The sequence below is a fragment of the Labrenzia sp. PO1 genome (assembly GCF_012273635.1).
Classification (GTDB): Bacteria; Pseudomonadota; Alphaproteobacteria; order Rhizobiales; family Stappiaceae; genus Roseibium; species Roseibium algicola.
Genome location: NZ_JAAXCR010000006.1, coordinates 285,867 through 342,583, shown reverse-complemented (window position 1 = coordinate 342,583; position 56,717 = coordinate 285,867). Strand labels below are relative to the sequence as shown.

Sequence of the window (56,717 nt, the reverse complement as noted above, 5' to 3'; positions counted from 1 at the left end):
CGAGGAAAAGATGGTCCGCTTCCGCACGCTCGGCTGCTACCCGCTGACCGGCGCCATTGAATCGGATGCCGATACGCTGCCCGCCATTGTCCGCGAAATGCTGATTGCCCGTACATCCGAACGCCAGGGCCGCCTCATCGACAAGGATGAAAGCGCGTCGATGGAGAAGAAGAAGCGGGAAGGATATTTCTAAGATGACGATCGAGAACATACAGGAAGCTGCAGAGACAGCCGTCACCGAATATATCCTGGCACAGGAAAGCAAGGACCAGCTCCGCTTCCTGACCTGCGGTTCCGTTGACGATGGCAAGTCGACCCTGATCGGCCGCCTGCTTTACGACACCAAGCTGATCTTCGAAGACCAGTTGGCCGCGCTGGAACGCGATTCCAGAAAGCATGGCACCGTGGGAGAGGACATCGATCTGGCACTGCTGGTCGACGGTCTTGAGGCAGAGCGCGAGCAGGGCATCACCATCGACGTTGCCTACCGGTTCTTTGCGACCGAAAAGCGCAAGTTCATCGTTGCCGATACCCCGGGCCACGAACAATACACCCGCAACATGGCCACCGGCGCGTCCACCGCCGACCTTGCCGTGCTGCTGGTTGATGCCCGCAACGGCCTGATGGTCCAGACCCGTCGCCACGCCTTCATCGCGTCGCTGCTGGGTATCCGTCACGTCGTGCTGGCGATCAACAAGATCGACCTTGTCGGCTATTCCCAGGAACGATTTGAGGAAATTCGAAAGGAATTCGAGGTCTTTGCCAACGGCTTCGATTTCGAAACCCTGCAGGCAATTCCGATGTCGGCGCGCTATGGCGACAACGTCACCGGGCGCAGCGACAAGATGGACTGGTATTCCGGACCGACCCTGCTGGAGCACCTGGAGACGGTTCAGGTGGGCGAACATGTGCTGGAAGCCCCGTTCCGCTTCCCGGTGCAGTGGGTCAACCGGCCCAACCTCGATTTCCGCGGCTATTCCGGTACGGTCGCCAGCGGCCAGGTGTCGGTTGGCGACGAACTGGTGGTTGCCGGTCCGGCAAAGCAGTCCAGGGTGAAGTCGATCATCGGCACAAGCGGCGAAGTCAGCTCCGCCCGGGCCGGCGAGGCAGTCACCATTTCGCTGGAAGATGAAATCGACATCTCCCGCGGCGATCTTCTGACCTCGACCGCACATCGCCCGGATGTTGCCGACCAGTTTGCCGCCCATGTCATCTGGATGTCCGACGAGCCGCTGCTGCCGGGCAGGCCTTATCTCCTGAAGATCGGCACTCGCACCGTGACGGCGACGGTCTCCGAGATCAAGCACAAGATCAACGTCAACACGTTCGAGCATGTGGCCGGCAAGACGCTGGCGTTGAACGAAATCGCGTTCTGCAATTTCTCACTGTCCTCCGCGGTGCCTTTCGATCCCTATGAGGCCAACCACACGACCGGTTCCTTCATCCTCATCGACCGGATGAGCAACTCGACGGTTGGTGCGGGCATGGTCTGGTTCGCGCTGCGCCGGGCAAGCAACATTCACTGGCAGGCCCTCGACGTCGACAAGAACGCCCGGTCTGAAAAACTCGGTCAGAAGCCGGCAGTCCTTTGGTTCACCGGCCTCTCCGGGTCCGGCAAGTCGACCATCGCGTCGATCGTCGAAAAGAAACTGCATGTCGACGGGCGTCACACCTATACGCTCGACGGCGACAACGTCCGCCACGGCCTCAACAAGGACCTGGGCTTCACCGATGCCGACCGGGTGGAAAACATCCGCCGTGTCGGCGAGGTGGCCAAGCTCTTTGCGGATGCGGGCATGATCACGCTGGTATCCTTCATCTCGCCGTTCCGCTCGGAGCGTCAGATGGCGCGCGATCTCCTGGAAGACGGTGAGTTCATCGAGGTCTTTGTCGATACGCCCATCGAGGAATGCCGCAAACGCGACCCGAAGGGCCTTTATGCCAAGGCTGACCGGGGCGAGATCAAGAACTTCACCGGTATCGACAGCCCCTATGAAGCGCCGGAAAATCCGGAACTTCATATTCGCAACGTCGGCCGGGAACCGGAAGAAGTTGCCGAGGAGATCGTTGAATATCTGCGCAAGCGCGGGTTCCTGAACAGCTTCTCCGCCGACGGCGGCGGCATCTGACAAGAGGCCGAAAGTGACCTTGCCAGGCTGATGACCTGCCCTGGCATGCGAAAGACAGCCATCCGCGTTGCAAGGACGCGGATGGCTTTTTCGTTTGTGGGGCCGATGCGATATTCCGGCCAGACGAGCTGGAATTTCGTTTGGGAACCGGTCGTTTTTCAGAAGCTCTGTGGGCGTGTCACGCCGCGGTAATCCATTTTGTACTAGGTGTTGTGGCGTCTGTAAGTGTCGCGGTTCCAGGTGGCCAAGATGGTTCGGGCAGACTTCGCCATTGCCCGAACCTTCGAAGCCTTTTAATAACTTGGCTGACCTACTTACGCGTTTTGTAAAATGAATTTTTGATCGAAAGGCTTTGGGCAAATCATGAAAACCGTTCTGGTGACCGGCTCTGCGGGGTTTATCGGCTTTTACCTGTGTACCCGACTGCTGAAGGACGGCTTTCGGGTGATCGGCCTCGATGCCATGACGGATTACTATGATGTCCGCCTGAAGGAACGCCGGCAGCAGATGCTGATGCAGAACGAGCATTTCAAGCCGGTGAACGACCGCGTTGAGGCGCCGGACCTGCTGATGTCCCTGTTCCGTACCGAGCGGCCGGATTTTGTCATTCATCTGGCAGCGCAGGCCGGTGTCCGCTACTCCATCGAAGCGCCCCGCTCCTATCTGGAAAGCAATATCTGCGGAACGTTCGAGCTGCTCGAGGCAGCCAGGGCCTTCCCGCCGGAACACATGCTGCTGGCTTCCACGTCATCCGCCTATGGCGCCAACACCGAAATGCCCTATGCGGAGACCGACAAGGCCGACCACCAGATGTCGTTCTACGCGGCGACCAAGAAGGCAACAGAGTCGATGGCGCATTCCTATGCCCATCTCTACGACCTTCCGGTGACGATGTTCCGCTTCTTCACCGTCTACGGTCCCTGGGGACGGCCCGACATGGCTCTCTTCAAGTTCACCAAGGCGATCCTCGAAGGCAAGCCGATCGACGTCTATAACTACGGCGACATGAAACGGGACTTCACCTATGTGGAAGATCTCGTCGAAGGCATCCGGCTGCTGATGGACGCAGTGCCTGTTCGCCCGGCCGAGGGAGAAGGGGTGAAGGAAGGCGACAGCCTTTCGCCGGTTGCTCCCTGGCGAGTGGTCAACATCGGCAATTCGACCTGTGTTCAACTGACCGAGTTCATCGAAGCCATTGAGGCTGCTACGGGCCGGACCGCCGAACGCAATCTCATGCCGATCCAGGCCGGAGACGTTCCGGCGACATGGGCCAATGCGGATCTGCTGCAAAGCCTCACGGGGTACCGCCCGAAGACCACAGTGCAGGAAGGCGTTGCCAGGTTCGTCGAATGGTACCGGGACTATTACCGGGCGTAACGCCTGGCAGACACCGGGCGAATGTCTGGCTTCATGTGGCTCTTATGCCTGCTGCGACGCATCCTGCGGCGGCTGGCAGACATCCACCCATTCCGCACCGGTGATTTCCACCATGCGCTCCGGCGGTATCCTGACAGCGGCATTGGTCGCGCCGGCGGCGGGAATGACCACGTCATATTCCTTCAGCGAGACATCACAGTAGACAGGCAACGGCTGGGCCAGGCCGAAAGGGCATACGCCGCCGACGGGGTGTCCCGTCAGCGTTTCCACTTCATCAAGGCCCAGCATCTTCACCTTGCCACCAAAGGTTGCTTTCGCCTTCTTGTTGTCCATGCGGGCATCGCCGCGGGCAACCACCAGAAAGATCTTGTCCTTGAGCTGAAACGACAGCGTCTTGGCAATCTGACCGGGCTCGACCCCATGTGCCTTGGCGGCAAGGTCAACCGTGGCACTGCTGTCTTCCGTCACGATGACTTCAAGTTCGGGGGCGGCACTGGCAAGGTGGTTGCGAACGCTTTCAAGGCTCATGCTGCAGGGCTTCCTTCAGGTCGGATCAAACAAGACCGGCAGGGAGGGACGCGCAAGAGCTGCGCGGGCCGGGCCATAATTTGTGCATATCAACAATTTCATTGTGCTGTAAATTAAGAAAAGATTCATGTTAATCTTAAACGGGTTTTAACCATTTACGACGTAAACGGTACTGTGTGTGGCCGATGGAAATGGGTTCCAGATGGCCATTGGTTAAGTCGTTCAAGGATTGCCGAAATGGCGAGAGCAGCTACAGCCGGAACCGAAGTTGAATCCTCTGGGGTGGAGAGGAGGAAGCAGGCTGACTATGCAGCTCATCAGGGTGGGTCTATGAATTTGCCATTTTTGGTGGCGAAAAATCTCCTGTTCTGGGGGACGATTTCGCTCAGCCTTTACGGTCTTTACGCGGTGGTTGCTGCCATCTAGGCAGCAGGTGCGTAAACCGATTGTGATTGAACGAACCGCGTCAAGTTCGCGGTCCTGTCACATCATCTGCAATCGCATATACAACCCTTCATTGCATGCACGTCGTCGACCTTTGCCGTCGGCGATTGCGTGAACGTGAGCTCATTTAGCGATCTGCGTCCAGTCTGCCGCTGCCGAAGTGGTGCGCCGGGCGGAATGTCTCTGGCAGAGGAACAACAGGTTCTCTGCCGGTCATCTCCGCCACCAGGGCATCCGCTATCAGATGTGCAATGCCGAAGGATATCTTGAAGCCGCCTGTTGCCGCGAAGGCGGTGTCAAAGCCAGGCAGTCTTCCAGCCAGCGGGTCCCGCCTGTGATTGCGGGGCCGGATACCGGCCCAGTCGGAAAGAACCTCGCGGCCCTTCAATAGCGGACAAAAGGCGGTGGCGCGTTCCAGCAGTTCGGCTGAACGGACTGGAGAGGGGGCGGCGTCTTCAAAATCCCGGTCGGATGTGCTGCCAATGGCGACGGTACCGTCGTCATGCGGCACGACGTAAAGTCCGTCGCAATAGATCGCTGGCCTGTCTTCCAGTCCCTTGCCCTCCAGCACAAGGGCCTGGCCTTTCTCTCCACGCCCAATGCGTTCGCCGGTCAGCGTTTCGATCAGGTCGAAAGCCGCAAATCCACCCGAAACGACGAATTGCCGAGTCTGAATCGAGGTCTGCCCGTCGGCGAGCAGAACGGTTTGTGTTGCATCGTCATAACCGACCGCTTCAACGCCTTCCCGCAGGCTGTCGTTCTGGCGGACGAAGCTGGCAAGGCTTGCCAGATAAGCCCTCGGGGAGATCCGCGCGGCAAGGGTTTCATAGACGATGCCGAAGGGAGCGGCTTTCGCGTCCAGCCAGTCAGACCGGCTTCCGGCAGGTTCAACCACATAGGAAAAGCCGGTTTCCTGAGGTTGCCAGCGCAGCTTGCTTTCTTCCGCTCGCTCCAGATGGTGCTCCAGCTTGTCGGTTGTCGTCAGCGGCAGGATGCGTCCACAGCGGTGATAGCCGCAGGAAAGCCCTGTTTGGCTTTCCAGTTGGCGGATGCGGTCTTCGAGACACAGCAGGGCCTGGAACTGGAATTCCTTCTTGGGGTTCCAGCGTGCCGGCATGTGCGGCATCAACGCCCCCAGCACACCTCCACTGGACCCGGCGCCGACGTGGCTTTTCTCCAGAACTACCACCTTCAGCCCGGCCTCGATCGCTGCCCGGGCAACAGCGAGACCGAAAATACCGGCTCCGGCAATGGCAACATCGAAAGTTTCGGCGTCGGTTGCTGCCATGGGGCGGGGTCCTTTGAGATTGATTGATCCTGCCGGCTCTCTTATGAGAACGCGTTGCAAATGGCAAAGGCTGATGGGTGCGCCCCGAAGGAAACCTCAAGATCATGTCGATCAAGGCACCGGATCTGGAATGGCTGCAGGGCGATGTGCCCCGGGCTGAAGGCTTCAACGACACGTATTTTTCCAAGGCTGGGGGGCTTGCGGAAACGCGTCACGTGTTTCTGCAAGGAAATGGCTTGCCTGGCCGGTTCGATGGCTGCGAGCGTTTCACAATTGCAGAGTTCGGCTTCGGGACAGGCCTCAATTTCCTCACCACCCTTGCGGCATGGCAGGAAAGGACCAATCGGCCGGACCTGACGTTCGTGACCTTCGAACTGTTCCCGATGACGGGAGAGCAGCTGGCACGAGCCCTAGCGGCCTTTCCCGAACTGGCCCCGCTGGCAGAAGAGCTGCTGCAGGCCTGGTCGCCTGAGCCGGGTTGGAACAGCCTGAAAATTGCCGGAGCCAACCTCCAGATCGGCATTGGCGATGCGCGTGAGCTGATCGGTGAGCTGAACGCCGGAATGGCAGGTGAGGGCGAGGGAGGAGAACCGGCAATTGCCCCCATTGATGCCTGGTTTCTCGACGGTTTCAGTCCGGCTCGTAATCCGGAGCTCTGGGACGCGGACCTTCTGAAGGTGGCGGCTGACCTGACGGCCCATGGCGGAACACTGGCAACTTACACGGCTGCCGGCTGGGTTCGCCGCAATCTTCAGGCTGCCGGGTTCGAGATTGAAAAGGCTGAAGGCTTCGCCGGCAAACGCGAAATGGTGAAGGGTCGAAAACCTTGAGGTGGGCGATTGCCTCCATTTACTCCGTAACTGTCTCCAGCATCCACAAGCGGAACTTCTGCATGGCGCTGGTCTCCTCTCGCGACTTCAGCCAGGTCAGCCAGTAGCTTCCCGTCAGGACACTGGTCTGGAAAGGCTGCACGATCGCGCCGGACGCGAGGGGGCGGCTGAACATTGCTGTCGGCACCAGTGCGACGCCTGCGCCCTGCGTGACGGCTTCAACCATCGCAAGAGAACTGTCGAACATCCAGCCACGCGCCCGTGGTGGCGGCAGTTTCGCTGCCTGGAACCACATGGCCCATTCATCCAACCTGTAGGATCTCAGCAAGGGCTCGTGCACAAGGTCTGCCGGCTTGGATAGCCGGGCAGCGATTCCAGGTGAACAGATAGGCGATAGCGGGGCGTCCATCAGCTTGACCGCGTTGGTGGCATGCCAGGCCCCGTCGCCGAAGCGCAGGAAACAGTCGAGACCATCTGCCAGAATATCCGCGCGGTTGTTGTTGGTTTTCAGCCGGAGATCGATCTGCGGATGGGCCCTGGCAAAGCCGGAAAGGCGGGGCAACAGCCAGCCAGTCGCGAAAGTGGCGACGGCGCCGACCGTCAGCACCTCCCGGTAGTTGCCATCCTCGAACCGGCTGAGCGCATCGCTCATCCGCCGGAAGGCATCGCTCAGTACAGGTAGCAGCGCCAGTCCTTCGTCCGTCAGGGCAACGCCGCGCGGAAGGCGCTCGAACAGCGACACCTGCAACACGTCCTCCAGCGCCTTCACCTGGTGGCTGACGGCAGTCTGCGATACCCGCAGTTCCAGGCCGGCGCGTGTAAAGCTGCAGAGCCTTGCAGAGGCTTCAAAGGCTCTCAAGGCATTGAGCGGAAGTTTCGAGACGTCCATCCGGATCCAACTTAGGCCAAGTTTTACTCATGTCTAACCTCAGTATTCATCATTTGCGTTATATCTGAGGCAGCGGCACTGTCGCGGTGTCCCGAAGACGAATGGTGCGGGGGGCGACACACCACACCGGTTCGGGCTGTTTGTATTCATCATTGGAGTTGAAGATGAAACTCTGGACACGCCGTAGCGCGTTGACGCTTTCCCTTGCCCTTTTTGCCGGGTTTCCGGCGATTTCCGGATTGGCACACGCCGCCGGGTTCGATCCCGCACCACTTGAGAAAACCGTCACCGGTGCCGAGAGCCGACTGTCTGCCCGGATCGGGGTTGCGGTGCTGGATACGGAAACCGGCAAGACCTGGACCCACCGCGCCGACGAGCGTTTTCCGCTCAACAGCACGTTCAAGGCCTTTCTGTGTGCGGCCCTTCTGGAAAAGGGCGAGCAGGGTGAGGTTCAGCCGGAACGCCGCGTGAAGATCCGTTCGCAAGACCTCGTCTCCTATTCGCCGGTTACCGAAAAAAAGGTCGGCTCCGGAGGAATGACCTATCTGGAACTGTGTGAAGCGGCCGTTGCGATCAGCGACAATGCTGCCGCCAATCTCGTGCTGGAGGCTGTCGGTGGGCCGGAAGGACTGACGGATTACCTTCGGGGTATTGGCGACACCATCACCCGGCTGGACCGGACGGAGCCGGGTCTCAATGAAGGCCGGCCAGGCGATGCCCGTGACACCACCACCCCGGCAGCGGCAGTTGCCACGTTGCAGAAACTGGTTCTGGGCAATGCCCTGTCCTCCACCGCCAGAGCCCAGCTGACAGGCTGGCTGCTGGACAACAAGGTGGGCAACGCGACCCTGCGTGCCGGGCTGCCGGAAGAATGGCCGGTCGCCGACAAGACCGGGGCAGGGGCCAATGGCTCGCGCAACAATATCGGCGTGATCTGGCCAGACGACCGGGAGCCCGTCGTGATCGCGGTCTACATCACGCAGACCGACGCTTCCTTCGACGACCGCAACAAGGCGATTGCCGATATCGCAGCCGCACTTGCCGAAAGTCTCCACGACTGAGTTTTCTTGTCCGGGCGGATCCCTTCATTCGCCCGGGCGCCTCTGCCTCTGGAAATGTCCTGCCGCTTCCGACGGAGACAACCTTGTCCGTTCCAAGATCCTTGTTTGCCCTGCCGTTGGCGCTTGTCGCGGTATCAGCCATTTTCTCCCAGGCATCTGCCGAGGAAACACGCGAACAAAAGCGCGCCAGAAGATGCGCCTACTATCAGGAGATCGTCCGCGTGGCGTTCGAAAATGTCAGTCGTTCGCAAATGCGGCCCGGTTTCGTTGCCGAACATGATGCCTTTATCGAAGGGGGTTGTTTCGCGGCGGAAGCCGTTTGCCCGAAAACACCCGCCGAATTCGCCTTTGCCGACATTCTGACGATGATGACCGTCAGCGCAAACATGGGCAGCACCTTTACGCCGTTCAGGTGCCCGGCCGGTGGAGCGGAATGAGAAGGTTCGGCTTGAGGCCTTCCCCAAGCATGTGAGGTGTCGGTGCGGACCGGCCCGGAAAGGGCCGGCCCAGGGTGCTGGCGGAGGTTACGTCGCCAGCCACCTTCTGCGACCTGAGATGTCGTCTTCTGCCGTTGCGAGGCACCCCGAGCAAACGGGCCACTTCCGCAGGCAAACTGGACCCGCTGACGGATCCGGGCGAACAGCCGGTGTTGAGTAGGCTTCTGAACGCATTCGTCTTTTGGTTCACCAGCCGCCCCAGTCGGCATCCCGGCGTGGTTTATGTGGTCTGATGGATCCACGCCTATCGGGTAAGCGCATCACAAGCAGAAAGGATGCGCTTGATCCATAAACCTAAGGCACAAGCCGGGCGTGTCAAATACTGAGCCGGGAAAAGAATCGGGTCGGGCTGCCTAGCAGCCCTGGCATGCCCTCGATCTCAGCGCATTTCCGGCACTGGCGTTATGGCCTTGCCAGTTTCGAACCAGCTTTTCAGGTTGTCGACCACGAGCTGACCCATGGCATTGCGGGTCGCCTGCGAGGCGGAACCGACATGCGGCAGTACGGTGACCCTTGGCAGTTTCAAAAGGGCTTCGGGCACATGCGGCTCGTTCTCGAAGACGTCGAGACCGGCACCGTAGATCGTGCCGTTTTCAAGGGCCGCAATCAATGCGGCCTCGTCGATGACGGTGCCCCGGCCGATATTGATGACGATGCCATCCGGCCCCAGTGCTTCCAGCACCTCCGCATTGACCGCATGTTTCGTTTCCGCGCCACCAGGCGCCACCACTATCAGCGTGTCGCAAGCGGCAGCTAGCGCCTTCGGCGTCGCGTGATAGGGGTAGGAGACGTCGTCCTGTTTGCTGCGTCCATGGTAATGGATCTTCATGCCGAAGGCTTCGGCCCGCTTGGCAATCGCCTTGCCGATGCGCCCCAGACCAAAGATGCCGAGCGTGCGCCCCTGCATGGTCGCCCCGGTCAGCTTGTAGGGCCCTTTGCTTTCCCAATTGCCCTGGCGAAGCCACTGTTCGGCCTGGCCGAATTCGCGGATGGTCATGATCATCAGCCCGACCGCCGTATCGGCAACTTCTTCCGTCAACACGTCTGGCGTATGGGTCACCATCACCTTCGCCGCCAGGCAATCGTCCGTGTTGACGTGGTCATAGCCGACACCGAAACTGGAGACGATCTCCGCGTTCGGGACTTTGGCAAGCAACTCGGCGTTGACCGGCCCGAATGCCATCGCAACCCCGCGGATCCTGTCTCCAACATCCGCCAGCAGCGCTTCCGGATTATCGGCCTCATACAGCCGATGCACCGTAAAGGCGGCATCAAGCTGCTCCTGAACGATCGGCAGCATCGGGCGGGGCATCAGAATATCGATGGAGGTCATGGCAGGTCCGGTGGGGTGATGAAGAAAGGTGAGGTGACCTTAAGGTCTTCGGTTGGGGGAGAAAAGAGCCGAATGGGCAGAGTTGGTACGCAAATTTCGTCACCCTCGAAGCGCTTTCGGCTCACTTCATCAGTGAAACGGCGTATTCCGCCGTCATTCCGGACAAGTGAGACAGGTGTCGAGCGCCGATCCGGAATCCAGAGATATGTCGCGCCATGCGCGGCAAATTGAGTGTTCGCTTTGCTCACGCTGACACGCTGGGTTCCGGATCGGCGTGCAGCGTAGCTGCACTTGTCCGGAATGACAGGGTGGGCAGGTTCTTGGGCGTAATTGCAATTCCGAATATAGCGGTCGGCGTTTAACGCGAGTGGGGCGGCGTGCTTTCTGGAAACTTTGGTAATCGGAGTTGGTCTGTAAATCGCCAAATGAAAAGGAGACTTATCCCAAAGCGAAGGTGGCTGGAAGTTGGCCAAGGAAGAGGTCTAATTGCGATTGCACAGGTAATGCCTGATTGCGAGACGAACTCTCCAGGCGTTCTCAGGCAAATCCCCCCATTGCCCCCGGGCGCCATTTCCCCTAAAAGACGCCGCAGAATTCCTGAGAATCCCATCAGATTTTGAAAGCGGAGAAGCGGAGCCCCATGGCGCGCCAGTTCATCTATCACATGCATGGCCTGTCCAAGGCCTATAACGACAAGAAGGTTCTCGACAACATCCATCTCTCGTTCTACCCGGACGCCAAGATCGGTATCCTGGGCCCGAACGGTGCGGGTAAGTCGACCCTTCTGAAGATCATGGCCGGTATCGACAAGGAATATACCGGTGAGGCCTGGGCGGCCGAAGGGGCGAAGGTCGGCTACCTTCCGCAGGAACCGCAGCTCGACAACACAAAGACCGTGATGGAAAACGTCATGGAAGGTGTCGCCCACAAGCAGGCGAAAATCGACCGCTACAACGAGTTGATGATGGACTACTCGGACGAAACCGCCGAGGAAGCCGCACAGCTTCAGGACGAGATTGACGCCCAGGATCTGTGGAACCTGGAAAGCCAGGTGGAAATGGCGATGGAAGCCCTGCGCTGCCCGCCATCAGATGCAGCCGTCGACAATCTCTCCGGTGGTGAGCGCCGCCGCGTCGCGCTCTGCAAGCTGCTGCTGTCCGAGCCGGACCTGCTGCTGCTGGATGAGCCGACCAACCACCTGGACGCTGAAACCGTTCACTGGCTGGAGCGTCACCTGCGTGAGTTCAAGGGCTCCGTCCTGATCATCACCCACGACCGCTACTTCCTCGACAATGTCACGGGCTGGATTCTCGAGCTCGACCGCGGTCAGGGCATCCCTTACGAAGGCAACTACTCGGTCTATCTGGAAAAGAAGACCAAGCGCATGGAGCAGGAAGGCCGCGAGAACATGGCCCGCTCCAAGGCGATCGCCCGTGAGCGCGAGTGGATGGGCATGAGCCCGAAAGGCCGTCAGACCAAGTCGAAAGCCCGTATCCGGGCCTTTGAAGACCTCTTGACCGCCCAGGAAGAGCGTCAGCCGTCCATCGAACAGATCCTCATCCCGGTTGGCGAGCGTCTCGGCGCAAACGTCATCGAGGTCGATGGCGTTTCCAAGGGCTTTGAAGACCGTCTCCTGATCGACAACCTGTCGTTCAAGCTGCCGCGCGGTGGCATCGTCGGCGTGATCGGCCCGAACGGCGCCGGCAAGACGACCCTGTTCAAGATGCTCACCGGTCAGGAAACACCGGACAAGGGAAAGGTCGTCGTGGGCGACAGTGTGCACCTTGGCTACGTTGACCAGTCGCGCGATGCGCTCAACCCGAACAACACGGTCTGGGAAGAAATTTCCGGCGGCGCCGAGGTCATCTACCTCGACGACAAGGAAATCAACTCTCGCGCCTATTGCTCGTCCTTCAACTTCAAGGGTGCTGCCCAGCAGGCCAAGGTCGGCGACCTTTCCGGCGGTCAGCGCAACCGCGTGCATCTGGCCAAGGTCCTGAAGAAAGGCGCCAACGTTCTGCTGCTCGATGAGCCGACCAACGATCTCGACACCGAGACGCTGGCAGCTCTGGAAGACGCGCTGGAAAACTACGCCGGCTGCGCCGTTATCATCAGCCACGATCGTATGTTCCTCGACCGTCTGGCCACACACATGCTCGCCTTTGAAGGCGACAGCCATGTGGAATGGTTTGAAGGCAACTTCGAAGACTACGAAAAGGACAAGGTCCGCCGCCTTGGCGCACATGCCGCCGACCCGCGCCGGATCAAGTACAAGCCGCTTACGCGCTAAGTGAACGGCCTGGAAGCTGAAATGGGGGGCGTGCCCCCTGTTTCCCGAATGTGCCGGCCCCGGAAACGGGCCGGCATCTTTTTTGACCGGTGATGTAAACCGGCCACCGGCAATTTTTGTCCTTGCGAGCGGCACAAGGCATGTTCCACAGAACTCTCGTCTGTCTGTTTGCGGCCTTCGCCATCGCCGTTCTCGCCTCGTTTCTGGCGGCAGTCGGCTGGCCCGTCGATCTGCTGGCTCATTTTCAGACCCAATATGTTCTTGCCGGACTGCTGTTTGCTGCAGGGTTCGTCTTCTTCCGGAACTGGAACATGGCGGCACTGGCTATCTGCCTGTCGGTGGTCGCTCTCATGCGCATGGGCATCTTCGACAACGGACGCTTCGCCCCAACCGCCAATGCGGCAGAACCGGCGATCAGCGTCGTCACCGCAAATCTCTTCGGCAGCGCCGCAGCGCTCGGCAATCTGGTTGAGGAAAACAGCGCCCGCGGCTTCGATCTCATGATCCTCACGGAGCTGCCGGTACCTGCCGACCAAGGGCTGCTCGACCGGTTTGAAGGCATGCTGCATGTGGCCGGAACGCCCGATCAGGCGCTTGGTGGACGTCCCGCCGCAGTTATCCTCTCGCGCACTGCGCCGCACAGCGTTGAACTGATCCCTGTAGGCGGGAACCCATACGCGATTACAAAAGCGATTTACTGCGGTATGCAGGCGGAGCCCTGTGTGAGTGTCCTTGCAGTTCACACACTGCCGCCTTTCAGGCGTGACTTCTATCTGCACCAGGCGGACATCCTTCAGAAGCTTGCATCCGAAGTGTCGAGGACGCCGGGACCTGTTCTTGTTGCCGGCGACATGAACGCCGCCTCCTGGGCGCCGCTGCTGAAACGGTTTCAGGAAACGGCAGGGGTGCGCAAGGCAGTCTGCGGCAGCCGTTGGACCCCGACTTGGCTTGCCCCTGTTCCGGGCATCGGTCTCGAACTCGACCATTTTTTCGTCAGGAGCGGGCTTGCGGTCAAAAACTGCGAACTCGGACACTTCAACGGTTCCGATCACTGGCCGGTCTTTGCCGAATTTACTGTTGTCGACGGCAAGTCGTCCGACTGATCTTCGGCGGCAAGCCTGCGTCCACCCGGTCAAAGCGCCATGGACACGAGACAATGCAGTCCGCATAAAAGATTTCCATTCAGAACGTCGGGGATTTTGCCCTGAAGAGCCGGGTTCAAGTCAGACAGATGCTGCAAGCCGCTTCGGACATAAAGACAAGTCTCCTGCGCACGGACCCCGGCGGCCTGCGGCTGATGCGCGGCGTTCATCTGATGCTGACCGTGCTCGGAGCGGTCTTCCTGGCAAATGTCGTGGCAAGCTTCGTGCCCGGTCAGTCGGCCTTCAAACTGGCCGTTCTGGCAGCCGCTAGTGGCGGGCACTGCCTGATGTTCACGCCGGTCTCCACCAGAAAGGCCGAGGTCCTCGGTATCCTGAAGCTTGGCGTTCTGCTGACGACCCTGTTTGCTCTCGGGGCTGTTGTCGCCGAGTTGTCGGGGAAAAGCGCCTCAACCGTTCTGCAAGGGCTCTGGATCGCCGCGATCATGCTCGGCTTTGCCATGCAGGGGCTTGGTCCCTTCTGGCAACGCGCTGGGCGCAGCATGGCGATTTGCTGGCTTTTCGTGGTCCTCGGCAACGTCGGAGGATCGCCCGGCCTCTGGCTTCCGGTCATGGCAGTGCTTGGAATGGTGACAGCGCTCGTGGTTCGCACAGGGCCCTGGCGGCCTTCAACATACCGAACCTACCTGCGGGTCGAAGCTGCAAATCGTCAGGCGATGGCAACCTATCTGAGGCAGCTGTCAGGCCGGGCGACCGGTTCGTCCGGCGATGCGGCAGTTCGGATCAGGGATCTGGCGAAGCTGCGCATGGAACTTCAGGTCTGTGCCGATCTGCTCAGACCGGAAGGTGAGTTGCAGGGCATGTCGCCGGAAGCGGCTATCATGGTGGAACTTGCCCTGGAAGTGGTGGGCGATGCGCGCGACCAGCTGTCCCGGGACGCACGCACCCGACTGGCGCAAGATGACGGCTTTCGCCGTGCGGTCGACCGGCTTGTCCATCGCCTTGAAACCGGTGAGGGCGTTCCGGAAGAGAGCGATGTCGGGGAAGGCAAAACCGGCGCAAGCGCACCTGCCGCGAGCTGGCTGCAGGCCGATGCGGCAGTAACGGCACATGACCGGTTTCAGGAATTGCGCATTGCCCAGGCTTTCAAGCGTCTGTGGCTGCTGGCGGCAAAAGACCAGCCGGTTCGCCTGAGCCTCGGTACGGATGACGACAGCCGCGAGGGCGGCTGGTTGCGGAAGCTTTCCTGGCGCCTGTCACTTCAGGCAGGTGTCGCAGCCGGGATCGGCTTTTCCCTGGGGCTCGCGTTCGATCTCAATCACGCCTATTGGGTCACGCTCACCATCATCATCGTGCTGTCGAACAGCCTCGGGGCGACACTGCTCCGAACCGCACAGCGGATCGGCGGGACGGCGGGCGGCGTTGTTCTGGCCATGCTGGTCGACCCGGCCCTGGCGGAGTTTCCGTCCGTCAGGCTGGTACTGGTTGTCATTGCCATACCCGGGGTCATCGTTTTCCTCGACCGCAATTACGCCATCGCCTCCGGTATCATCAGTTTCCTGGTGGTCATGGGGCTTCAGACGCTTGAAGGTCTGCCCATCGATGAACTCTGGTCGCGTCTCTACGACACGATGATTGGCGCAGGCGTGGGGCTTGCCGCGGCATGGCTGCTGTTTCCCAACCGCACCGGCGCAAGCTTCAAGGGGCTGGCGTCCGATTACCTCAACGCCTGCCGAAATTGCCTGCGGGCGGAAGGCGGCAAGGCGGATACGGACCTTCAGGATCTCGCCCGGCTTCGAACGGCAGCGAGCACGCTGATCGCCACCGCCAGGTCCTATCGGATCGAGCAAGCGCCCTGGTCGTCGTTCACACGCTCCGCCAGTGACCTCAACGTGCTGGTGATCGTGCTGGCCCAATACGTGGTGCTTTACCGCGAAGCCCGTTCCGACGTCACGCGGGAAACGGTGGAAGCTCAGGCCAGGTCGGGGATAGAGGCGCTTGTCGCTCGCATGGACAAGCGTCTGGAAGATGAGTTCTCGGCTGTCCTGGATGGACGCCCGCGGCAGACCGTCCCGGGCCTGGAGGATGACTGGATGACAGCCATGCCCGAGGGCGCAACAGGCAATCTTGCGCTGGAAACCGGTTGGGTCGCGATGCTCTACCACGCGCGGAAAATCGTCCGATGCCTGGACGGCTTGCGCAAGGAGAAATTCCTCTCCGAGCCAACCTGAAAAGAGCCGAATCCGGTTCAAATCTCGAGCGCAGCGGATCGATCTTTCACGCTTATGAAATCATCAATGAGTTTTGTTGGTCAGGAAGGCGCCAGCGCCCTAGCATCGCCTCTCGACAGTGACAGGAAACCCCGCATGACAGACCAGCTTCAGCTTCTTGCCAATGACTTTCGGATTACGCCTGCATTCAGGACAAGCGGCAAGGTGGAGGGCGTTTTCAGGACAGTCTCTGCGGAAGACTTCAGGACCACTGCAACGGATGCTTTGGAGATGACGTTCGAAGGCATTCCGGGAGACCGGCATGGCGGATACACCCGGAGGTCCGGTGGCCGCGAACCCTGGTATCCGCGTGGCACGGAAATGTGCAATGAGCGCCAGATATCCATCCTGTCCGCCGAGGAACTATCGTTGATTGCCACTCGCATGGAGATTGCCGAACTGAAAGCCGAATGGATCGGCGGCAACATTACCTTGTCCGGCATTCCCAACCTTTCGATGGTGCCACCGCGCACCCGGCTGGTGTTTGAGGGTGGTGTGGTTATTCGTGTGGACGGTGACAACAAACCCTGCCGTTTCGCGGGCGAGGCGATCGCCGAAGCCAATCCCGGCCGGGAAGGACTGGACCTGTTGTTCCCGCAAAAGGCAAAGCGCCTGCGAGGCCTTGTTGGCTATGTCGAAATCCCGGGGAAGGTTGCGGCGGGCGAGGCGGTCACCGCTCATGTTCCCGAACAGTGGATCTACGAGCGCATCTGATTTTAAGGCTCGCAGCGATGGAAACCTGTTTCCCGAGGTGCCCGATATTCTCTAGTCTGGATGCTCTGTCATAACCTTCCAACAGGAGCCTCCATGCTGCCGATCCACCACATGATCGACCAGGCGCCACAGCCGGTCGCGCCATTCTCCCATGCCGTCGAAATTGACGGGTGGGTGTTTGTAACCGGCCAGATGCCGACACTGCCGGACGATCCGGACGCCCCGCTGCCGGAGGGCATAGAGGCGCAGACTGTGCGGGTGATGGAAAACCTGAAGCTCGTTCTGGCCGGCCTCGAGCTCAGCCTTGAAAACACGACTTTCATTCGTGTTTATCTGACTGAATTCAAGCGCGATTATCAGGCGATGAACGACACCTACCGGTCATTTTTCGAACCCGGTAAATTGCCGGGTCGTACCTGTATTGGCGTGTCAGGCCTTGCCGTCGATGCGCTGGTCGAGATCGATCTGATTGCCCGGCGGTCGTAACGGCCGGCCGCCCGCAAATCACATCCCGGGTTGTGTGTGACGGGCAGGGATCCGCTTTAAGCACCGATGTCAGTCCTCGGTTGGGGAGGTATCGTCAGCTTCCAGGCGTTTCGCACATCCCCAGGAGCTCAAAACGTCATTCATTTCGTCCAGTACGAAGAACCGGGCAGCGTCACGGTCATAACCTTCGTCCAGCAACGTATCGTAGTCGGTCAGGGCGTGCCGGACATGACTGGTGGTGGCCTGCCAGAGGGCAATGCCGGGCGGCAGATGGCGCAGGTGTCCGGCGAGGGCAACTTCGAGAATGGCTTCAGCATCTGAAAAGGGAACGCGCGGCAGCAGGACGCGCAAGGCCTTGCGCATGTCTTTTTGCCGCTTGGTGCCGCCGGTCATGAACAGGTCCCGGTTTTTGGAGGTTGAGACCGGAGAGGTAAACAAATCCCGGACGGATTAAAAGAGGTCTGGTGGAATTGGTCCGGATCGCCGGTCAGGCGCGAAAGAACTGAAAGCTGCTGGCCCCGGCAGTGCCGGACAGGGGGAGCCCTGCAACCCTTCCGTTTTCCCTGGCATCGGCAAGAAGGTCCTCGAAAGGCAGGGGAGCGCTGAAATGGTATCCCTGGACCAAACGGCAGTGCATCGCTTCCAGAAGTTCCAACTGGTTGCTTTCTTCAACGCCTTCCACCACGCACTGCATCTTCATGGACCGGCACAGGTTGACGATGGAGGTCACGACGCCGCTCGCGATCGGGTCCTTGATACCGGCAACGAAACTGCGGTCGATCTTGACGCAGTCGATAGGCAGTCGGTGCAGGTAGCCAAGGCTGGAATAACCGGTGCCGAAGTCATCCAGCGCGAGTTTTACACCGGCATTTCGAAGAACCTGCAGACAGGTTTCAGCCGCTTCATAACTGCCGATCACGGAAGTCTCGGTAATTTCGAAGGTGATCCGCCGCGGGTCTATCGCCGCGCGGCGGATGATCTCGAGCAGCGCAGCCACTGTCTCGGCGGAGGTGACGTCATGTGCGGACAGATTGAAGGATAGCGAGAGCGTCCCGGGCAGGGCCTTGATCTGCTCGACCGCCTTTTCGAACAGCGACAAGGTCAGCCTGTGGATCAGGCCGGCGCGCTCGGCAATGGGAATGAACTTGTCGGGGGCAATCCTGCCAAGCTGCGGGTTGTCCCACCGCGCCAACGCCTCGAAGCCGACAACGAACCGTTCCGGCAACTGGACGACAGGCTGGAAATAGACCTGGAATTCGCTGGCAAGATCTGCGCTTTGAAGCGCGGCCTCGATGGCCCGTTCCGAGCGGATGCGGGCTTCATGTTCAGCCGAATAGACCGTCGTGCGGCCGCGCAGGCTGGTCTTGGAATTGTAAAGGGCGTAGTCGGACCGGTCGAACAGAACATGGGCAGAAGTGCCGGCGTCAGGATAGAACGCAATGCCGCAGGACGCGCCAACGGAAACCTGCAGTTCACCGATCCGATAGGGGCGGCTGATCAGTTCGCAAATAGACTGCCCCGTCGAGGCTGCCTCGTAGATGTCTCCGAGATAAAGGAAACCGAACTCGTCGCCGCCGAGACGGCAGATCTCGACATTCGGCAGTCCAAGGCTTTTCAGGCGCGAGCCGACTTCCATCAGCAATTGGTCGCCCAACTGGTGGCCATAGGTGTCGTTGATGGGCTTGAACCGGTCCAGGTCGACGACGCCGACCGCAAACTGCCGGTCCGTGCCTTCCACTTCGCTGATCAGGGCTTCAAGCCGATTGAAGAAATAGCGTCGGTTCGGCAGGTCAGTAAGCGCGTCGGTTTGGGCAAGTTTGGAGTTTTCTGCGTTGAGACGCTCCGTTTCTTTCTGTTTAGCGGCCAGGTCCGATTGCGATTCAATCAGTTTGCAGAACCCTCGATAGCCGTTCAGAAGAACCTGCAGGACGACCAGGCACACCAGGAAGATATTGAGCCCTATGGCAATGTAGACGTCCTGGTTCTGGCCGAGATAGTGCACCAGATAGGGGATCGTCACGATCACCATGACCATCAGGGCAGCCTGCGGCAGATGCATCAGACAGAAGATGCAGCCGATGACGGTGATGGCGATGAAAAGCGCCACATGACCGCGCTCCGCAGGTCCGCCATAGCCGTCCAGACTCAGCGACCAGGCAATGTAGATGACGGACACCAGACTGCCGAGAATGACGGTCTGCCGCATCTTGCTGATCGCTTCTTGCGGTGTCGGGTCAACTTTGCGGGCGCGTATCCAGGCCACCATGCGAAAGGTCGTGATCAACAGGATCGGCGCAAGAATTCCGACGGTCAGATAAGTCGGCGCGATATCGAAATGGGTATAGGCAACGGCAACCGCATTGACCATGAGGAGAGCGTAGAGCGACGGAATCTGGGTCTTGAGCTCATTGTACTGAGCTTGTGCAATTTCCGGATGGCGAGGATCGATCATCATCCATCTCAGGAAAGCCCTGATTTTTTCCATCATTTTCTCCATTGATATTTCTTCTAATCAAAATGAGATAAAGAATTGTTATGAAGGCGACTTTCCTGACTTTGCGTCGCATTGGGGTTCTTGAAGAGTTAAAGCGCCTATAGGAAATGCTGACGCGGCGGTTACGAAATATTTCAAGGCGAAAACCGTGTGATCGAGCGATCAGGCACTAAGTTGGGCCGGCGCCGGACAACGGTTCATCGCAGGATATTATAGTGACATTTCTTGCATGCTCCCGCCACGCTTGGCAAATAAACGTGGCTGCCAAGGCAGGCTTGTTGGCGAGAAATGCTCTGGTCGCTTCACAATAAGATAAGCAGACTATTTTTTTATCTTTGAAATACGCTATATAGACGGCTATGGCAGATCGTACTCGAACCCGGCTTTTGAACGCGCTGAAATCCTCCGGCCCACAGACTGCGGCAGATCTTGCCAGCGGGTTGAAGGTGACGTCAGTGGCTGTTCGCCAGCATCTGGACGGCCTGTTGCAGGATGGGCTGGTGGACTTCGATGATCAGAAAGGTTCGGTCGGCCGGCCCAAGCGGGTCTGGGACCTGACACCGGACGGGCACAAGCAGTTTCCCGACAATCATTCCAACCTGGTGCTCGGGTTGATTTCCGGCCTGAACGATATTTTCGGCGAAGAAGGTGTCGACAAGCTGATTGCCCACCGTGAAGCGCAAAGCCGGAAATCCTATACCGAAGCGGTTGGCAAGGCGCCGGATCTGCGCGGCAAGCTGGAAGTGCTTGCCGATTTGCGCAACCGGGAAGGCTATATGGCCGATCTTGTTCCGGAAGGGGCTGGCTACCTGCTGATCGAAAATCACTGTTCGATCTGTGCCGCGGCAACGGCCTGTCAGGGGTTCTGCCGGTCGGAACTCAATCTTTTCAAGGATGTACTTGGGCCAGGTGTCTCGGTCGAACGTACCGAACATCAGCTCTCGGGCGGTCGTCGCTGTGTTTACAGGATTGAGCCAGCGGCCTGATCAGGCGCTGGTCTCAGTCGAGGAGTGTTTTGCGTGTCAATCGCCAGGCCGCTGCTTGCGCGGCTCATCGACCGGTATTTCCATCCGTTCGAAACCCACATCAAACCGCTGGAACTGCCTGTCACGCCTCTTCCGGATGAAGGGCCGCTGAAGCTGGTCTGGCATTTCGCGATGATGTTCCGCTGGCAACTGGTAATCGTTTCCTGCCTGGCGATGATCTCCTCCGGGCTGGGTCTTGCGGGTATCTGGGCAATAGCTTTCGTGGTCGACGGTGTGACCGAGGCAGGGGCGCAGGCGTTTCTGAAAGACAACCTCACCATCCTGGCCGGTTTCTTCCTCCTCTTCGTGATTATTGATCCGCTCGCCTTTCTCCTGCGCCAGACCTTTGCCTTCCAGACCGTGCGCATTCTTCTGCCGGCGGCAATGCGCTGGCAGGCGCACAAGGCCGTGGAAGCACAGGACCTGGCTTTCTTCGAGGACACTTTCGCCGGTCAGGTTGCCTCCCGCATTGCCCAGGTCACCATGTCAGTCCACCGTCAGATGATGCTGTCCATCGAGACGGTTCCGTTCCTGGTCATTCAGTTTGGCGGATCGTTCCTGCTGCTTCTGGCCATGGCCTGGCCGCTGGCCATTCCGGTATTGTTCTGGATCTGCGCGAATATCCTCGTCGCCTGGTTGGCGATCCCGGCCTATCTGCAGCGTTCTGCCAAGGTGGCAGCGGCAAATTCCAAGGCCACCGGCGCGATGACAGACGTCTATTCCAACATCGCGATGGTCAAACTGTTTGCGGCGGAAGATTCAGAAGCCGGTGCCATTCGCAAGGTCATCGGCGAAACAATCGACACCAGGCACAGTGAGAACCGGTCCTATATCCTGACCGACAGCGGCGTCTATTTTCTGAACGTGCTGTTGATCCTGGCTGTGGTGGTCATTGGCTTCTGGGGCATGATGAAGGGGTGGGTCTCAATCGGCGACTTTGTCGCCGGGCTGACCGTCACACGCTCGCTGTCCCACGCGTCGTCCAGCTTCATAGGGATCGGACAGTCGATCACCAGCACGCTCGGTACGATCCGCGATGCCATGCCGATCATGACGAGCCGGCCGGCAATCATCGACCAGCCGGATGCCGGCGAGCTGAATGTCAGCGCCGGGGAAATCCGCTTCGACAACGTGTCCTTTGCCTATCAGAGCGACCGCAAGCCGGTCCTGGACAAGTTCGATTTGATCATCAAGCCGGGTGAGCGGGTCGGTCTGGTTGGCCTGTCCGGTGCCGGCAAATCGACCGCTGTGTCTTTGCTGATGCGCTTGCGGGACGTGACCGAAGGCCGGATTTCGATCGACGGCCAGGACGTGCGCGATGTCACCCAGGCATCTCTGCGCAGTCGGATCGGCGTTGTCACCCAGGACATCTCCCTTTTGAACCGGTCGATCCGCGACAACATTCGCTATGGCAGGCCGGAAGCCACCGACGACGAAATCCGTGCGGTTGCCCGTGCTGCCGAAGCGCTCGATTTCATTGAGGAGCAGAAGGACAGCAAGGGCCGGACGGGGCTGGATGCCCATGTGGGCGATCGCGGTGTCAAACTCTCCGGCGGTCAGCGCCAACGCATCACGATCGCCAGGGTGCTTTTGAAAGATGCGCCGATCCTAATCCTCGACGAGGCAACCTCTGCCCTCGATAGTGAAGCCGAGCTTGCCATTCAGCAGAACCTCACCCGCATGATGGAAGGGCGCACCACGCTGGCCGTTGCCCACCGTCTGTCGACCATTGCCGCAATGGACCGGCTCGTGGTGATGGATCAGGGCCGGATTGCGGAAGAAGGTACACACCGCGAGCTGCTTGTCTCCGGTGGTCTTTACGCTGCGCTCTGGGAACGTCAATCAGGTGGTTTCCTGGCGCTCAGCGCTGCTGAATAGGGTCTGGTGAAAAGCTCCCTGCTTGCGTGAGCTCCCCACAGGCCGGTACTTCGGGAAAATGTCAGCTTGTGTTGATTTTCCGAAATCCGGCTGACAATACTCCTCTCATGGACAAGAGAGACCGCGCCGTACTTTTTCGCGAACGCCTGTCGGATGCCTTGCGCAGCCGGGATATGAACCGATCGGATCTGGCACGCGGTGCCGGGCTCGACCGGTCTACTGTTTCCCAGCTGTTGTCGGAAGATGCACCCCGCCTGCCAAATGGGCAGGCATTGGCTGCCATTGCGACCGCGCTCAGCGTTTCTTCCGACTGGTTGCTTGGTCTTTCCACCCACCGCGGGGCCGCGGCCGAGATCCTGGATCAGGCAGTTCAGGTGGCCGAGACCGAGCGGCACCCGGTCGATGAACATCTGCTCGCCTGGTACCGCGATGCGGTCGGGGCGAAAATCCGGCATGTGCCTGCCAACCTGCCGGATGTCCTCAAGACCGAAGCTGTTCTGGCTTTCGAATACTCCGGCGAAACGTTGCGCACCGCCGACCAGGCCATAACCGGCACAAGGGATCAGAGGGCACTCCTCAGCCGGGCGGAATCCGACATGGAAATCGCCCTGTCGAAAGAGGCGCTTGAAGGCTTTGCGCGCGGGGAGGGGCTATGGCAGGGGCTTCCGGTTGACCTGCGTCGCGAACAGCTGGAGGTCATGGGGCTTACCTTGAGCGAGCTTTACCCCTCGCTACGTCTGCACCTCTTCGGCGCGACCGACCGGTTCTCCGCACCTTTCACGGTCTTCGGGCAGAAATGGGCGGCACTCTACCTCGGGCAGCGCTACCTGGCGTTTTCCAACACGCGCCACGTCCAGCTCTTCTCCAGCCACTTTGACGACCTCGTTCGCCACGCGGTCATCCGCTCGCATGAGGCAGGTGATTTTGCCGTTCAACTGGCGCGCCAACTCGACTGACGTCTGTTCGTTTTTAGCTGCAAGAAATGGTCACCTTGCAGCCATGGATATCATGTGAGCCGCAGGCGTGGCCCGGTTGGGAGGATCGGCAGCAGGTGGGCGTCTCGAGAAAGCCTGCGTCCTGAAAACCTTCACCTTGAAGGACGACGCAAGGCTCCCGCTGGCGCTTTGATCCTAGGCGTGCGCGGACTTTGCGGCTTCTACCGACTTGGCCGGGTGAAAGCTTTCTGCTTCCGCCATTTCCCAATAGGTCGAGTAGCCCGGAATGTTGTGCGACTTTTCCAGGAGGGCCCCCTTCTTCAACCAGGACAGCGCGACGCTGGCCGGCATGATTTCACGAAGACCTTCGTGCAGATAGAAATGTTCCGGCTTGAACTCGCGCGGATGGCTGAGCCCGGCAGCAGCCGAAAAATCCCGAAGGGACTTAAGCGTGTTGCGATGAAAATTCGCGACGCGCTGCGCCTTGTCGGGAACAACCAGGGCCTGCTGGCGCTTGGGATCCTGCGTGGCGACGCCGGTGGGGCAACGATTGGTGTGGCAGCTCTGGGACTGGATGCAGCCGACTGCGAACATGAAGCCGCGCGCAGAATTGACCCAGTCGGCGCCCAGAGCCAGCGCCCCGGCAATGTCGAATGCGCTGATCAGCTTGCCGGCGGCACCGATCCGGATATCTTCGCGAAGACCCGTGCCAACCAGGCAGTTGTGTACGAAGGTCAGACCCTGGCGCAGGGGGGTTCCCAGCCTGTTGGCAAATTCCACCGGTGCGGCGCCTGTCCCGCCTTCGGCGCCGTCGACCACGATGAAATCCGGCTTGATGCCGGTTTTCAGCATGGCCTTGACGATGGCCATGAATTCCCAGCGATGACCGATGCACAGTTTGAAGCCGACCGGCTTGCCACCTGAGAGCTCCCGCAACTGAACGATGAAATGCAGCAGTTCAACCGGGGTGGAGAAAGCGGAATGAGAGGCAGGTGATATGCAGTCGGTGCCAATCGGAACGCCGCGAGCTTCGGCGATTTCTTCCGTCACTTTCGGTCCGGGCAGCACACCGCCATGACCAGGCTTGGCCCCCTGGCTCATCTTGATTTCGATCATCTTGATCTGCGGTTCGACAGCCTGCTTGGCGAACTTTTCGGCATCGAAAGTGCCATCGTCCGCGCGGCAGCCGAAATAGCCGCTGCCAAGTTCCCAGACCAGATCGCCACCACCTTGCCGGTGATAGCGCGAAACGCTGCCTTCCCCGGTGTCGTGATAGAAACCGCCTGCCTTGGCGCCCTTGTTCAAAGCCAGAATGGCATTGCCGGAGAGTGAGCCGAAGCTCATGGCCGAAATGTTGTAGAGGGAAGCCGAATAAGGCTGTTTGCAGTCCGGTCCGCCAATCGTCACGCGCATGTCTTCATGGTTGTGCGGTTTGGGACAGATCGAATGGTTCACCCAGCCATAGGAAGTGTCGTAGACGTCAAGTTCTGTACCGAACGGCAGAACATCCTCGATATCCTTCGCCCGGTCATAAACCATGGAGCGCCGCTCCCGCGAAAACGGTCTGCCGTCCTGGTTGCTTTCAAAGAAATACTGGCGCAGTTCCGGCCGGATCGCTTCGAACAGGAAACGGAAATGACCGGAAACAGGATAGTTGCGCAGAATCGCATGTCGGGTCTGGCGGATATCGAGATAACCGATCGCCGAGAGCACTGCAAAAACCAGAAATGGCCAGACGAAGTAGCCGCTGAGGGCAAACGTCAGGACAAGTGCAACCAGGGCAAGTACGATACAAAGAATGAAAACGGTATAGCGGGCGGGAAACACTGACGGGTGACTCCTATTCGGCGGGCTGTCTAGTTGTGTCAGGCTGCGGCCAAAAAGGAAAGAGCGATCAACACTGTTGATCGCTCTTGCATGGAACCGATTTGAGCTCAGACCATGTGGTGCACGTTCAGCTTGTTGCCGTCCAGGTCCCGAAAATAGGCGGCATAAAAGCCGTTGTCGGCGCGCTGGCCGGGCTTGCCTTCGTCCGCCGCGCCAAGCTCTATGGCTTTGCGGTAGACCGCGTCGACCTGTGCCCGGTTCTGGGCGGACAAGGCGACCATGACGCCATTGCCGACGGTCGCCTGTTTGCCGTCATAAGGAATATGCACGGAAAAGGCTGACGTGGTCGGCGGGTTCGCCCAGACGATGAAGTCATCGAACTCCATCAGCCGCTGTGCGCCGAGTTCAGCCAGCAATGCGTCGTAAAACGCTGCTGACCGCTTCAGGTCGTTGGTTCCCAAAGACGTATATCCGATCATGAGTTTCTCCTGAAAATTGGTGTGTGCGGTGCCGGCGTGATGGATTTAGGTGTTTGCAAAAATGTTTGGAATAGGCAGATTTAAGGTGGAAGTTTTCAAATTTGAAAGAGTGTGATGGATTGGAACTACCTTCGAACGTTTCACGCGGTCGCCGAGACCAGCAGTCTCGGCAAGGCTGCTGAAAAGCTCGCAATCAGCCATGCCACGGCGTTCAGGCACATCCGTTCTCTGGAAGAGCAGCTTGGCTCCAGATTGTTCGAAAAGGTGAAGGGCCGTTACAGGCCGACCGAGGCTGGTGCCGAAATTCTGGACCTGGCGCAGTCTGTTGTCGTTGCCATGGAGGACATCGATCGGCGAATATCCGGGGCGGATCTGGCTTTGAAGGGGCGAATTCGATTGACAGCCCCCGCGAGTTTCGCAGCCCATTTCCTTCCCGGTTATCTGCGCGACTTCAGTGCCCGGTTTCCCGACATCACCGTTGAGCTGTTGACTTCCAACGAGGAGATCAACATGTCCAGCAGGGCTGCGGAGATTGCCCTGCGGGTCACGTCATCTCCGCCCGAACACCTGATCGGACGCAAGGTCGCAGATATTCCCTGGGCCTATTTCGCAAGCCAGACCTATCTGGAGCGCAAGGGCGCGCCGTCGAATTCGGCCGATCTCACAACACATGACCTGATTGGCGCAAGCGGACTGCTATCCCAGCGGCCTGGCTTCCAACAGATGGACAGGACGCATCGCGACAGGATCGCGGTCCGAAGCGATGATCTGATGACCATGGCTGCATTGGCGCGCAAGGGGTTGGGGATATGTCTCGTTCCGGTGGATGTCGCACAAGGCGGCTTGCAGAAACTGGCCCTCACTAATGACATACCAGTAAATGAGCTCTGGGTGCTGACCCATCCCGACCTTCGCTCTGTCGAACGGGTCGCCTGCATGACGCGGTTTCTGGCAACAGCCTTCGGGGCCGAAGCCGCGTTTTCAGATACGTAGCTTGGTTTTAGACGACATAGTATAATCAGATCTTGTCAGCGCCGATCATCGACAGGAGCCGCTCTGCCGTACCTCGCGCACCCGGTTCGCTTGCCATGATGTCTGCCACCCGTTTGGCACCGACACGATACACAGGGTCTTCGAGCTGCATCAGCGCCCGGGCGAGTTTCGAAGGAGTGAGCGACTTTTGCCGGATCGGTGCAGGCCCGGCTCCGATCTTGTGAACCTGGGCGCCCCAGAAAGGCTGATCGCCAAAGACGGGACAGACCAGCGAAGGTTTGCCCCAGCGCAGGGCTTCGTGGGTGGTGCCGGCACCACCGTGGTGGACGATTGCCGCGCAACGCGGGAAAAGCCAGCTGTGAGGTGCTTTATCCAGCAGGAAGACGCGGCCTGAAAGTGTCCGCGGCAGGCTTTGCCCGGACAATCCTCCCCAGCCCGTCGCCAGGATCGCACGTTGGCCGGTTTGTTCCAGGGCTGCAAGCACGGTTTCTGTCAGCTTTGCCGGGTTCCTGCTCGGCATGGAGCCAAAGCCCAGATAGATTGGCTCCGGGCCGTTTTCCAGAAACGAAGTCAGGTCTTCCGGCGGAACGTAGTTCGGATCAGGTTCGGTCAGCCAATAGCCGCAGGCCCAGTTGTTCTCCGGCCAGTCTGGTGGTGTTGGCACGAGACCGCGGGAAAAAGCCTGAAGGGACAGCGGCGATCTTCCGCCGGGCATATGGCCGTCCATCAGATCGCCCGAATGGGCAGGCGTATCCTTCGTCCCCGCTTCCGCGCGGACGGCCCTCGCGAGCGGCGCGATACCCAGCCGCATCAGGGAGCGACCGATGGCAAAACTTTGCCGATTCAGGAAGGGGCCGAGGTCGGGTAATCCGAAAAGCGGTAGCGGAAAGGAGCCCGTTGCCGCGCTTACCGGCTGAAGCGCTGTCGGCAGGGCGGCTACGTCGAGATGACGCGCCACAAGTGTCAAGACAGTTGCCTTGAGATTGAACAGGATAAGGTCCGGTTTTTCCTGCATGCCGATCTGCCAGAGGCGCCGGGCGGCTTCCTTCTGCAGATCGATATTCTTGCGGGCTGCACGGATTTTGCCCTTCAACGTGAACAGCGCAGCCTGAATGTCCTCATTTTGCAGAAGGGCTTGATAATCGAGTGGAACCGGCCGTGACCGGGCACCGGCGGCGGTGATCATGTCATCGAAACCTTCTCCCGTCGTCACCACGACGTCGGCTCCCATCTTTGCCAGGTCGTGTGCCAAGGCAACATAGGGCTGAACGTCTCCGCGCGTGCCCAGAGAGGCAATGAGGATCTTCTTTCGGGGAGTTGGCATCAGGGCCTCGGTTCGGAAAACTGGCGGGGCTTCGGTAGGCTTCCCTCAGATGGCGGCCCGCAGCTGCAATTGCAACCGTAGCGTGGATCGCCTAAGCCAGTGCGAAGCGGCAAATGGTCCTCGGAGGAAACGATGCAAACCAGATTCGCAATTGGCACCCGCGGGCAGGGCCTTTACGAATTCACCTCGTCGGTGGCTGAATGGCTTGCAGAAACGGGTGCGGAAGACGGCTTGCTCACACTGTTCGTTCGCCACACATCCTGTTCGCTGCTGATCCAGGAGAATGCGGATCCGGATGTGCAGCGCGACCTGAAAGCGTTTTTCGAACGCCTGGTTCCGCCCGCAGATCATCCTTCCATGAATTATCTGGTGCATACCCTGGAGGGACCGGACGATATGCCTGCCCACATCAAGGCGGCGATGATGCCGGTTTCGCTTTCCATTCCCGTCTCGGCAGGGCGCATGGCGCTTGGAACCTGGCAGGGAATTTATCTGTTCGAACATCGGACCCGAGCCCATCAGCGTCAGATCGCCGCTCATTTTCTGCCTGACAGCTAATCGGATGTTTTGTGTGCGCGTTCGATGACCGTGATTGAGAAAAAAGGCGCTTTCGGAAAATTTGTGACGACTATCACATCCTGAAAAATTGAAGCCGGTAGAGTTTTTGCATGATCCGGAAATCCGTCTCCGAAAACCGGAAGTCGGTTGCGTTTCAGGGAGATAGTCAGATGCGCACCACCCTTTTCCTTGCCGCACTGTTCCTGGCTGGTCCCGCCATTGCCGATAACGACCCGAACCGCCCGACCGACAGGATCGCGGCAGACCTCGGTATAGAGGAGGCGGTCTTCATCGAGTGTTTCAAACCCGTCAATCCGGAGCCGGGCAAATATCCCAGCGGTGCCCAGCAACGGGCGAACAAGGCGCTGCTGCTGCCGTGCCTGCAAAAGGCCAACTCTGCCATCACCAATGATCGCCTGGACGCGGTCATGGACAAATACCGGCCTGAGGGCGCTTTCCGGAAAGAAGATTGTTCCCGCAAGTCCGCAAACCGGCCCGTTATGCAGCGTTGTGTCTTCCTGAAAGTCGAGTAACGGTCACTTACTTGCGAAGTGCCGGAAGACCAACCCCGGTGCTTTCAAAACCACCATCGGAAGCAATCACCTGCCCGGTGACGTAACTCGCCTGCTCGGAGCATAGAAAGGCGATTACTTCGCCAATTTCCGTTTCCGAGCCATAGCGGTTGAGCGGGATCGCGTCGTGATAGGCATCGATGATGTCCTGGCTGTGCACCGCCATCGCCAGCTTGGTGCGCACGGGGCCCGGGCAGACACAGTTGGCGCGAATGCCGTATTCGCCGAGTTCAGCTGCCTGTTGCTTGGTGAGCTGGATGACGGCGGCCTTGGAGGTTCCATAGGCAACCCGCAACGTTGACGCGCGCAGGCCGGAAATGGAGGCGATGTTGACGATGGCGCCACGGGTTTTCTTCAAGGCGGGAACGACAGCTTGAGAAACCAGAAACACGCCGTCGAGATTGGTCTCCATGACCCGCCGCCACATGGCAAAATCCGTCTCCTCGATCGGGCCGAATTCGGCAACGCCGGCATTGTTCACGACGGCATCCAGCTGGCCGAATTTCTGCAAGATGGCAGGGATGGTTGCCTCGACCTGCTCTGCGATGGAAACGTCACAGATAAACGGAACGGCACCTGCCAGACCTTCGGACGCAATCGCGAGTTCGTCGACATCCCGGTCAAGCATGGCAACTTGCCAGCCGCGGCTCAGCATGAGCTTTGCCGTCGCAAGGCCGATGCCCCGGGCAGCACCGGTGATGAGGATGGTTTTCTGGGTCATGGGTGGGAGATCCGTTCAGGGCAGGGGAAGGGGAGGCGGGTCTGTTGAGAAGGTCAGCGCATTGAAATACAGACGCGAATGGAACCGGCATTGTCCGGCAGCGCGATATCCTTGTCGTTGATGCGGAAGGCATAGACACCGGCCGGATCGCGCGAGTTGACGGCGAGCGCGGCAAACTCCGCGAACGGAACAATGCGGCCCGCCTGATCTCGCACAAGCATCTCGCCGAAAGCGTAGGATTGGTCGAACTTGTAGCCGTAGAGCGGGCCTAGCCGGCGGGCGTCTTCGCCCGTATAGCCACGCGGCCCGACGGCCTTGTACATGCCGGCAATCACGCTCCAGCCGCCGGAATACTGCACGCCGGTGATCTTGCCGCCGGGCAGGGACAGTTTCTGCCAGCCGCGTTTCGCCTGAACGTCTATGCAATGATCGGCGGCAAATGCTGTGGACGAGAACAAGAGGGGCAGAAGCAGGCAGAGGCGAACAAGGGTCATGGTCTGATCCGAAATGAACTCGCCCCAGAAGATAACAGCCCCGCGTGCGGGTCAAGCTGTGTCGGGGAGCGCTGGTTCCGGATCACGCAAGCCTCACACAGGCTTGCCTTGCAACTATTTGCGGGAAGACCCACATCGTAGGGTGAACGATGAGGGTCGTTCCTCCCCAGACTGGCGCCGGGCTTTTACGAAAAGCTGCGGCGCCTTCTTTTTTCAACTCTTTGTCGGTATGCTGACCGTGTGGGCGACAAGGTCGCCAAAACCGGAAATGTGCTCCACTGCGCTCCTGGCGGGCCAGGACCTTTTCCTGGAGAGCTGCAAGTGGTGGCCCGCGCCGTCGGACGGGGACGGCGCGGGCTTTAACACCGGCCTGAAAAGGAGGGGCTCAGGACACGGTGTTAGCCGTTGCCGCCAGGATGGCAGCAATCTGGTCTTTCAGATTTAGTCTCTTCTTTTTCAGGTCTTCCAGGACATCGTCGGATGCCGGCTCCACATCTGTCTCGATGCGGTGCACTTCGCGATTGACGGTGTGATATTCATCCGCCAGCCGTGCGAAATGGGCATCACTTGTTTTCAACGCATGCAAAGTGTCTGCGGCTTCCGGAAATTCTTCATGTAACTCGTGTGGCACGTGGCTCATTCTTGCCTCCTTGTAAGAACCACAAGGTGCCGCCAACCTGTTCAATTCACCTTGAGACAGATCAATCGTGCTCGAAATTGCATCGGAGTTTTTGTGGTTGTGCCGTTTTGCTCGAACGCGCGAGGCTGGAAGCCTGGAAAAGCAGGCGATCGGTGCTGGAACGGGTGTCAGCCGCTGACAGGCTTGAGCTTTGCCAAGCGTCCGCTCGTCGGCATCTTTTCTTTCAAGGTCTGTTCCAGAAGGTAGAGGGAGAAGTCCCGGATGGGCATCGGTTTGGCAAAGAAATAGCCCTGGGCGTAGTCCACATCTCGGTTCCTGAGGGACGCGAGCTGGTCCATCGTCTCGACACCCTCCGCACAGACTTTCATTCCATGTGCCGAAGCAATACCGAGGATCGCCTGAACAAAGGCGCCGCGGGCCGTATCGGTGGTGCTACCGAGATCATCGACGAACATCTTGTCGATCTTCACCAGATCGGGCTTGAGCGCCTTGATCTGGGCAAGGTTGGAATAGCCGGTGCCGAAGTCGTCAATTGCGATCAGGCAGCCGATGCTGCGCAGGTATTCCAGCGATTTTGCGATGCTGGTACCGGACCGGATCCCGGTTTCCAGGATCTCGCAGCACAGGGAAAGACCGGCTTCCGTCGCCATTGCAAAAACCGGCGACTGAATAACGGACTGGATCTGTTCGTCTTCCAGGTCCGCCTGGAAGAAATTGACGGACACCTTGAAACCCGGCCGTCCCGCAAGCAGCGGTTTCAGGTCGCGCAGTGCCTTGGCGATGATGATCTCGGTAAACTCCCAGGTCAGGTTCTCCTGCTGGATTATGTTCACGAATTCATCCGGGAAAAGCTTGCCCTGGGCATCTTCGAACCGGGCCAGAACCTCACAGCCTTCGCATTTCATCGTGTCGAGCGACAAGATGGGCTGGTAGTGCGGCTCGAAACCTTTGCCGCCGTTGGCGATCGCGTGACGGATCCGCCCGGCGGGACTGTGGCGGTCACGCACGATCCGTTTGACCCTCAGGAAAACGAGCGCGCCGGTGACGATGCCGAAGACTGCAAAAATTGTGAGCAGGCCGATATTTTGCTGAACGATCCGGCTGGCAGGGATCATGGTCAGGTAACACAGCCTGACATCGCCTTCGCCGCAGGCCTGTGCGTAGACGTTGCCGAACATCGGACCGTAGTTGTCGCGGTATTGCTTCAGAAGGCCCGCGTTTCCATTGGCGTGGAACAGAACCGTGTAAGGGTCTTCAACACTCGACACATAGAACATGTCGTCGGCGGCCGTTGCCAGGTTGCCGGTCTGGTAGAATGAAACGCCGTAGCGGCCCTTCTTGATCACTGTAACGCTGTCGACACCCTCGGCCTTGTCGAAGGGCACCCTGTACCAGGTCTCTCTGCCATCGCGGAACAGTTGCGCCTTTTCAGGCGGGCCGAAATCGTGGGCAGGTTCGAAACGTCCGAAGCTCGAAGAGCAGGCGGCGTTCGTGTCGCCGTTCGGAAAAAACCAGATATTGGTAATGTGATTGTCGTTGTAGACGAGCGTGTTCAGCGTTTTCAGGTGCGCGTCGCTGCAATCGTCTTCGGGAAGTCTTTCCAGGGCTCCGTAGAGCTTGTTTCCACGGTCTATGTTGGACTGCCAGATGCCAAGAAGGTCTGCCGTCTGTTTCTGCAGTTCGCTCTGCCCGTCATAGGCGACACCGGCCCAGGCTATAAGCAACATGACGGCAACCGTCGCGAGGCCTGCAAGAGAGCCTTTTAATAGTGGGCGGGTATTGGGCGAGGTACCGTGACGAGCCATTTCATTGCCAATTATTATTCCGCCCAAGTTGCACGGTCGGGATTAAGAACAAGTCAATTGTTAGAATTAACGGCGCTTAACCCGGCAGATTAATCGGCTTTTTATGGCCTTTTAGGGTGTTTTTTGCCTGAAATGGCCATGAGGCGTCCTCAAGTCAGGCCGAAGTCAGCAATCCGGGCAGGCGCTCGATGACCCACCAGGCCGACAGGATCGCAATCCCCGACAGAGCGCCGAACCTCAAGGGTTGCAGGGCGGGTTCGGCTGTCTTTCGCAGAAGCAGGACGATGGAGAGCGTCACGACGAGAATGATCAGCTGGCCAATTTCGATGCCGATGTTGAATGCCAGTAGCGCGGGTATGAGATCCGGTGCGCCCCGGCCGAGAATGTCCGCAAGAACGAAGGAAAAGCCGAGGCCGTGCAACAGGCCGATCGCGGCGAAGACGATCACCGAGCCCGACTTCCGGACCATTGCCGCAATGGCCGCATAAAGAACGGAAGCGGCAATGGCCGTCTCCACCAGCGGGATGAACCATGGCCAGGAAGGTGTTGCCCCGAGGAAGGTGGCAATCAGCGTGACTGAGTGCCCGATCGTGAAGGCGGTGACGAGGTAAATCAGTCTCCGCGTTGCCCCGACGCCCAGAGCCAGCGCAATCACCAGAAAGACGTGATCAAGGCCTTCCAGAATATGCAGTGTGCCCTGGTGGATGAAATGCAGAAACGTGCTGAGCCGGGATCCGTCGAACCGCGCAGGTTCTTCCAGTTGCCCGGGAGCCGTGGTCGAAACCGGAGGGGTGATGCGGGCATCGACCAGATGATTGTCGATGGCTATGCCGGGCCCCGGTATCAGGGGAGCGTACCCGGACTGCACCTGAAGGACACCGGTCGGATCGCTGCTTTCCAGCCTGAGCGCGTAGTCGATGACTGCCGTACCAAAGAGCGGGTCTTCATTCGGGAAAGCTTCGCTCAACGCGGATTGGGCGGCAACAGCTGTGTCGATGTCCTGATCAGGTCGACTGGTGTGAACCGCAAACTCGATGATCTCCACCGGCAGGGTAAGGCCCGCCTGCGAAAAGACGAGGGCGTTGCGCAACCGGTCTTCAAAGGCAGATCGATTGCTGTCGATCGCGCCGAGATCAACTCGGTAGCGCTCACTGTCCGGGGTTTGCTCCAGGCGAAGAAACGGCGAGACCAGTGGTACCTGTTCGACCTGCGAGCGACCGACGAGATCCGAGAAGACAAGTGGAGCGGGCACCCGCACATAAACAGTCAGCGTGTCACCTTCACGGGAGACCAGAAGCGTGCGCACCTTGGTACCTTCCGAAAAATGCGCGAAGGCAGGCGAGAAGTTTGTCAGCAGAAGCAAGAGGCTGAAAAGGATCATCTGCCAGCGTTTCATGATCTCTCCTTCCGGTTGTCGCACCGCCTTGGTCTGCGTCCCGGCCCATGCAGTTTAGCTGTGACGACGCGGTACCGGCAAATTGTCATCAGCCTCTTTTCCGAATTCATCTGTGAGACGAAATTTGCAGGTGTTTACTTGCCCTTGCGTCATATATGTTTGTCACTCTCTCCTGACAGAATGCTGTCAGGAGAGGTTTGATAAGGTGATCCTCATCACAGCGCCTGAGGAGACTTTCCATGACTTTTGCACCCGATCACTTCAACGTCTGGATGGAGATTCCCGTCTCCGATCTGGACAAGGCGGTCAGCTTTTATAACGACGTTTTCAAAACGGAGCTTAGACGTGTCATCGACATGGGACCAAATGAGATCGCAATCTTTCCGACCAAGGAGCAGGGTGGGATTGCAGGTCACCTTTACCCGGGAAAACCCGCACAGAACGGAACCGGACCAACCATTCATCTCGCCTGCCCGGACACCCTGGAAGAAACGATGGAACGGTTCGCTGCCAAGGGGGGAGAGATCATTTCCGATCCGGCTGCCATTCCGGCGGGGCGCTTTGCCTATGGCATCGACCCGGACGGAAATTCCATCGGCATGTTCGCACGCTGATTTGAGACTGACAGGATGTCGGCTTCGCAAGGAGCCGGCATCATGAGACGCGCCGACCGCCTTTTCCAGATCGTGCAATATCTGCGCGGCGGCCGGCTCGTGCGCGCACGTCAGCTGTCCGAATGGCTGGAAGTATCCGAACGCACCATCTATCGCGATGTTGCCGACTTGCAGGCTTCCGGCGTGCCGATCGAAGGTGCGGCTGGTGTCGGCTACATCATGCGCGATGGCTATGAACTGCCACCACTCATGTTTACCCGGGACGAAATTGTCGCTCTACTCGCCGGTGCGCGTCTGATCCGTGCCTGGGGCGGGGCCGCCATGGCCCGGGCCGCCGAAGAGGCGATGATCAAGATCGACGCTGTCCTGCCGGAAAAGATGCGGGTGCGTCAGAACGAAGTCGAGATCCACGCGTTCGCGCCAGAGATGACACCGCAAATCCGGGCTCATATCGATTTTCTGGAGGCGGCTGCCGATGGCCGCAAGCGCTTGTTCGTGGCGTATTGCGACAGCAAGGGAGAGCCGACCGATCGTACGATCCGCCCTCTCGGTCTGTGGTTCTGGGGCAAGGTCTGGACACTGGTTGCCTGGTGCGAATTACGCCAGGACTTCCGTATGTTCCGTCTGGACCGGATTTCCGAGATGCGAGAGACGGGAGACCGGTTCGATCCGGAACCCGGCAAGACGCTGAAGGATTTCTACCGGGGCATGGAGGCGGAAAACTACGGCGACACCGGGGGGTGACGGCCTGGCCGCAGGAGCAGGGTACCGTTCCCGCGTTTTTATGGCACCTGCACGATCATATCGAGCCATGTCGCAATCGCCTGCAATGCGGTTGGATCGATGGTCGTTGCTATCCGGATATACTCGTTGATACGTCCGGTTCGCGTTGGTTGGAACAGGTGATTGAGGCCAGGCAGCGTTCTGACATCCGAGAGCGGGTGCGTGAGGGCCCCTCGCATGACAGGTGAATTCTCACTGGCGGAGACCTGCAAGTCGTGCTCACCGAAAAGTGCCAGCACCGGAATGGTCAGGCCTGCCAGCTGTTCAACCGGATCGTGCCGCGCGTAGGCGGAGGCCCAGGGCGTCGCCCAGACAGCCAGGTTTTGCCTGATCTGGGAACCGCTCGCCCCCGAGTTCTTCAAGGCCTTTGTGATGTCCTCGCGTAATTCTGCCGGTGTTCCGGATTTCAAAAGAGCGGAGCTGATCTCATTCACCGCGCGGCTCTGTCCGGCAATGACTTCATCGGACAGGCCTTCCGCACGCCCGATATCCTGAACCTGAGTGCGCATGACATCGGGAACAAGCGGCAGGGCAGGGCCCGCAAGATAAACATGAAAGGCGGCCGGTTCGATCTGCTGCGCGATCGGCGCGAGATAGCCGCCTTCCGAGTGGCCGATGTATCCGGTTTTTTCGGAAAGAACACGCGGATGAGACTTCACATAGGCAAGCGCGGCGGCTGCGTCGCTCGCGAGATCCTGCGGGGTTGCTGTCGCAAAGTCTCCCGTGCTACGGCCCACGCCGCGGTCGTCGTAACGCAGCACGGCATAGCCGGATTTCGTCAGGTAATCCGAAAGCACGAGAAAAGGTTTGTGGCCCGCAATTTCTTCGTTCTTGTCCTGTGGACCGGAACCGGTGATGAGTACCACCGCAGGGACGCGCCCCCTCCCTTTTGGCAAGGTCAGCTCGGCATCCAGTACGGTGGTGCCGGACGCATTTCTGATCTGGACGGTTTCAATGGTGTAGTCGCGGACCTTCGGGTCCTGTGGCCGGTCGCTCAGTCCGAAGACCGCCAGATAGCCGGCAAACGTCGCCAGAAGCAGATCAATGTTCATCGTGGTGTTCCCCTTGGCTGGAACCTGCAGGCGACTGCAGTTGAGTGTCGGACTGGTCCGCAGGACGAGCCGTATCGCGCGTCGGTGTCCAGCCGGGAGGTTTCATGAGCACCTTCAGAGCCAGGGCGAGGGAAGGGGCATTGAGCGCATCTGTGCCAAGACGAATGAAGTCTCGAAAGTTGATGGTGATCGGATTGGATGTGTTGAGCGGATCGGTGATCCCGTAGACAACCTTGGCACGCTCGGGTGTGTAGGTTCCAAAGAGCCGGTCCCAGACGATCAGGATGCCGCCATAGTTCTTGTCGAGATACTCCGGATTGCTGCCGTGGTGCACGCGATGATGCGACGGTGTGTTCAGAATGCTTTCAAGCCACCCGAGCCGTCTGACCTTTTCGGTATGGATCCACGATTGATAGGCCACCACAACGGCAAGGCCTGCGATCACCTGCACAGGGTCGAAGCCGACAATCACCATGGGAATGAAAAACATCCATTCGAACAGCGCTTCGGTCCAGGCCAGACGCAGAGCCGTCGTGAAGTTGAACTCAGGCGAAGAATGATGAACGCTGTGATAGGTCCAGAATAGCCGTACCCGGTGCTCGCAGCGATGCATCCAATAGTACGTCAGATCAGCTCCCACGATCGCAAGTACCCACGTCAAGCCGTTCATGGGCAGGTCCCAAAGCGCGAACGGTTCTGCAAGGAAAACGGCAATCACGACGATCAGCCCGTATGCGGTCCGTTCCAACAGACCGTAGACAAGACCGATAATCAGATTTGCGCCGGTTTCCGATAGCGATTGACGGTAGCCGGCAAACCGGTCCCACACGGTTTCAGAAGCCAAAACAAGAAGAAAGACCAGCGCCAGGATTTCAATACCGTTGAAGACACCAGCCGCCTCCTGAAGGCGAAGTTCTAGATCAGAATACATGACACCTCACAAAAAACGAACGTTCGTTCTCTAATTGGGTGCGCGGCCCAGGATTGCAAGACGGCAACGAACCTGAAATGAACAGAGCAGAAGAAGAAGTCGGACTACGGTCTTTCTTCGTAGTGTCGCACAGGAGATTCCCGATGGCCGAAACCAGGCCGCAATCCACCAGCCGTCTGGAAAAATCCGCCAAGCGTCGGCAGATGATCGTCGAAACGGCTGCGGGTCTTTTCATCGAAAAGGGGTTTCACCAGACCGGCATGCGCGACATCGCGGGCAAGGCGGGGATCAGCCTCAGCAATCTCTATAATCACTTCAAGGGCAAGAACGAGATCATCGCAGCCATCTCGGAACTGGAAACTGTCGAACTTGATCCCTTGCTGAGGCGGCTTGAAGACACGTCACGAAATCGGATGGAAAGACTGCTGAAATTTGGGGCGGAGTATTTCGATCTCTGTTCGTCGCCGGCACATGCCGCGTTAAGCGCTGAAATCGTTGCCGAGGCCTTCAGAAATCCCGAGATCGGCGGCCTTTTCGAACAAACCCGGGCCCGGCTCGTCCAAGCGGTTGCCAACTGCCTGCCAACGTTTGAAGAAAACCCTGCCACGTCGGCCGAACTGGTTCTTGGTTTGATCGAACGCAGTGGCCAGAATGCCGTTTCCAAAGATGTTTCGACCAGAAAACAGCACAGGCTATCCATGTTGGCTTTTGTCGAACGCGCAGTTGGCACAGAGCTGAAACACGGTTGATCAACTGCTGGCAATGTGCTGTTGGCGCGTTTTCTGCTGAACGGCAGGCTTCGGCTGTGGAGATCGGTGCTGCCAGCTCAGGCTGGTTCATTGAACCTGGAAGGAATGTTCAAGGGGGTGACAACCTGAACATCGCTCGTTTCGCCGGAGGGAGACGTGCCGATGCCGTGGTATGCCAGGAGATGACGAAACGCCGTGTTCATGTCTGACTGCAGGTCGTGATGAAGCACCAGCGTCAGCTGCTCCTGCCGGAGAAGCTCGAGATTGTCCTTGTCCAGATCGTGCGCGACATAGACCCCTGGCATCTGGCCCACCTCGGACAAGGCCTGCAAAATAGCCCTGTTGCCGCCTCCCATGGAATAGACGCCGGAAATCGGTGGAGAGGAGCCCAGCTTCTCGGCAACCTCCCGCCGTGTTTCGGGATTGAGGCCGCCGCCGCCGCTGGCATCCACCAATCTGCATTCCGGGCGCAGACGATCCAGTTCCTGCCTGAACCCCTCGTAGCGCTCCTCCTCGCCCTGAAAGGTGTGCTGGCTGAGCGTCGTCAGAACCGTTCCGTTCGCCGGCAGGAGCTTGTGCATGAGATAGGCTGCGGTTTTGCCGGCGCTGCGATTATCCAGGCCAACATAGGCAAGCCGCCGGGATGCGGGAAGGTCGGTAAAGACGGTGACGACAGGGATTCTGCGGTCTGCCAGTCCTGCGATCATATGCCGGACTTCCTCTGTATCGCGCACCTTGAGGCAGATGCCCTGGCTGCCTCGCTTTGCAATCCGCTGCAGAATCGCGCTGCATTCGGCTGCCGACATGGTTTCGGTGAAAGTGAACCTGGGGCGGATCGCGATCGGATGCAGATCTGTCAGCACGCTTTCACAGGCAAGACGCACTTCTCTGCTGAACCTGTTCGGCGCTTCCATAACCACATCGAAGAAGAGCCGCCGCCCCCTGGCAGCCAGCTGACCTTCCTGTTGTTCCAGTTCTGCAATCGCATCCTCAACCCTGCGACGGGTTTGCGGGCTGACATGTGCTCGCCCGTTCATCACGCGGTCAACCGTGGCAGTGCTGAGGCCTGCCTGAAGGGCGATTTCCTTGATCGGGAAGCGATGGGTCATTTGATGGATTCTTGATGGAAAATGCCGATCCGATCAAGACCGATCCTGATAGCATTGCAGCCAACAAAACCTGGGAGGGGATCATGGACAAACGGGTCGATCATCTGGCGTATTTCAACGCCACCAGTTGCGATGTCGAGGACTTCAGGCAACTTGTGTCGCAAAAACTGGACGACGGCATCGTGCCGCACGCCTACAAGGTGGTTGCCGGTATTCCCGTCTACCGGGTTGCCGATCTGGAGACCGTACTCGCAGGTAGCGAAAGCCGTAGCCGGTTGATGGCAGAATGGGCGCAGGTTATGCGGCTGCACTCGGGTGTGCTGGTGCTGGAGGAGGCATATAAGGATGTCACTCCGATAGACCGGGCAACGCAGGTCTACAACCGGATCATCGCCGAGGAGAAAGCTGCTTCAGGCGGCGGTGCGGATCATTTTGCAGCTGCCGGCGCAAACGACCGGATCTGGAACTCACTGCAGAAACTCTGCCTGGAAGCCCCCGATGTCTTCGCGGATTATTTTGCCAATCCTGCCATCGATGCCGTTTGTGAAGCCTGGCTCGGGCCGAACTACCAGATGACGGCCCAGGTCAATCTTGTACGTCCGGGCGGCAAGGCGCAGCAGGCACATCGGGATTACCACCTTGGTTTCCAGTCAGCAGAAGACTGCGCACGTTATCCGGCCCATGTGCACGACCTGTCACAGGTCATGACCCTGCAAGGGGCGGTCGCGCATACAGACATGCCGATTGAAAGCGGTCCCACGAAGCTCTTGCCGTTTTCACAGCTTTATCGTCCGGGCTACGCTGCCTACCGGCTGGAGGCATTCAAGGAGTTTTTTGAACAGAATTACGTGCAGATGCCATTGCGCAAGGGCGATGCGGTGTTCTTCAACCCGGCACTGTTCCACGCCGCCGGTGACAACTCCAGTGTCGATATCCAGCGCATGGCAAACCTGCTTCAGGTGTCCTCGGCCTTCGGACGCGCCATGGAAAGTGTGGACAGGGATGCCATGTGCCGGGCGCTCTATCCCGTGCTCCTGGCGCAAACCGGACAGGAAACAATGTCAGGTACCAGACTGGAGGCGGCTGTTTCCGCGTGTGCGGAAGGATATTCCTTCCCGACCAATCTGGACCGGGATCCGCCTGTAGGCGGGCTGGCGCCCGAGACACAGAAGCAGCTTTTCCTAAGGGCCCTGCAGGACAGAATGCCGGCAGCGGATTTCGAAGCAGCTCTTTTGGCCCGGGCGGAGCGCCGGCAAGCCTGAAGCTGATTTCAGCGCAGGGAAGCGTAGCCGCTGCCGAAGATTTCCCGCAGCAGTTTGCGCTTCATTGCCTCGGCGTAGTCGTCATAGCTGGCTGCAACCTCGACAAAGGCACCCGGACCCCTGATCACATGGGTCCGGTAGTAGCGCACCGGCGCTTCATCGGCTCCTGAAATCACCAGACCGTTGACCGTAACGTCCTGGAAATCGAAGGCCCTGTAGGCGCTTTCCGGGCCGAAACCGTCGTTGTTGATGCCATCACCGGCAACATCTATGACCTTACGAACACAAGGTGCAGGTGCCTTGCGCATCAGGGTTGCCGCATGGCCGAGTGCATAACCGAGGGCGGTTGGAAATTCGGTGTAGCCTCGTGGTGAGCGTCGCAGGGTTTCGGCCGCATTCGCAGCGCTTTGCGCATCGGAAAGATGGCTCCACCCAAGCTGGAGCAATTGCTGGTACCGGCCGCTCCACTCGAAACTGGTGACCCAGATCCCGCCAACGGCCTCGATGGCCTGAACGACATCCGGGTCTTTCAAGGCATCTGCCAGTCCGTTGAGCTGCAAGGTGTGTTCGCGCGCATCGACGCTGGCCGAACCGTCCATCGCCAGAACCAGCGACAGGGAACACGCGGCTGCAGGACCTGGCAGGAGCAGCAAGGAAAGAAAAGAGAAGAGACCAATGACCTGACGAAAAGTCTTGCGCGCCGCGCTTTGTCCGCGGTGGCAGTCGGTATGTGAGATCCAACAGCAGTCCGTCATGAACCCATTCTAGAGGATAGGGGCGACAAGGGAATGCTTTTACGACGCGCTTTTGGCTCAGAAACGATCATATTCTAGGCATAGAGCCGAGCGCAGCGGGCCAGCTGAAAGGGCGGGATCCAGCTGTTTCTGTTCCATACCGCAAATCGTTCCGGAAATGCCGCCAGTCATCAGGCAGGATGCGCAAAGGGGTGATATTGTTCGTCCGAGCCATGTTGCACTGCAAATTTTTTGGCTTAGGCTCTTGATCCTGCTGAAACATCTGGGCAGGGTTAGGGCATGTATGCATCCCATGGATTTCTGCGGTCGGACATTGGCGACGTCGATGTCGTTTATCACGACGGCATCTATCATCTGTTCCATCTGGTGCTGCCCAATCACGATTTCATCGCGCACGCCGTCAGCACGGACGGCATGACATGGCGCCGGGTCAAGAATGCACTTTTCGTCGGTGAACCGGGCGAATGGGATGATGACATGCTCTGGACGATGCATGTGACGCCCGATCCGGACCGGCAGGGCGAGTGGCGCATGTTCTACACCGGCCTTGCGCGGGCGGAATATGGCAGGGTGCAGCGGGTCGGGCTGGCACGGTCCAAGGATCTCTACACCTGGGAACGCTGCAATCACGGCAATTATCCCCTGCAGGTGCCGGGCCCGCTTTACGAGAGCACTGTAGACGAAGGCCGGAAGTGGGTCAGTTTCCGCGATCCGTTCTTCTATGTCGACGAAGACACAGGCGAACGCCTGCTGCTGGCCTCTGCCCGTGTCAAGGAAGGGCCGGTCATACGGCGCGGCTGCGTCGGGCTCGCCCGCGAGACCAAACCGGACAAATTCACGTTCGAGCCACCTCTTTATCGGCCCGGTCTTTATGACGACGTCGAGGTGCCGAACCTGTTTCGTCTCGACGGCCGCTATTACCTGATGGGATCGATCCGCGAAGACACCAAGATCCACTACTGGTACGCGGAGACGATTGAGGGCCCATACCAGAACTTCTTCGACAATGTGATCCTGCCGACGGGCAATTATGCAGGCCGTATTTGCCGGACCAGCGACCGTTTGCTTCTGTTCAATTTCTTTTCCAAGACGGAATACGTCTACGGGCGCGAGGTCGTGAAGAAGCTGTTGCCGCCGCCGAAGGAACTGGTGACGGACAGTGCCGGCAGGCTCAAGCTGAAATCGAATTCGGACTTCAACGATCTGGTGACGCATCGCCAGGTCGTGACTGCGTCCTACCAGTGCAAGGCACTGTATTCCAACACACACGCGTCGGCGATCGATCGGCCGGACGGGCTGCATCTGAGCTGCAAGAGCGGGTACGAAGCTTTCATGCTGCCGGGCAAGCATGAGGATTTCCGCCTCAAGGCACAGCTGATGCTGGAGGGACTGGGCAAAACCGGTCTTGTGCTGCGGATGAACGACGAGGGTGACGGTTATTACCTGTCTCTGGATCTCGTCAACGGCATTGCCCAGATGCGGGCTTGGGGGGCAAACCCGACACCTGAATTCGAACATGCCTTCCGCTACGAGCCGCTTCAGGAAGCGCATTTCAGGGGCAGCGATCATGGCCCCTGGCAGATCGAGGTTGTGGCGCACGGCCTTTACTTCGAGTTTTCCATCGACGGCTATGTGGTGCTGTCGCTGGTTGACGACAGTTTCATCGAAGGCGGTATCGGCTTCTACACGGAAAGCGCGGCCGTCTGCCTGAAGGACCTTGTTGTCGAAACACTGAGCCGTCCGGTAACGGAGCACACGGTCGAACCGGCATATTCCGTCACGCACAGGGCGCCCGATCAGGAAGGGGAGGGCCGGTGACCGGCGAGACGGGCAAGAGTGATACCTGGCTTCTGGTCAGCGACATCGATGACACCCTGACCGGTAACCGGACCGATCTGGAGCGACTTTGGCATCAGTTGAAGAACGCCAAGTCGCACCTGAAACTGGCTCTAAACTCCAGCCGACCGGCCGCCAGTGTCGACCAGACCCTTGCCGACTACTTCCCCGAAGGCTTCGAACCGGACGCGATTATCACCGGTTTGGGAACCGAAATCCGTCTGGACCGTTTCTTTCTGGAAAGCTGGCAAAGCCGGTTTATCGACTGGCCTGACGAGGAAGTTCGCAAAATCGTCCGGAAACTGGGGTATGATGCGCACGACGACAAGTTCCAGACGGACGGAAAGGCGAGCTTCGCCGTTCCGGGTAAAGACGGCGTGGACGCGATTCTTGCCGCACTCCGGGACGAGGGCATCCCGTTCAGGCACATCTATTCAGGGACCAGTGATCTGGACATTCTCGCCCCCGGCGCAGGCAAGGACGCTGCCATGCGCCATCTGGCAAGCCATCTTGGCATTCCGATGGAGCGAACGATCGCTGCCGGTGATTCCGGTAACGACCTTGCGCTGTTCGAAGCAGCGGGCAAGGCAATCGCGGTCGGCAATGCCCGCCAGGAACTTCTATCAACCCTGCCGCGGCACAAGACCTATCTGGCATCCGCCCACCATGCGGCCGGCGTGCTGGAAGGGCTGACGGTAATGGGCCTGCTGCCGCAATCGGCAGTCTGATCCGGCCTTTCGAGAGGCTGCTGCCTGCTGCAACGTCGGCGGGCCGATGAGCAAAAAGAGCAAAAGAACGCCTGGGTAGATGGAGATCAAGACACACGAACAAGGTAACGACACATGAACAAGCACAATATCGGTTCCCTTCTGATGATCTCGCTGCACGGTTACGTGGCCGGATCGCCGGAACTGGGTAAACCGGATACGGGCGGCCAGGTGGTCTTCGTACTGGAGCTGGCAAAACGGTTCGCGCGGCTCGGCTACAGGGTCGATGTCATGACGCGCCAGTTCGAAGACCAGCCGGCCGAGGATATCATCAATGAAAACCTGCGCGTCGTGCGCGTTCCTTTCGGAGGATCCGATTTCATCCGGAAGGAGGACATGCACGACTGGTACGGTGACTTCGTCACCAATGCGCTGGCGATGATCCGTCATCGCAAGTTGCATTATGACGTGATCAACTCTCATTACTGGGATGCAGGTGTCGCCGGCCAGAAAATCGCCGAGGAGCTGCAGGTTCCGCACATCCACACGCCGCACTCCCTCGGTTGGTGGAAAGAACACGACATGGTGGGAGCGGGTGAAGAAGAGATGGCCGGGTACCGCTTCAAGGAGCGGATCCAGAAGGAATTCGTTCTTTACCGCAACTGCGACCACATCATCGCGACGACCGAGCAGCAAACGGACCTGATCGTCGAGCAATACCAGCTGCCGCGTGAGCATATCACCATGATCCCGCCGGGCATCGACGAAGGCCGGTTTACGCCCGCAACACCGGATGTGGTCGCGGAAGCGCGCCGGAAGCACGATTTCAGGGAAACGGATATCTACGTCGTCGGCAGGGCAGCGGAAAACAAGGGCTATGACCTGATCATCGAAGCCTTGCCGAGCCTCCTGAAACTGCAGCCTGACGCACGCCTTGTGCTTGCCGCCGGTGCCAATTCGGACAGCGACAAGGCGCTGCTCGCGCAATGGAAGGAAGTCGCTTCTTCCCTGGGCGTGTCCGATGCCATCAGCTGGCGTGGGTATGTCGCGGATGAAGATCTGGCCGATTTCTATCGTGGTCCGGGCATCTTCGCACTTCCCTCCCGCTATGAGCCTTTCGGCATGACCGCCGTGGAAGCGATGGCCTGCGGAACGCCGACTGTGGTGACGATTCACGGTGGCCTGTTCGACCAGATCGAATTTGGCCGACATGCGCTGGTGGCCGATCCCAAGCGACCAGAAGAGTTTGCGGCCATGCTGAACATGCCGATGCAATACTCCTGGATGCGCGAAACCCTCTCGGTGGAGGGCGCTCGCTTCGCACGCCGCGTGTTCGGCTGGACAGGGATCGCCCGGCGGACGCTGCAGGTGTTCGAGCAGTTCAAGGGCCGTTACGACGACCTGCAGACGGACGAAGTGGCGCTGGGCTGACAAGGCGGCGGAAGCACGCCGCCGCAAGAAGGGCTGCTGAAGAAATCCAAACAACCGGTTCAGCTTGCGTTCAGGTGAAATTGATTACACCTTGCGCATGACCTCGTGAGCAGACCGGAATCGGACACGTGAAACAGATATTTGCCCTTTTGATCCTGACATTCGCCGTCATTGCGCCGGCGCAAGCCGCTTGTTTGTCCCAGTCGCAGGCCCGTGAAGCCGTGGCCAGCGGCAAGGCCGCCCCGCTTGGGGCGGTTGCAGGGCAGGCAGGCGGTGAAATCGTCAAGGCCCAGCTTTGCCAGCAGGGTGGGGGATACGTCTATCTGTTGTCGGTCCTAAAGGGTGGCAAGGTGACAACTGTCACAGTCAACGCCAACAGGTAATTGCTAGAAGCGACATCTTCCTGCCGGCTTTCGGTTGGTTGATCTGGTTCCGACTCCTTCAGTCATAAAGTTGAATTTCATGCGCATTCTTGTTGTCGAAGACGATACCGATCTGAACCGCCAGCTGGTGGCCGCCCTGGAAGAGGCCGGCTATGTGGTCGACAGTGCGACGGACGGCGAGGACGGGCATTTTCTTGGCGACACCGAGCCATATGACGCCGTGGTGCTTGACCTCGGCCTGCCGTCCCTCGACGGACTATCCGTTCTGGAAAACTGGCGCCGCGACGGGCGCACCATGCCGGTCCTCATCCTGACTGCGCGCGACCGCTGGTCGGACAAGGTTGCGGGGATCGACGCCGGTGCCGATGATTATGTTGCAAAGCCTTTCCACATGGAGGAAGTGCTTGCCCGTGTGCGTGCGCTTGTGCGCCGGGCCGCCGGGCATGCCTCCAACGAACTCACTTGCGGTGCAGTACGGCTGGATCTGAGATCCGGCCGGGTAACCGTGGACGGCAGTGCGGTCAAGCTGACTTCGCATGAATACCGGCTGCTGTCCTATCTGCTGCATCACCAGGGCAAGGTGATCTCCCGGACTGAATTGACCGAACATCTCTACGATCAGGATTTCGATCGCGATTCCAACACGGTGGAAGTCTTCGTCGGCCGTCTGCGCAAGAAAATCGGCTCGGACATGATCGAAACCATCCGAGGGCTCGGATACCGCCTGGGAGCGGCGAGTGACACCTGAGACCTCTGCCAACGGGGACGGCCGGCCCGTGAACCGGCCTCAGCGGTCGCTTGCCGCACGTCTGGTGTTCGTGGCGGCTGTATGGTCCACCATCGCGCTCGCCATCGCCGGGGTGTTCCTGGTGAGCCTTTATGAAAGAGCGAGCGAACGGGCGTTTGACGCCCAGCTCGAGGTTCATATCAAGGCACTGATTGCCGAAATGCTGGCAACCAATGCAGATGCCAGTGCTGACAAGGCAACCGCAACCCTGACTGCGCCGACCTACCGCGGCGATCCCCGGTTCTCCCTGCCACTGTCCGGCTGGTACTGGACGGTTCGACGCGCCGACAGCCCGTCGATCCTCTATGCATCGGAGTCGCTGGTGGGGGATCCGCTGAACACGCCGCCGATTGGACAGGACGACGCCAACGCCGGGTTCATCGTCGGGCCGACCGGTGATGAAATTCGCGTGCTCCAGCAGAGAATTACCGTTGAAGACGCGGCCTACGTGATTGCCGTCGGTGCTGCAACAGCAGGGTTCTGGGCGGATATCTTCGAGTTTGCGCGGCTTGTGGCCATCACGCTTTGCATTGTCGGTCTCGGGCTGATTCTGGCGATCTTCCTGCAGGTGAAATTCGGCTTGCGGCCACTTGCGCGCTTGCGTGCGTCGCTTTCGGCCGTTCGACAGGGCGAGGCCGAACGCATTGACGAGGCCCTGCCGCGCGAGATCGCGCCGCTGGCGGTGGAACTCAACGCGCTCATCGTGTCGAACAAGGAAATCGTCGAGCGGGCACGCACCCACGTCGGCAACCTTGCACACGGTCTGAAGACCCCACTGTCGGTCATTTCAAACGAGGCAAGGGCGTCCGGTGGTCCCTTGGCGGACAAGGTGTCCGAACAGGCATCGATCATGTCGACCCAGATCCAGCATCATCTGGAGCGGGCCCGCATGGCGGCGCAGCGGCGGGTCATCGGTGTTTCATGCGAGACCGAGCCGGTTCTTGCCCGTCTGATCCGGGCCATGGGCAAGATCTATCAGGACAAAGGCGTTGATGTCGGTTTCGCGCAGTCCGGTCAGATCCGCTTTCGAGGCGAAAGCCAGGACCTGGAAGAAATGAGCGGCAACCTGATCGACAATGCCTGCAAATGGGCAGGTTCGAAGGTGCGGGTTCAGGTGGCCCCGTTGAACGATCCGGCCACGAACCGGGACATGTTCACGATCACGGTCGAGGATGATGGGCCCGGACTGACGCCTGAACAGCGCGCCGAAGCCATCAAGCGTGGTCGGCGTCTGGATGAAACCGTGCCGGGAACAGGTCTTGGCCTGTCGATCGTGGCAGATCTCGCTGCCCTTTACGGCGGCACCTTCGATCTTGAAAGTTCCTCGCTCGGAGGCCTGAAGGCACGTCTGGTGCTGCCGGCACTCAGCAAGGAATAGGGGATTTACCAAACGTTCGCTTGGGCCGCCCTTGCGGGACTGTGATAGGATGTGATGCAAATAGCGGAAACAAAGACACGGTTGTGGCCAAGTTCGGCCACAAATTGAAAATAACACTGATTCATCGACCGGTTTGCGCCGGTTTCACGCCTTCTAGTGCAGTCGTTTTGCGCTAGCCTTTGGAAAATGGTCAGCAATCGGATTTCAGCTGCTTCTGGTTGAAATTCGAAGAACTTGGAGCTTTCAAGAATGCGTCTTCGCGGTGCCTCGTGTCTTGCTCTTGCCTTTGCTTTGGCAGGTTGCTCCATGACGTCCGGGTCGAGAGACAGCAACACTTGGGGGTCCTTTTTCGGTGACCCGAATGCGAATGTTTCCGGCTCGGAAGCGAATACGGCCATTTCGGTGCTGGTGAACAACGAGTTTGGGGACGCGCTTGAACCGTCTGACCGCAAGGCAGCCGAAGATGCCCAGAGCAGGGCCCTGCGCGCGCGGGGCCTTGGGGTTTCGGTTGCCTGGCAGAACGAGCGTACCGGCCGCAGCGGTCAGGTCCGTCCCGGACCGGTCTATTTCGTCAACGAGACCAGCTGCCGCGAGTTTACGCACGAGATGGTTCTCCAGGGCCGCACCTTGCAGGCGCGCGGCACGGCGTGTGAAACCGACCAGGGTGCCTGGCAGGTGATCGGCTGAACCAGCCGGCGCGGAAAGGGTTCAAAGGGAGACAGTGTTCTGCTGATGCTGTCCGAAGCCCTTTAAGTTCCCGGTATTTATTCTCAACACTTGCTTAAGTCTTCTAACGTTAAACTCGCGGTAACTAGGATCGCGATGTTGACGCTGTGAATGACATATTCGGACCAGCTTGAAACCAAAATCAAAACCTACTTGCGTAGTCTGAGCCCCAAGGCGGTTGAGGCTCTGGTCCGCAATTTGGAACGCGCCAAGGTTCAAAAACACGCTGATCCGCATATCCAGCTCGTTCTTGCCGCAGCCGTGGCACTCATTCGCAAACCGCAGCCGGTTGCACCGAGCATGCCGGGCGGCGCTCAGCGACGCAATCAGATCCAGCGGATGTTCTTCACGCCGCTGGATGATTTTCTGATCAACGAAATGCTGCCACAGCGGCAGGAGGGCCGAATCCAGCGAGGCATTCTCGACCGTGTCTGGAACTGGCTCGGTCGTGATGTCATGGCTGCCGACATTCGCCTTGTGCTGGAACAGGCCGGAAATTTTGCCGTTAGTGGTGAGCGTGTGGATGCCCTGGTGCAGGCTCTGCGCTCGCGTGCCGTGGACGCCATCGGCGACATGCTGCGCCGCGCGGAAACGTCCGACAAAGACAAGCGCCGAATGGCAATCGAACTTGGCGGCGAACGTGGTATCTCCGAAGTCAGGGACATCCAGAAGATCTTTGCGGCAGAACGTTGGCTGGTTCCGTTCCTGCAGAACATACCGGATCGCATCAACGAGCATCGGTTGAAGCAGGATACTGAGGTGCTGCGTCTCGTCGACAAATGCACCGCACGATTTCCCGACCATGTTCCGGTGATCGCCGCCGCGCTGGTGGACCGCTCGGACATGCCTTCGGCCTTGTGTGCCTTCGCCGGACGTCTGGCAGGTGACCCTGACCCCAAGGCAATTGCTCGTTCGCAGTTCGCACCATTTGTTGATGTGGTCATGAGCGAGGCCGAACGTCTGCAGATCCTGGCGTTCGAACATCGCAACAACAATCCGGACCCGGTGGCCTTTTCTCAGGCGCTGTCGGAGTACCACTTGTTGGTCCGCGGAGTTGAACGTGACATGGATCTGTCGGTCACCGGCAGGTGGCACAAACGTCTGGCGGAAACCAAACGCAGCATCTCCAGTGTCGTCACCCGGGAATTGAACAGCGCCCACAGCAGTGTGCGGCGCGCCCTGCAGGTGCCGAAATTCGACAAGGACGGCAAACTGCAGATCGACCAGATCGCGATTGATGACGCCGTGCGTACGTTGCGCGTGGTCGCAATGGTTCGGAACGCCTCCGAGACCTTCGCCGTCAACGAGATCGGCAAAAGTACACGCCAGGCAGTCGAACAGACACTTGAAATCCTGACCCGTTCTCTGATCACCGATCTTGGCAAATCCAAGGGACCTGCGCTGGAGGCACAGATTGCGGCAGCCGACGTCGCCATCATGCTGTCGGAGATCTATTTCGGCACGGATTACGCCGCGCAGCTGCGCCGCAGTCGGCAATCCGCCTATGCAAAAGCGAGCAAGAACGCGGCCGATGCCAGTTCCGGCCCCAGTCCGGAACGCAAACTTGTCGCCAATGCTCTTGGCCGGCGCTGACGGTTCCCGCTAGGCCCTCAATGTCGGCGTATTGCAAAGCCGGTTGCCGCAATGGTTTTGAAGGTCTGGCCTCATTCACCGATTTGTTTGCGCCGCGACCGCCGGTCACATCCCAGCCACCTTGCTTTTGTCCGCATTGAATTGTCTATAGTGCGGCCATGGTGTTCTGGATCCTGATTGCCCTGTTGACCGGGGTTGCGACATTGTCGGTACTTATTCCTCTATCGCGCACACGGCGCCATCAGGAGGATGCACCGGCGCGTGCGGACGAAGCGGTTTATCGCGAGCAGCTTGCGGCGATCGAGACGGAACTCGAACGGGGCCTGATAGACGCCGAAGCAGCCGAGGCAGCGCGAACGGAGATCGCGCGCCGTCTGCTTGCAGCCCACGACAGGGGCGACAGCAAAAAACAGGACGGCTCCAAGGGGGGAAGCTTCAAGCTTGCGCAGGGGTTGTCCCTGCTGGCGGTGCCAGCCTCAGCTTTCGGACTTTATCTTGTTCTTGGCTCTCCCGATCTTCCCGACCAGCCGTTGCTCAGCCGTCTGAGTGCACCGGCAGAAGAACAATCCGTCGATCTTCTGGTTGCCCGTGTTGAACGGCATCTGGCGGAAAATCCGGAAGATGGACAAGGCTGGGCAGTCATTGCTCCGGTCTACCTGTCGCTCGGTCAGCCTCAGGCTTCTGCGAAAGCCTATTCCAATGCAATCCGCATTCTCGGGCCGAACCAGGCCTGGCTCACCGATATGGGCGAAGCCCTGACAATTGCAAACCAGGGTCTGGTTACAGCCGATGCCCGTGCCGCTTTCGAGCAGGCCGTGTCGCTGGAACCCGCAGCCGTAAAGCCACGATTCTTTCTCGCACTGGCGCTTGGCCAGGAAGGCCGCAAGGAAGACGCGATTGCTGCTTGGCAGGCTCTCCTTCAGGGCGCTGATGAGACCCAAGCCTGGGTTGGGGCCGCACGCCAGGAAATGGCCCGGCTGACAGGCGGCGCACCGGTTGGCAACAGTTTGCCGGGACCGTCCCAGGAGGAGGTTTCTGCCGCCAGCGAAATGGCCGCGGATGACCGTCAGGCCATGATCGCCGGCATGGTTGCCGGCCTTGCCGAGCGTCTGTCCACGGAAGGTGGATCGGTGGATGAGTGGAACCGGCTGATCCGTGCCTATATGGTTCTGGGTAAGAAACAGGATGCGGAAAAGGCTCTTGAGGAGGCGCTGTCGGCATATGCGGACAAGCCGGAGGACTTGTCCATGATCAAGGACGCTGCCAGCCAGCTTGGTCTAACTGACGGTTGAGCGGCAGACCTGCCGCAGGCGGCGCAGTTGCGCCGGGGAATTGAAAATCGGACGCTTCGCTGATGACACGCAAACAAAGACGATTGACCCTTATCGGTTCGGCTGGCGCGGTTCTGGCCATTGCCCTGACGCTGATTCTGATCGCGCTGAGAAGCGAGATCGTGTTTTTCCAGAGCCCGACCGAAATCACCCAGAACGGCGTTGCGCCCGGGCAGCGGATCCGGCTCGGTGGCCTGGTCGAGGAAGGCTCGGTCGTGCGCTCCGACAATGCCGAAGTCAGCTTCCGTGTAACCGACACGGCCAATACGGTTGCCGTCACCTACAAGGGCATCCTGCCGGATCTGTTCCGGGAAGGGCAGGGCGTGGTGACCGAGGGGGTCGTCGGTTCGGACGGAGTTTTCGTTGCGGACAGTGTGCTGGCCAAGCACGATGAGAACTACATTCCCAAGGAAGTGGCCGAAGCGCTGAAGGCGCAGGGACACTGGCAAGGTGAAGAGGGCAACGCGAACTGATTGTTCGCAGTGCCGGTGAGGAAGAGGAACGGACATGATTGTCGAATTCGGACACTACGCACTTGTGCTGGCCTTCGCGCTGACACTTGTCCAATCCGTTCTGCCGATCTGGGGGGCGCTCCAGAAGGATGAACGCCTGATGGCGGTGGCGCCGCCGGTTTCGGTGATGCTCTTTCTCCTGGTCCTTCTGTCCTTTGTGGTGCTGACGGGCGCTTATCTCAATTCCGATTTCTCGGTGCTGAACGTTGTCGAGAACAGCCATTCGGCAAAACCCCTGCTCTACAAGTTCACCGGCGTATGGGGAAACCATGAAGGCTCTATGCTTCTGTGGGTGCTGATCCTGGTTTTCTTCGGTGCTCTTGTTGGCGTCTTCGGGGGCAACCTGCCGGCCGACCTGAGAGCGGTGACATTGTCCGTCCAGGGCTGGGTTACCGCGGGTTTTGTCCTGTTCCTGCTGGCAACGTCCAACCCTTTTACCCGGATTGCAAATCCTCCGCTGGAAGGGTCTGACCTGAACCCGATCCTGCAGGACATCGGCCTCGCCATTCACCCGCCTCTGCTTTACGTCGGGTATGTCGGCTTCTCCATCACCTTCTCCTTTGCGGTGGCTGCACTTATCCTCGGCCGTATCGATGCGGCCTGGGCACGATGGGTGCGGCCCTGGACATTGCTTGCCTGGTGCTTTCTCACGCTCGGCATCGCGATGGGCTCCTACTGGGCATACTACGAACTTGGCTGGGGTGGCTGGTGGTTCTGGGATCCGGTCGAAAATGCCAGCTTCATGCCCTGGCTTGCGGGCACGGCTCTGCTGCACTCGGCAATCGTCATGGAAAAGCGCGAGGCGCTGAAGGTCTGGACGGTACTGCTGGCGATCTTCACCTTTTCCCTGTCGCTTCTCGGCACCTTCCTGGTGCGTTCAGGCGTCCTGACTTCGGTTCATGCCTTTGCCACCGACCCGGCCCGCGGCGTCTTCATTCTCGGCCTTCTGTGCATCTTCATCGGCGGATCGCTCAGCCTTTACGCCTGGCGTGCACCGATGTTGAAGCAGGGAGGGCTGTTCGCACCCATCAGCCGGGAAGGCGGTCTGGTGCTGAACAACCTGTTCCTGACCGCTGCCTGTGCAGCCGTCTTTGTCGGCACGCTCTATCCGCTGGTGCTTGATGCCGTCACTGGCGAGAAGATTTCAGTCGGTGCACCCTTCTTCAACCTGACGTTCGGTCCCCTGATGGTGCCGCTGCTCCTGGCAGTGCCTTTCGGTCCGATCCTGTCCTGGAAACGGGCTGATCTTGGGGCGGCCTGCCAGCGGCTTTATGCGGCTTTCGGTCTTGCCCTGTTGCTGACACTGGTCACTTACTGGGCCTGGGGCATGGACAAGGTGCTGGCGCCGCTTGGTGTCGGGCTGGCGGTCTGGGTCATGGCGGGTGCAATTTCCGAAATCGTGACCCGTGTCAAATTCTTCGAAATAGGCTTCAAGCGCGGGTTTGCCCGTCTTGTTGGCCTGCCGGGATCTGCCTGGGGAACGGCCACTGCCCATTTCGGCATCGGCCTTACTGTGCTCGGCATTGTCACGGCTTCCGCGTTTCAGGAAGAACGTGTCCTCACAATGCGTCCGGGCGATGTTGTCGAACTTGCCGGATACCAGATGACCTTCGAAGGCGCCGCACCGCGCCGCGGTCCGAACTACACTGAAGAAGTCGGTCACTTCTCCATCCGTCAGGGCGGAACCCTGGTGGCCGAGCTTGACCCCTCCAAGCGCATTTACACGGCGCGCCAGATGCCGACAACGGAAGCCGGTATCTATACGACAGGGTTTTCGCAGGTCTATCTCTCGCTCGGTGAAGGGCGCGGCGATGGCGCTGTCGACGTGCGCGTATATTTCAAGCCGCTGATCACCCTGATCTGGATTGGCTGTGTGATCATGTCCCTCGGTGCGGTGTTCTCCATTGCCGACAGGCGGCTGCGCGTGGGGGCTCCGAAACCGGCCCGCAAACGTCAGCAAAGTGTGGCAGCGGCGGAGTGACCGGATGATACAGCGTCTATTCCTTGCCCTGCTGCTCTGTGTGAGCCTGCTTGCCGCACCGGCTCTTGCCGTTGCGCCCGACGAAGTTCTGGACGATCCGGTACTGGAAGGCCGTGCGCGCGCACTGTCAGCTGGACTGCGCTGCATGGTCTGTCAGAACCAGTCCATCGATGACAGCGACGCGCCGCTGGCCAAGGACCTGCGCGTCCTGGTACGCGAGCGACTGGTCGCCGGCGACAGTGACGAGCAGGTGATCGATTACCTTGTGTCCCGCTATGGCGAATTCGTACTGCTGAAGCCTCGCTTCGCCTGGCATACCATCGTTCTGTGGGCCGCGGGCCCCGTTGCCCTCATTGCGGGTCTGATTGCGATTGTTGCAGCCCTGCGCAAGCGTGCTCGCAATCGTGCTGCTGCTAATGATGTCTCCGCTCCCAAGCTGACCGCGGAAGAGGAGCGTAGGCTGCAGGCGCTGCTGGACAAGGCCGACTGACACTTCCGGCCGTTCGTTTTCGGTCTCACCAGCTGCATACCGTTCAAGATCTGCGGTCACTGTGTTCACACCAATGCGTGACTTGCATGACGGGCAGGTGTGCTTACCTGTGGCCGAGTGAACGCATGGAGGCAGAAGAATGGGACAGCACCCGCTGAAACTGAAGTTTGACGGCGCGCACGACGCAAGTCTGGCGGCCCGGTTGGATCTGCCGTCTGGCAAGATCAGGGCTTTCGCCCTGTTCGCGCACTGCTTTACCTGCTCCAAGGATATCGCTGCCGCCCGCCACGTTGCCAGTGCGCTCTCACAAGAGGGGATTGCCGTGCTCCGGTTCGATTTCACCGGCCTCGGCGGCAGCGGCGGCGATTTCGCCTCAACCGGATTTTCCTCCAACGTCGAAGACCTGAAGCGGGCGGCAGATTATCTGCGCCGCAACTATCAGGCTCCACAGCTCCTGATCGGCCATTCGCTCGGCGGGGCCGCGGTTCTGTCCGTTGCCGCCGACATTCCCGAAGTGCGGGCCGTCGTGACGATTGGCGCTCCCTCCGACGCGGATCACGTGATCCGAAGCTTCAAGGGAGTGGAAGAAACGATCCGCAAGCAGGGCGAAGGAGAAGTTTCTCTCGAAGGGCGCAACTTTACCATTCGCAAGGAGTTCCTGGACGATCTGGAAGCCCAGTCGGTTCGTGACAAGGTCGCGGGTCTCGGCAAGGCGCTTCTCGTGATGCATGCCCCGCTCGACGAGGTTGTCGGTATCGACAACGCCACCAGCATTTTCGTTGCCGCAAAGCATCCCAAGAGCTTCGTGTCGCTCGATACGGCCGACCATCTTCTTTCAAAGAGCCAGGACGCGGCCTATGCGGCACGTGTGATTGCCGGTTGGGTCGGGCGTTATCTCGATCCGGTAGCGGAACAGGCCGGCGACGAAGCGAAGGATGGTGTTGAGGTGGTGGAGACCGGCCAGGGCAAGTTTCAGGTCATGGTCACGAGCGGCGTACACCGGATGATTGCCGACGAACCCAAGGATGTCGGTGGGTTCGACAGCGGCCCGTCGCCCTATGGATATCTGTCCGCCGCACTCGGGGCCTGCACGGTCATGACGTTGCGCATGTATGCTGAACGCAAGGGGCTGGATATCGAACGGATCGGCACTCGTGTTCTGCACGGCAAGGTGCACGCGGCCGATTGTGAAGAGTGTTCGGAAAGCGTGAAGTCGCGGAACGGCAAGATCGACCGGTTCGAGCGCTTGATCACGCTGGAAGGCAACCTTGACGAAGCAACGCGGACCCGGCTTCTGGAGATCGCCGACAAATGTCCTGTTCATCGCACCCTGGAAGCGGGCGCTGCGGTGGTCTCGCGGGAAGTGTCGCCCGACAAAGCAGAGGCGTGATCTGACGGGAAGCGGGGAGGCGGCCTCAGGCCGCCTGGCCTTCCAGGGTCTGCAGACGGATCTTCATGAAGGACAGCAGACGGCGCGCGTCGCGGTCTGACAGCGACTGGTAGTCGTTCGCCCAGTTTTCCGCCGTCGACTGCGGCTGCTTGTTGTGCATCGCCCGGGCCTTGCACAGCGCATTGTAGTCCGCGTTTTCCACTCCCATGGCACGGCACAGAACCGCCACACCGGTGGAATCGTAACGCACCATGACATTGGTGACGTATTTCTGCTCCAGCCCGGCCATTTCCGCCAGCAGGAAGCAGATGTCGAACAGGTTGTTGGACAGCGACAGCTGCGTGATCGCCTTGCTGAGCGAACGTTGCCCGGCCCGAATTTCCTTCAAGGTGACCTTCGCATTGATACGGGTCGCCTTGCGTTCCAGCTTCGAGCTGGCAACAACCTTGCTGGCCTTGTGGAAGAGATCCTGGATCAGGGTTTCGTTTTCCTTGCGCAGCTGGCGGATCTTCGCCTGCTGAGCCTCAGGCATCTGGTTGA

53 protein-coding genes (2 of these 53 cut by a window edge) are annotated in these 56,717 nt (G+C 59.3%); 34 read left to right on the top strand and 19 right to left on the bottom strand.

What is annotated here, in order from left to right; all coding sequences use genetic code 11:
• The 3 genes from cysD to HCG46_RS26865 all read left to right on the top strand — a co-directional run.
• Positions 1 to 193, top strand: the 3' portion of a protein-coding gene (gene cysD / locus HCG46_RS26875; RefSeq protein ID WP_168688006.1) for a sulfate adenylyltransferase subunit CysD. It extends 737 nt beyond the left edge of the window; only the last 193 of its 930 coding nucleotides appear in the window; the start codon falls outside the window, past its left edge; its stop codon occupies positions 191 to 193.
• 1 nt (position 194) lies between these two features.
• A complete protein-coding gene (gene cysN / locus HCG46_RS26870; RefSeq protein WP_168688005.1) occupies positions 195 to 2,129 on the top strand; it encodes a sulfate adenylyltransferase subunit CysN in 1,935 nt (644 codons plus the stop codon).
• Between the two features lie 363 nt (positions 2,130 to 2,492).
• Entirely contained in the window at positions 2,493 to 3,506 is a 1,014-nt protein-coding gene (locus tag HCG46_RS26865) for an NAD-dependent epimerase/dehydratase family protein (RefSeq protein WP_152507172.1), read from the top strand.
• 42 nt (positions 3,507 to 3,548) lie between these two features.
• On the opposite strand, the gene HCG46_RS26860 is transcribed toward HCG46_RS26865, so the two are convergent.
• Both HCG46_RS26860 and HCG46_RS26855 read right to left on the bottom strand, forming a co-directional pair.
• The gene (locus tag HCG46_RS26860; protein ID WP_168688004.1) at positions 3,549 to 4,034 is read right to left on the bottom strand and encodes a YbaK/EbsC family protein; all 486 of its coding nucleotides are present in this window, start codon (positions 4,032 to 4,034) and stop codon (positions 3,549 to 3,551) included.
• A gap of 571 nt (positions 4,035 to 4,605) precedes the next feature.
• Positions 4,606 to 5,766, bottom strand: coding sequence for an FAD-binding oxidoreductase (locus tag HCG46_RS26855; RefSeq protein WP_168688003.1), 1,161 nt, complete (start codon positions 5,764 to 5,766; stop codon positions 4,606 to 4,608).
• A 104-nt stretch (positions 5,767 to 5,870) separates the two neighbouring features.
• On the opposite strand from HCG46_RS26855, the gene mnmD reads away from it, so the two are divergent.
• Complete coding sequence (gene mnmD, locus HCG46_RS26850) at positions 5,871 to 6,596, top strand: tRNA (5-methylaminomethyl-2-thiouridine)(34)-methyltransferase MnmD (protein WP_168688002.1); 726 nt, start codon at positions 5,871 to 5,873, stop codon at positions 6,594 to 6,596.
• Between the two features lie 19 nt (positions 6,597 to 6,615).
• Here mnmD and HCG46_RS26845 read toward each other — a convergent pair whose 3' ends face one another.
• Positions 6,616 to 7,485, bottom strand: coding sequence for a LysR family transcriptional regulator (locus HCG46_RS26845; protein WP_022997873.1), 870 nt, complete (start codon positions 7,483 to 7,485; stop codon positions 6,616 to 6,618).
• 164 nt (positions 7,486 to 7,649) lie between these two features.
• On the opposite strand from HCG46_RS26845, the gene bla reads away from it, so the two are divergent.
• Positions 7,650 to 8,546, top strand: coding sequence for a class A beta-lactamase (gene bla, locus HCG46_RS26840; protein WP_075283858.1), 897 nt, complete (start codon positions 7,650 to 7,652; stop codon positions 8,544 to 8,546).
• Positions 8,547 to 8,629: 83 nt separating this feature from the next.
• Positions 8,630 to 8,983: a hypothetical protein gene (locus tag HCG46_RS26835; protein ID WP_168688001.1), complete on the top strand. Its 354-nt coding sequence runs from the start codon at positions 8,630 to 8,632 to the stop codon at positions 8,981 to 8,983.
• Positions 8,984 to 9,422: 439 nt separating this feature from the next.
• Here the strand turns inward: HCG46_RS26835 and HCG46_RS26830 are convergent, their stop codons facing one another.
• Positions 9,423 to 10,376: a 2-hydroxyacid dehydrogenase gene (locus HCG46_RS26830; RefSeq protein WP_168688000.1), complete on the bottom strand. Its 954-nt coding sequence runs from the start codon at positions 10,374 to 10,376 to the stop codon at positions 9,423 to 9,425.
• A 640-nt stretch (positions 10,377 to 11,016) separates the two neighbouring features.
• Between HCG46_RS26830 and ettA the strand changes: the two genes are divergently transcribed.
• The 5 genes from ettA to HCG46_RS26805 all read left to right on the top strand — a co-directional run bounded on the left by ettA (position 11,017) and on the right by HCG46_RS26805 (position 17,236).
• A complete protein-coding gene (gene ettA, locus HCG46_RS26825) occupies positions 11,017 to 12,666 on the top strand; it encodes an energy-dependent translational throttle protein EttA (protein WP_022997869.1) in 1,650 nt (549 codons plus the stop codon).
• 140 nt (positions 12,667 to 12,806) lie between these two features.
• Positions 12,807 to 13,769 carry an endonuclease/exonuclease/phosphatase family protein gene (locus HCG46_RS26820; protein ID WP_022997868.1) on the top strand — a complete coding sequence of 321 codons (963 nt, stop codon included), beginning with the start codon at positions 12,807 to 12,809 and terminating at the stop codon, positions 13,767 to 13,769.
• Between the two features lie 128 nt (positions 13,770 to 13,897).
• Entirely contained in the window at positions 13,898 to 15,997 is a 2,100-nt protein-coding gene (locus HCG46_RS26815) for an FUSC family protein (RefSeq protein WP_168687999.1), read from the top strand.
• Between the two features lie 135 nt (positions 15,998 to 16,132).
• Complete coding sequence (locus HCG46_RS26810; protein WP_168687998.1) at positions 16,133 to 16,750, top strand: molybdenum cofactor sulfurase; 618 nt, start codon at positions 16,133 to 16,135, stop codon at positions 16,748 to 16,750.
• A gap of 93 nt (positions 16,751 to 16,843) precedes the next feature.
• Entirely contained in the window at positions 16,844 to 17,236 is a 393-nt protein-coding gene (locus HCG46_RS26805; RefSeq protein ID WP_168687997.1) for a RidA family protein, read from the top strand.
• A 69-nt stretch (positions 17,237 to 17,305) separates the two neighbouring features.
• Here HCG46_RS26805 and HCG46_RS26800 read toward each other — a convergent pair whose 3' ends face one another.
• Both HCG46_RS26800 and HCG46_RS26795 read right to left on the bottom strand, forming a co-directional pair.
• Positions 17,306 to 17,629, bottom strand: coding sequence for a DUF2293 domain-containing protein (locus tag HCG46_RS26800; protein WP_055659520.1), 324 nt, complete (start codon positions 17,627 to 17,629; stop codon positions 17,306 to 17,308).
• A 94-nt stretch (positions 17,630 to 17,723) separates the two neighbouring features.
• Complete coding sequence (locus HCG46_RS26795) at positions 17,724 to 19,721, bottom strand: EAL domain-containing protein (protein WP_208993775.1); 1,998 nt, start codon at positions 19,719 to 19,721, stop codon at positions 17,724 to 17,726.
• Positions 19,722 to 20,089: 368 nt separating this feature from the next.
• Between HCG46_RS26795 and HCG46_RS26790 the strand changes: the two genes are divergently transcribed.
• From HCG46_RS26790 to HCG46_RS26780, 3 genes are all read left to right on the top strand, one after another.
• Positions 20,090 to 20,716, top strand: coding sequence for a metalloregulator ArsR/SmtB family transcription factor (locus HCG46_RS26790; protein ID WP_055658663.1), 627 nt, complete (start codon positions 20,090 to 20,092; stop codon positions 20,714 to 20,716).
• A 33-nt stretch (positions 20,717 to 20,749) separates the two neighbouring features.
• Complete coding sequence (locus HCG46_RS26785) at positions 20,750 to 22,633, top strand: ABC transporter ATP-binding protein (protein ID WP_168687996.1); 1,884 nt, start codon at positions 20,750 to 20,752, stop codon at positions 22,631 to 22,633.
• 107 nt (positions 22,634 to 22,740) lie between these two features.
• Positions 22,741 to 23,589: a helix-turn-helix transcriptional regulator gene (locus tag HCG46_RS26780; protein WP_022997860.1), complete on the top strand. Its 849-nt coding sequence runs from the start codon at positions 22,741 to 22,743 to the stop codon at positions 23,587 to 23,589.
• A 174-nt stretch (positions 23,590 to 23,763) separates the two neighbouring features.
• Here the strand turns inward: HCG46_RS26780 and HCG46_RS26775 are convergent, their stop codons facing one another.
• Together HCG46_RS26775 and HCG46_RS26770 are read right to left on the bottom strand one after the other, a co-directional pair.
• Entirely contained in the window at positions 23,764 to 25,395 is a 1,632-nt protein-coding gene (locus HCG46_RS26775; protein WP_168687995.1) for an FMN-binding glutamate synthase family protein, read from the bottom strand.
• A 107-nt stretch (positions 25,396 to 25,502) separates the two neighbouring features.
• A complete protein-coding gene (locus tag HCG46_RS26770) occupies positions 25,503 to 25,874 on the bottom strand; it encodes a VOC family protein (protein ID WP_055658667.1) in 372 nt (123 codons plus the stop codon).
• Between the two features lie 114 nt (positions 25,875 to 25,988).
• Here HCG46_RS26770 and HCG46_RS26765 point away from each other — a divergent pair, with 114 nt between their 5' ends.
• Positions 25,989 to 26,867, top strand: coding sequence for a LysR family transcriptional regulator (locus HCG46_RS26765; protein WP_168687994.1), 879 nt, complete (start codon positions 25,989 to 25,991; stop codon positions 26,865 to 26,867).
• 25 nt (positions 26,868 to 26,892) lie between these two features.
• On the opposite strand, the gene HCG46_RS26760 is transcribed toward HCG46_RS26765, so the two are convergent.
• Entirely contained in the window at positions 26,893 to 28,191 is a 1,299-nt protein-coding gene (locus tag HCG46_RS26760; RefSeq protein WP_168687993.1) for a glycosyltransferase, read from the bottom strand.
• Between the two features lie 132 nt (positions 28,192 to 28,323).
• On the opposite strand from HCG46_RS26760, the gene HCG46_RS26755 reads away from it, so the two are divergent.
• Together HCG46_RS26755 and HCG46_RS26750 are read left to right on the top strand one after the other, a co-directional pair.
• Entirely contained in the window at positions 28,324 to 28,749 is a 426-nt protein-coding gene (locus HCG46_RS26755) for a secondary thiamine-phosphate synthase enzyme YjbQ (protein WP_168687992.1), read from the top strand.
• Between the two features lie 170 nt (positions 28,750 to 28,919).
• On the top strand, positions 28,920 to 29,282 hold the full coding sequence (locus tag HCG46_RS26750) for a hypothetical protein (protein WP_168687991.1): 363 nt from the start codon (positions 28,920 to 28,922) through the stop codon (positions 29,280 to 29,282).
• 7 nt (positions 29,283 to 29,289) lie between these two features.
• Here HCG46_RS26750 and HCG46_RS26745 read toward each other — a convergent pair whose 3' ends face one another.
• The 5 genes from HCG46_RS26745 to HCG46_RS26725 form a co-directional block, all read right to left on the bottom strand.
• Positions 29,290 to 30,042 (bottom strand): SDR family oxidoreductase, encoded by a 753-nt coding sequence (locus HCG46_RS26745; RefSeq protein ID WP_062489479.1) that lies wholly within the window; start codon positions 30,040 to 30,042, stop codon positions 29,290 to 29,292.
• Positions 30,043 to 30,095: 53 nt separating this feature from the next.
• The gene (locus HCG46_RS26740) at positions 30,096 to 30,536 is read right to left on the bottom strand and encodes a hypothetical protein (RefSeq protein ID WP_168687990.1); all 441 of its coding nucleotides are present in this window, start codon (positions 30,534 to 30,536) and stop codon (positions 30,096 to 30,098) included.
• 385 nt (positions 30,537 to 30,921) lie between these two features.
• Complete coding sequence (locus HCG46_RS26735) at positions 30,922 to 31,176, bottom strand: YdcH family protein (protein ID WP_031268132.1); 255 nt, start codon at positions 31,174 to 31,176, stop codon at positions 30,922 to 30,924.
• A gap of 167 nt (positions 31,177 to 31,343) precedes the next feature.
• Positions 31,344 to 32,903 (bottom strand): EAL domain-containing protein, encoded by a 1,560-nt coding sequence (locus HCG46_RS26730; RefSeq protein ID WP_168687989.1) that lies wholly within the window; start codon positions 32,901 to 32,903, stop codon positions 31,344 to 31,346.
• A 232-nt stretch (positions 32,904 to 33,135) separates the two neighbouring features.
• Positions 33,136 to 34,377 (bottom strand): HupE/UreJ family protein, encoded by a 1,242-nt coding sequence (locus HCG46_RS26725; RefSeq protein WP_168687988.1) that lies wholly within the window; start codon positions 34,375 to 34,377, stop codon positions 33,136 to 33,138.
• Positions 34,378 to 34,616: 239 nt separating this feature from the next.
• On the opposite strand from HCG46_RS26725, the gene HCG46_RS26720 reads away from it, so the two are divergent.
• On the top strand, positions 34,617 to 34,991 hold the full coding sequence (locus HCG46_RS26720; protein ID WP_022997847.1) for a VOC family protein: 375 nt from the start codon (positions 34,617 to 34,619) through the stop codon (positions 34,989 to 34,991).
• A 42-nt stretch (positions 34,992 to 35,033) separates the two neighbouring features.
• Complete coding sequence (locus HCG46_RS26715) at positions 35,034 to 35,735, top strand: YafY family protein (RefSeq protein ID WP_168687987.1); 702 nt, start codon at positions 35,034 to 35,036, stop codon at positions 35,733 to 35,735.
• A gap of 38 nt (positions 35,736 to 35,773) precedes the next feature.
• Here the strand turns inward: HCG46_RS26715 and HCG46_RS26710 are convergent, their stop codons facing one another.
• Entirely contained in the window at positions 35,774 to 36,826 is a 1,053-nt protein-coding gene (locus tag HCG46_RS26710) for an alpha/beta fold hydrolase (RefSeq protein ID WP_168687986.1), read from the bottom strand.
• Positions 36,816 to 37,757 carry a sterol desaturase family protein gene (locus HCG46_RS26705; protein ID WP_168687985.1) on the bottom strand — a complete coding sequence of 314 codons (942 nt, stop codon included), beginning with the start codon at positions 37,755 to 37,757 and terminating at the stop codon, positions 36,816 to 36,818. Before HCG46_RS26705 ends, HCG46_RS26710 begins: the two co-directional genes overlap by 11 nt.
• Positions 37,758 to 37,900: 143 nt before the next feature.
• On the opposite strand from HCG46_RS26705, the gene HCG46_RS26700 reads away from it, so the two are divergent.
• Positions 37,901 to 38,506: a TetR/AcrR family transcriptional regulator gene (locus HCG46_RS26700; RefSeq protein ID WP_168687984.1), complete on the top strand. Its 606-nt coding sequence runs from the start codon at positions 37,901 to 37,903 to the stop codon at positions 38,504 to 38,506.
• 77 nt (positions 38,507 to 38,583) lie between these two features.
• Here HCG46_RS26700 and HCG46_RS26695 read toward each other — a convergent pair whose 3' ends face one another.
• Positions 38,584 to 39,615: a LacI family DNA-binding transcriptional regulator gene (locus tag HCG46_RS26695; protein WP_168687983.1), complete on the bottom strand. Its 1,032-nt coding sequence runs from the start codon at positions 39,613 to 39,615 to the stop codon at positions 38,584 to 38,586.
• An 83-nt stretch (positions 39,616 to 39,698) separates the two neighbouring features.
• Between HCG46_RS26695 and HCG46_RS26690 the strand changes: the two genes are divergently transcribed.
• Positions 39,699 to 40,877, top strand: coding sequence for a phytanoyl-CoA dioxygenase family protein (locus tag HCG46_RS26690; RefSeq protein ID WP_168688029.1), 1,179 nt, complete (start codon positions 39,699 to 39,701; stop codon positions 40,875 to 40,877).
• Positions 40,878 to 40,885: 8 nt separating this feature from the next.
• Here the strand turns inward: HCG46_RS26690 and HCG46_RS26685 are convergent, their stop codons facing one another.
• Positions 40,886 to 41,632, bottom strand: a complete 747-nt coding sequence (locus HCG46_RS26685; RefSeq protein ID WP_209009639.1) for a DUF1194 domain-containing protein — start codon at positions 41,630 to 41,632, stop codon at positions 40,886 to 40,888.
• 279 nt (positions 41,633 to 41,911) lie between these two features.
• Between HCG46_RS26685 and HCG46_RS26680 the strand changes: the two genes are divergently transcribed.
• The 13 genes from HCG46_RS26680 to HCG46_RS26620 all read left to right on the top strand — a co-directional run bounded on the left by HCG46_RS26680 (position 41,912) and on the right by HCG46_RS26620 (position 56,177).
• Positions 41,912 to 43,450 (top strand): glycosyl hydrolase, encoded by a 1,539-nt coding sequence (locus HCG46_RS26680; protein WP_168687982.1) that lies wholly within the window; start codon positions 41,912 to 41,914, stop codon positions 43,448 to 43,450.
• Entirely contained in the window at positions 43,447 to 44,196 is a 750-nt protein-coding gene (locus HCG46_RS26675; RefSeq protein WP_055658690.1) for an HAD-IIB family hydrolase, read from the top strand. Before HCG46_RS26680 ends, HCG46_RS26675 begins: the two co-directional genes overlap by 4 nt.
• Before the next feature lie 114 nt (positions 44,197 to 44,310).
• Positions 44,311 to 45,606: a glycosyltransferase gene (locus HCG46_RS26670; protein WP_168687981.1), complete on the top strand. Its 1,296-nt coding sequence runs from the start codon at positions 44,311 to 44,313 to the stop codon at positions 45,604 to 45,606.
• Positions 45,607 to 45,734: 128 nt separating this feature from the next.
• The gene (locus HCG46_RS26665; RefSeq protein WP_022997836.1) at positions 45,735 to 45,989 is read left to right on the top strand and encodes a PepSY domain-containing protein; all 255 of its coding nucleotides are present in this window, start codon (positions 45,735 to 45,737) and stop codon (positions 45,987 to 45,989) included.
• Positions 45,990 to 46,068: 79 nt separating this feature from the next.
• Positions 46,069 to 46,737 carry a response regulator transcription factor gene (locus tag HCG46_RS26660; protein WP_022997835.1) on the top strand — a complete coding sequence of 223 codons (669 nt, stop codon included), beginning with the start codon at positions 46,069 to 46,071 and terminating at the stop codon, positions 46,735 to 46,737.
• Positions 46,738 to 46,801: 64 nt separating this feature from the next.
• The gene (locus tag HCG46_RS26655; protein ID WP_353621843.1) at positions 46,802 to 48,154 is read left to right on the top strand and encodes an ATP-binding protein; all 1,353 of its coding nucleotides are present in this window, start codon (positions 46,802 to 46,804) and stop codon (positions 48,152 to 48,154) included.
• Between the two features lie 249 nt (positions 48,155 to 48,403).
• Positions 48,404 to 48,841 (top strand): RT0821/Lpp0805 family surface protein, encoded by a 438-nt coding sequence (locus tag HCG46_RS26650; protein WP_055658695.1) that lies wholly within the window; start codon positions 48,404 to 48,406, stop codon positions 48,839 to 48,841.
• Between the two features lie 192 nt (positions 48,842 to 49,033).
• Positions 49,034 to 50,473 carry a hypothetical protein gene (locus tag HCG46_RS26645; protein ID WP_209009638.1) on the top strand — a complete coding sequence of 480 codons (1,440 nt, stop codon included), beginning with the start codon at positions 49,034 to 49,036 and terminating at the stop codon, positions 50,471 to 50,473.
• Positions 50,474 to 50,631: 158 nt separating this feature from the next.
• Positions 50,632 to 51,765 carry a c-type cytochrome biogenesis protein CcmI gene (ccmI, locus tag HCG46_RS26640; RefSeq protein WP_168687979.1) on the top strand — a complete coding sequence of 378 codons (1,134 nt, stop codon included), beginning with the start codon at positions 50,632 to 50,634 and terminating at the stop codon, positions 51,763 to 51,765.
• Between the two features lie 62 nt (positions 51,766 to 51,827).
• Positions 51,828 to 52,277 (top strand): cytochrome c maturation protein CcmE, encoded by a 450-nt coding sequence (gene ccmE / locus HCG46_RS26635; RefSeq protein ID WP_055658701.1) that lies wholly within the window; start codon positions 51,828 to 51,830, stop codon positions 52,275 to 52,277.
• 34 nt (positions 52,278 to 52,311) lie between these two features.
• Positions 52,312 to 54,297, top strand: coding sequence for a heme lyase CcmF/NrfE family subunit (locus HCG46_RS26630; protein ID WP_022997829.1), 1,986 nt, complete (start codon positions 52,312 to 52,314; stop codon positions 54,295 to 54,297).
• Positions 54,298 to 54,301: 4 nt separating this feature from the next.
• The gene (locus tag HCG46_RS26625) at positions 54,302 to 54,787 is read left to right on the top strand and encodes a cytochrome c-type biogenesis protein (RefSeq protein WP_077290392.1); all 486 of its coding nucleotides are present in this window, start codon (positions 54,302 to 54,304) and stop codon (positions 54,785 to 54,787) included.
• Positions 54,788 to 54,926: 139 nt separating this feature from the next.
• Positions 54,927 to 56,177, top strand: coding sequence for a bifunctional alpha/beta hydrolase/OsmC family protein (locus HCG46_RS26620; RefSeq protein ID WP_168687978.1), 1,251 nt, complete (start codon positions 54,927 to 54,929; stop codon positions 56,175 to 56,177).
• A 25-nt stretch (positions 56,178 to 56,202) separates the two neighbouring features.
• Here the strand turns inward: HCG46_RS26620 and HCG46_RS26615 are convergent, their stop codons facing one another.
• Positions 56,203 to 56,717: the end of a DUF2336 domain-containing protein gene (locus tag HCG46_RS26615; protein WP_022997826.1), read on the bottom strand. 565 nt of this gene lie beyond the right edge of the window; 515 of the gene's 1,080 nt are visible here — the last part of the coding sequence; its start codon lies beyond the right edge, outside the window; the stop codon is at positions 56,203 to 56,205.

Excerpts from the sequence above, each read along its gene's own strand:
- cysN (WP_168688005.1), top strand. The coding sequence starts at position 195 with ATGACGATCGAGAACATACAGGAAGCTGCAGAGACAGCCGTCACCGAA.
- HCG46_RS26865 (WP_152507172.1), top strand. The coding sequence starts at position 2,493 with ATGAAAACCGTTCTGGTGACCGGCTCTGCGGGGTTTATCGGCTTTTAC.
- HCG46_RS26860 (WP_168688004.1), bottom strand. The coding sequence starts at position 4,034 with ATGAGCCTTGAAAGCGTTCGCAACCACCTTGCCAGTGCCGCCCCCGAA.
- HCG46_RS26855 (WP_168688003.1), bottom strand. The coding sequence starts at position 5,766 with ATGGCAGCAACCGACGCCGAAACTTTCGATGTTGCCATTGCCGGAGCC.
- mnmD (WP_168688002.1), top strand. The coding sequence starts at position 5,871 with ATGTCGATCAAGGCACCGGATCTGGAATGGCTGCAGGGCGATGTGCCC.
- HCG46_RS26845 (WP_022997873.1), bottom strand. The coding sequence starts at position 7,485 with ATGGACGTCTCGAAACTTCCGCTCAATGCCTTGAGAGCCTTTGAAGCC.
- bla (WP_075283858.1), top strand. The coding sequence starts at position 7,650 with ATGAAACTCTGGACACGCCGTAGCGCGTTGACGCTTTCCCTTGCCCTT.
- HCG46_RS26830 (WP_168688000.1), bottom strand. The coding sequence starts at position 10,376 with ATGACCTCCATCGATATTCTGATGCCCCGCCCGATGCTGCCGATCGTT.
- ettA (WP_022997869.1), top strand. The coding sequence starts at position 11,017 with ATGGCGCGCCAGTTCATCTATCACATGCATGGCCTGTCCAAGGCCTAT.
- HCG46_RS26820 (WP_022997868.1), top strand. The coding sequence starts at position 12,807 with ATGTTCCACAGAACTCTCGTCTGTCTGTTTGCGGCCTTCGCCATCGCC.
- HCG46_RS26815 (WP_168687999.1), top strand. The coding sequence starts at position 13,898 with ATGCTGCAAGCCGCTTCGGACATAAAGACAAGTCTCCTGCGCACGGAC.
- HCG46_RS26810 (WP_168687998.1), top strand. The coding sequence starts at position 16,133 with ATGACAGACCAGCTTCAGCTTCTTGCCAATGACTTTCGGATTACGCCT.
- HCG46_RS26805 (WP_168687997.1), top strand. The coding sequence starts at position 16,844 with ATGCTGCCGATCCACCACATGATCGACCAGGCGCCACAGCCGGTCGCG.
- HCG46_RS26800 (WP_055659520.1), bottom strand. The coding sequence starts at position 17,629 with ATGACCGGCGGCACCAAGCGGCAAAAAGACATGCGCAAGGCCTTGCGC.
- HCG46_RS26795 (WP_208993775.1), bottom strand. The coding sequence starts at position 19,721 with ATGGAAAAAATCAGGGCTTTCCTGAGATGGATGATGATCGATCCTCGC.
- HCG46_RS26790 (WP_055658663.1), top strand. The coding sequence starts at position 20,090 with ATGGCAGATCGTACTCGAACCCGGCTTTTGAACGCGCTGAAATCCTCC.
- HCG46_RS26780 (WP_022997860.1), top strand. The coding sequence starts at position 22,741 with ATGGACAAGAGAGACCGCGCCGTACTTTTTCGCGAACGCCTGTCGGAT.
- HCG46_RS26770 (WP_055658667.1), bottom strand. The coding sequence starts at position 25,874 with ATGATCGGATATACGTCTTTGGGAACCAACGACCTGAAGCGGTCAGCA.
- HCG46_RS26765 (WP_168687994.1), top strand. The coding sequence starts at position 25,989 with ATGGATTGGAACTACCTTCGAACGTTTCACGCGGTCGCCGAGACCAGC.
- HCG46_RS26760 (WP_168687993.1), bottom strand. The coding sequence starts at position 28,191 with ATGCCAACTCCCCGAAAGAAGATCCTCATTGCCTCTCTGGGCACGCGC.
- HCG46_RS26755 (WP_168687992.1), top strand. The coding sequence starts at position 28,324 with ATGCAAACCAGATTCGCAATTGGCACCCGCGGGCAGGGCCTTTACGAA.
- HCG46_RS26750 (WP_168687991.1), top strand. The coding sequence starts at position 28,920 with ATGCGCACCACCCTTTTCCTTGCCGCACTGTTCCTGGCTGGTCCCGCC.
- HCG46_RS26745 (WP_062489479.1), bottom strand. The coding sequence starts at position 30,042 with ATGACCCAGAAAACCATCCTCATCACCGGTGCTGCCCGGGGCATCGGC.
- HCG46_RS26740 (WP_168687990.1), bottom strand. The coding sequence starts at position 30,536 with ATGACCCTTGTTCGCCTCTGCCTGCTTCTGCCCCTCTTGTTCTCGTCC.
- HCG46_RS26735 (WP_031268132.1), bottom strand. The coding sequence starts at position 31,176 with ATGAGCCACGTGCCACACGAGTTACATGAAGAATTTCCGGAAGCCGCA.
- HCG46_RS26730 (WP_168687989.1), bottom strand. The coding sequence starts at position 32,903 with ATGTTGCTTATAGCCTGGGCCGGTGTCGCCTATGACGGGCAGAGCGAA.
- HCG46_RS26725 (WP_168687988.1), bottom strand. The coding sequence starts at position 34,377 with ATGAAACGCTGGCAGATGATCCTTTTCAGCCTCTTGCTTCTGCTGACA.
- HCG46_RS26720 (WP_022997847.1), top strand. The coding sequence starts at position 34,617 with ATGACTTTTGCACCCGATCACTTCAACGTCTGGATGGAGATTCCCGTC.
- HCG46_RS26715 (WP_168687987.1), top strand. The coding sequence starts at position 35,034 with ATGAGACGCGCCGACCGCCTTTTCCAGATCGTGCAATATCTGCGCGGC.
- HCG46_RS26710 (WP_168687986.1), bottom strand. The coding sequence starts at position 36,826 with ATGAACATTGATCTGCTTCTGGCGACGTTTGCCGGCTATCTGGCGGTC.
- HCG46_RS26705 (WP_168687985.1), bottom strand. The coding sequence starts at position 37,757 with ATGTATTCTGATCTAGAACTTCGCCTTCAGGAGGCGGCTGGTGTCTTC.
- HCG46_RS26700 (WP_168687984.1), top strand. The coding sequence starts at position 37,901 with ATGGCCGAAACCAGGCCGCAATCCACCAGCCGTCTGGAAAAATCCGCC.
- HCG46_RS26695 (WP_168687983.1), bottom strand. The coding sequence starts at position 39,615 with ATGACCCATCGCTTCCCGATCAAGGAAATCGCCCTTCAGGCAGGCCTC.
- HCG46_RS26690 (WP_168688029.1), top strand. The coding sequence starts at position 39,699 with ATGGACAAACGGGTCGATCATCTGGCGTATTTCAACGCCACCAGTTGC.
- HCG46_RS26685 (WP_209009639.1), bottom strand. The coding sequence starts at position 41,632 with ATGACGGACTGCTGTTGGATCTCACATACCGACTGCCACCGCGGACAA.
- HCG46_RS26680 (WP_168687982.1), top strand. The coding sequence starts at position 41,912 with ATGTATGCATCCCATGGATTTCTGCGGTCGGACATTGGCGACGTCGAT.
- HCG46_RS26670 (WP_168687981.1), top strand. The coding sequence starts at position 44,311 with ATGAACAAGCACAATATCGGTTCCCTTCTGATGATCTCGCTGCACGGT.
- HCG46_RS26660 (WP_022997835.1), top strand. The coding sequence starts at position 46,069 with ATGCGCATTCTTGTTGTCGAAGACGATACCGATCTGAACCGCCAGCTG.
- HCG46_RS26650 (WP_055658695.1), top strand. The coding sequence starts at position 48,404 with ATGCGTCTTCGCGGTGCCTCGTGTCTTGCTCTTGCCTTTGCTTTGGCA.
- ccmI (WP_168687979.1), top strand. The coding sequence starts at position 50,632 with ATGGTGTTCTGGATCCTGATTGCCCTGTTGACCGGGGTTGCGACATTG.
- ccmE (WP_055658701.1), top strand. The coding sequence starts at position 51,828 with ATGACACGCAAACAAAGACGATTGACCCTTATCGGTTCGGCTGGCGCG.
- HCG46_RS26630 (WP_022997829.1), top strand. The coding sequence starts at position 52,312 with ATGATTGTCGAATTCGGACACTACGCACTTGTGCTGGCCTTCGCGCTG.
- HCG46_RS26625 (WP_077290392.1), top strand. The coding sequence starts at position 54,302 with ATGATACAGCGTCTATTCCTTGCCCTGCTGCTCTGTGTGAGCCTGCTT.
- HCG46_RS26620 (WP_168687978.1), top strand. The coding sequence starts at position 54,927 with ATGGGACAGCACCCGCTGAAACTGAAGTTTGACGGCGCGCACGACGCA.